Origin of the sequence: Paenibacillus sp. GCM10027630, from assembly GCF_042676305.1 — a bacterium.
GTDB lineage: Bacteria > Bacillota > Bacilli > Paenibacillales > NBRC-103111 > Paenibacillus_S.
Genome location: NZ_JBHTGY010000098.1, coordinates 173,015 through 230,685, shown reverse-complemented (window position 1 = coordinate 230,685; position 57,671 = coordinate 173,015). Strand labels below are relative to the sequence as shown.

At 46.3% G+C, this 57,671-nt stretch carries 50 protein-coding genes and 1 other annotated feature (2 of these 51 running past the window's edge); of the genes, 41 read left to right on the top strand and 9 right to left on the bottom strand.

The features are described 5' to 3' along the window. The 3 genes in view from ACFQ0C_RS38615 to ACFQ0C_RS38605 are tightly spaced (at most 31 nt apart) and all read left to right on the top strand, a layout consistent with a single transcriptional unit that may run on beyond the window. Positions 1 to 106, top strand: partial view of a helix-turn-helix domain-containing protein gene (locus ACFQ0C_RS38615; RefSeq protein ID WP_379375202.1) — the 3' portion only. It extends 707 nt beyond the left edge of the window; the window shows 106 of its 813 coding nt (coding positions 708-813); the start codon falls outside the window, past its left edge; its stop codon occupies positions 104 to 106. 31 nt (positions 107 to 137) lie between these two features. Further along, positions 138 to 1,349, top strand: a complete 1,212-nt coding sequence (locus tag ACFQ0C_RS38610) for a Gfo/Idh/MocA family protein (protein ID WP_379375200.1) — start codon at positions 138 to 140, stop codon at positions 1,347 to 1,349. Between the two features lie 6 nt (positions 1,350 to 1,355). Beyond that, complete coding sequence (locus ACFQ0C_RS38605; RefSeq protein WP_379375198.1) at positions 1,356 to 2,348, top strand: Gfo/Idh/MocA family protein; 993 nt, start codon at positions 1,356 to 1,358, stop codon at positions 2,346 to 2,348. A 79-nt stretch (positions 2,349 to 2,427) separates the two neighbouring features. On the opposite strand, the gene mraY is transcribed toward ACFQ0C_RS38605, so the two are convergent. Then, positions 2,428 to 3,375, bottom strand: a complete 948-nt coding sequence (gene mraY / locus ACFQ0C_RS38600) for a phospho-N-acetylmuramoyl-pentapeptide-transferase (RefSeq protein ID WP_379375196.1) — start codon at positions 3,373 to 3,375, stop codon at positions 2,428 to 2,430. Positions 3,376 to 3,612: 237 nt separating this feature from the next. Here mraY and ACFQ0C_RS38595 point away from each other — a divergent pair, with 237 nt between their 5' ends. From ACFQ0C_RS38595 to araA, 4 genes are all read left to right on the top strand, one after another. Continuing rightward, a complete protein-coding gene (locus ACFQ0C_RS38595) occupies positions 3,613 to 4,707 on the top strand; it encodes a GntR family transcriptional regulator (protein WP_379375194.1) in 1,095 nt (364 codons plus the stop codon). 80 nt (positions 4,708 to 4,787) lie between these two features. Beyond that, the gene (gene araD / locus ACFQ0C_RS38590; protein ID WP_379375192.1) at positions 4,788 to 5,477 is read left to right on the top strand and encodes an L-ribulose-5-phosphate 4-epimerase; all 690 of its coding nucleotides are present in this window, start codon (positions 4,788 to 4,790) and stop codon (positions 5,475 to 5,477) included. Positions 5,478 to 5,543: 66 nt separating this feature from the next. Further along, positions 5,544 to 7,214 (top strand): ribulokinase, encoded by a 1,671-nt coding sequence (locus ACFQ0C_RS38585; RefSeq protein ID WP_379375190.1) that lies wholly within the window; start codon positions 5,544 to 5,546, stop codon positions 7,212 to 7,214. Positions 7,215 to 7,316: 102 nt separating this feature from the next. After that, positions 7,317 to 8,807 carry an L-arabinose isomerase gene (gene araA / locus ACFQ0C_RS38580; protein ID WP_379375188.1) on the top strand — a complete coding sequence of 497 codons (1,491 nt, stop codon included), beginning with the start codon at positions 7,317 to 7,319 and terminating at the stop codon, positions 8,805 to 8,807. 984 nt (positions 8,808 to 9,791) lie between these two features. Here araA and ACFQ0C_RS38575 read toward each other — a convergent pair. Then, on the bottom strand, positions 9,792 to 10,556 hold the full coding sequence (locus ACFQ0C_RS38575; protein WP_379375186.1) for an SDR family oxidoreductase: 765 nt from the start codon (positions 10,554 to 10,556) through the stop codon (positions 9,792 to 9,794). A 278-nt stretch (positions 10,557 to 10,834) separates the two neighbouring features. On the opposite strand from ACFQ0C_RS38575, the gene ACFQ0C_RS38570 reads away from it, so the two are divergent. Further along, positions 10,835 to 11,830 carry a glycerophosphodiester phosphodiesterase family protein gene (locus tag ACFQ0C_RS38570; protein ID WP_379375184.1) on the top strand — a complete coding sequence of 332 codons (996 nt, stop codon included), beginning with the start codon at positions 10,835 to 10,837 and terminating at the stop codon, positions 11,828 to 11,830. A 125-nt stretch (positions 11,831 to 11,955) separates the two neighbouring features. Here the strand turns inward: ACFQ0C_RS38570 and ACFQ0C_RS38565 are convergent, their stop codons facing one another. Continuing rightward, complete coding sequence (locus tag ACFQ0C_RS38565) at positions 11,956 to 12,762, bottom strand: IclR family transcriptional regulator (protein WP_379375182.1); 807 nt, start codon at positions 12,760 to 12,762, stop codon at positions 11,956 to 11,958. A gap of 209 nt (positions 12,763 to 12,971) precedes the next feature. Here ACFQ0C_RS38565 and ACFQ0C_RS38560 point away from each other — a divergent pair, with 209 nt between their 5' ends. The 10 genes from ACFQ0C_RS38560 (at position 12,972) to ACFQ0C_RS38515 (ending at position 22,890) form a co-directional block, all read left to right on the top strand. Then, positions 12,972 to 14,120 (top strand): mandelate racemase/muconate lactonizing enzyme family protein, encoded by a 1,149-nt coding sequence (locus tag ACFQ0C_RS38560; RefSeq protein WP_379375180.1) that lies wholly within the window; start codon positions 12,972 to 12,974, stop codon positions 14,118 to 14,120. Between the two features lie 33 nt (positions 14,121 to 14,153). Further along, complete coding sequence (locus ACFQ0C_RS38555; protein WP_379375178.1) at positions 14,154 to 15,155, top strand: zinc-dependent alcohol dehydrogenase; 1,002 nt, start codon at positions 14,154 to 14,156, stop codon at positions 15,153 to 15,155. An 85-nt stretch (positions 15,156 to 15,240) separates the two neighbouring features. Beyond that, positions 15,241 to 16,038, top strand: coding sequence for an SDR family NAD(P)-dependent oxidoreductase (locus tag ACFQ0C_RS38550; protein WP_379375176.1), 798 nt, complete (start codon positions 15,241 to 15,243; stop codon positions 16,036 to 16,038). Between the two features lie 169 nt (positions 16,039 to 16,207). Next, a complete protein-coding gene (locus ACFQ0C_RS38545) occupies positions 16,208 to 17,554 on the top strand; it encodes an ABC transporter substrate-binding protein (RefSeq protein WP_379375174.1) in 1,347 nt (448 codons plus the stop codon). A gap of 48 nt (positions 17,555 to 17,602) precedes the next feature. After that, on the top strand, positions 17,603 to 18,481 hold the full coding sequence (locus ACFQ0C_RS38540; protein WP_379375172.1) for a carbohydrate ABC transporter permease: 879 nt from the start codon (positions 17,603 to 17,605) through the stop codon (positions 18,479 to 18,481). 18 nt (positions 18,482 to 18,499) lie between these two features. Next, entirely contained in the window at positions 18,500 to 19,342 is an 843-nt protein-coding gene (locus ACFQ0C_RS38535) for a carbohydrate ABC transporter permease (protein WP_379375170.1), read from the top strand. A gap of 66 nt (positions 19,343 to 19,408) precedes the next feature. Next, on the top strand, positions 19,409 to 20,176 hold the full coding sequence (locus tag ACFQ0C_RS38530) for an SDR family NAD(P)-dependent oxidoreductase (RefSeq protein WP_379375168.1): 768 nt from the start codon (positions 19,409 to 19,411) through the stop codon (positions 20,174 to 20,176). A gap of 34 nt (positions 20,177 to 20,210) precedes the next feature. Further along, on the top strand, positions 20,211 to 21,206 hold the full coding sequence (locus tag ACFQ0C_RS38525) for a sugar phosphate isomerase/epimerase family protein (RefSeq protein WP_379375166.1): 996 nt from the start codon (positions 20,211 to 20,213) through the stop codon (positions 21,204 to 21,206). Positions 21,207 to 21,215: 9 nt separating this feature from the next. Further along, positions 21,216 to 21,998, top strand: coding sequence for an SDR family NAD(P)-dependent oxidoreductase (locus ACFQ0C_RS38520; RefSeq protein ID WP_379375164.1), 783 nt, complete (start codon positions 21,216 to 21,218; stop codon positions 21,996 to 21,998). Positions 21,999 to 22,128: 130 nt separating this feature from the next. Then, on the top strand, positions 22,129 to 22,890 hold the full coding sequence (locus ACFQ0C_RS38515; protein WP_379375162.1) for an SDR family NAD(P)-dependent oxidoreductase: 762 nt from the start codon (positions 22,129 to 22,131) through the stop codon (positions 22,888 to 22,890). 59 nt (positions 22,891 to 22,949) lie between these two features. On the opposite strand, the gene ACFQ0C_RS38510 is transcribed toward ACFQ0C_RS38515, so the two are convergent. Further along, entirely contained in the window at positions 22,950 to 24,005 is a 1,056-nt protein-coding gene (locus tag ACFQ0C_RS38510) for a tartrate dehydrogenase (protein ID WP_379375160.1), read from the bottom strand. A gap of 265 nt (positions 24,006 to 24,270) precedes the next feature. Between ACFQ0C_RS38510 and ACFQ0C_RS38505 the strand changes: the two genes are divergently transcribed. Next, a complete protein-coding gene (locus ACFQ0C_RS38505; protein ID WP_379375158.1) occupies positions 24,271 to 25,035 on the top strand; it encodes a sugar phosphate isomerase/epimerase family protein in 765 nt (254 codons plus the stop codon). Positions 25,036 to 25,141: 106 nt separating this feature from the next. On the opposite strand, the gene ACFQ0C_RS38500 is transcribed toward ACFQ0C_RS38505, so the two are convergent. Both ACFQ0C_RS38500 and ACFQ0C_RS38495 read right to left on the bottom strand, forming a co-directional pair. Beyond that, positions 25,142 to 25,807 carry a GGDEF domain-containing protein gene (locus ACFQ0C_RS38500; RefSeq protein ID WP_379375156.1) on the bottom strand — a complete coding sequence of 222 codons (666 nt, stop codon included), beginning with the start codon at positions 25,805 to 25,807 and terminating at the stop codon, positions 25,142 to 25,144. A 6-nt stretch (positions 25,808 to 25,813) separates the two neighbouring features. Continuing rightward, entirely contained in the window at positions 25,814 to 26,452 is a 639-nt protein-coding gene (locus tag ACFQ0C_RS38495; RefSeq protein ID WP_379375154.1) for a GGDEF domain-containing protein, read from the bottom strand. 187 nt (positions 26,453 to 26,639) lie between these two features. Between ACFQ0C_RS38495 and ACFQ0C_RS38490 the strand changes: the two genes are divergently transcribed. From ACFQ0C_RS38490 to ACFQ0C_RS38445, 10 genes are all read left to right on the top strand, one after another. Further along, positions 26,640 to 27,143: a L,D-transpeptidase gene (locus ACFQ0C_RS38490; protein ID WP_379375152.1), complete on the top strand. Its 504-nt coding sequence runs from the start codon at positions 26,640 to 26,642 to the stop codon at positions 27,141 to 27,143. A gap of 536 nt (positions 27,144 to 27,679) precedes the next feature. Further along, the gene (locus tag ACFQ0C_RS38485) at positions 27,680 to 29,839 is read left to right on the top strand and encodes an efflux RND transporter periplasmic adaptor subunit (protein ID WP_379375150.1); all 2,160 of its coding nucleotides are present in this window, start codon (positions 27,680 to 27,682) and stop codon (positions 29,837 to 29,839) included. Next, entirely contained in the window at positions 29,836 to 32,970 is a 3,135-nt protein-coding gene (locus tag ACFQ0C_RS38480) for an efflux RND transporter permease subunit (protein WP_379375148.1), read from the top strand. The genes ACFQ0C_RS38485 and ACFQ0C_RS38480 overlap by 4 nt, the downstream gene beginning before the upstream one ends. A gap of 71 nt (positions 32,971 to 33,041) precedes the next feature. Continuing rightward, complete coding sequence (locus ACFQ0C_RS38475) at positions 33,042 to 35,909, top strand: RCC1 domain-containing protein (RefSeq protein ID WP_379375146.1); 2,868 nt, start codon at positions 33,042 to 33,044, stop codon at positions 35,907 to 35,909. Between the two features lie 607 nt (positions 35,910 to 36,516). Then, the gene (gene spoVAC / locus ACFQ0C_RS38470; protein WP_379375144.1) at positions 36,517 to 36,999 is read left to right on the top strand and encodes a stage V sporulation protein AC; all 483 of its coding nucleotides are present in this window, start codon (positions 36,517 to 36,519) and stop codon (positions 36,997 to 36,999) included. 4 nt (positions 37,000 to 37,003) lie between these two features. Beyond that, positions 37,004 to 38,020, top strand: coding sequence for a stage V sporulation protein AD (spoVAD, locus tag ACFQ0C_RS38465; protein WP_258213090.1), 1,017 nt, complete (start codon positions 37,004 to 37,006; stop codon positions 38,018 to 38,020). 12 nt (positions 38,021 to 38,032) lie between these two features. Next, positions 38,033 to 38,383 (top strand): stage V sporulation protein AE, encoded by a 351-nt coding sequence (gene spoVAE / locus ACFQ0C_RS38460; RefSeq protein ID WP_258213272.1) that lies wholly within the window; start codon positions 38,033 to 38,035, stop codon positions 38,381 to 38,383. Positions 38,384 to 38,820: 437 nt separating this feature from the next. Next, positions 38,821 to 39,780 (top strand): AAA family ATPase, encoded by a 960-nt coding sequence (locus ACFQ0C_RS38455; protein WP_258213089.1) that lies wholly within the window; start codon positions 38,821 to 38,823, stop codon positions 39,778 to 39,780. Between the two features lie 5 nt (positions 39,781 to 39,785). Next, complete coding sequence (locus tag ACFQ0C_RS38450; protein ID WP_258213088.1) at positions 39,786 to 41,030, top strand: DUF58 domain-containing protein; 1,245 nt, start codon at positions 39,786 to 39,788, stop codon at positions 41,028 to 41,030. Further along, positions 41,027 to 43,261: a transglutaminase TgpA family protein gene (locus ACFQ0C_RS38445; protein WP_379375141.1), complete on the top strand. Its 2,235-nt coding sequence runs from the start codon at positions 41,027 to 41,029 to the stop codon at positions 43,259 to 43,261. Before ACFQ0C_RS38450 ends, ACFQ0C_RS38445 begins: the two co-directional genes overlap by 4 nt. 64 nt (positions 43,262 to 43,325) lie before the next feature. Here the strand turns inward: ACFQ0C_RS38445 and ACFQ0C_RS38440 are convergent, their stop codons facing one another. Then, the gene (locus ACFQ0C_RS38440) at positions 43,326 to 44,165 is read right to left on the bottom strand and encodes an SDR family oxidoreductase (RefSeq protein WP_379375139.1); all 840 of its coding nucleotides are present in this window, start codon (positions 44,163 to 44,165) and stop codon (positions 43,326 to 43,328) included. 139 nt (positions 44,166 to 44,304) lie between these two features. Further along, positions 44,305 to 44,715, bottom strand: coding sequence for a MarR family winged helix-turn-helix transcriptional regulator (locus tag ACFQ0C_RS38435; protein WP_379375137.1), 411 nt, complete (start codon positions 44,713 to 44,715; stop codon positions 44,305 to 44,307). A 212-nt stretch (positions 44,716 to 44,927) separates the two neighbouring features. Here ACFQ0C_RS38435 and ACFQ0C_RS38430 point away from each other — a divergent pair, with 212 nt between their 5' ends. The 10 genes from ACFQ0C_RS38430 to leuS all read left to right on the top strand — a co-directional run bounded on the left by ACFQ0C_RS38430 (position 44,928) and on the right by leuS (position 54,784). Beyond that, the gene (locus ACFQ0C_RS38430) at positions 44,928 to 45,425 is read left to right on the top strand and encodes a YqeG family HAD IIIA-type phosphatase (RefSeq protein ID WP_258213084.1); all 498 of its coding nucleotides are present in this window, start codon (positions 44,928 to 44,930) and stop codon (positions 45,423 to 45,425) included. Between the two features lie 7 nt (positions 45,426 to 45,432). Next, positions 45,433 to 46,554: a ribosome biogenesis GTPase YqeH gene (yqeH, locus tag ACFQ0C_RS38425; protein ID WP_258213083.1), complete on the top strand. Its 1,122-nt coding sequence runs from the start codon at positions 45,433 to 45,435 to the stop codon at positions 46,552 to 46,554. Positions 46,555 to 46,761: 207 nt separating this feature from the next. Then, positions 46,762 to 47,619, top strand: a complete 858-nt coding sequence (locus ACFQ0C_RS38420; RefSeq protein WP_379375134.1) for a shikimate dehydrogenase — start codon at positions 46,762 to 46,764, stop codon at positions 47,617 to 47,619. 361 nt (positions 47,620 to 47,980) lie between these two features. Then, the gene (gene yhbY / locus ACFQ0C_RS38415) at positions 47,981 to 48,274 is read left to right on the top strand and encodes a ribosome assembly RNA-binding protein YhbY (RefSeq protein WP_379375132.1); all 294 of its coding nucleotides are present in this window, start codon (positions 47,981 to 47,983) and stop codon (positions 48,272 to 48,274) included. Between the two features lie 29 nt (positions 48,275 to 48,303). Next, positions 48,304 to 48,891 carry a nicotinate-nucleotide adenylyltransferase gene (locus ACFQ0C_RS38410; protein ID WP_258213081.1) on the top strand — a complete coding sequence of 196 codons (588 nt, stop codon included), beginning with the start codon at positions 48,304 to 48,306 and terminating at the stop codon, positions 48,889 to 48,891. After that, complete coding sequence (yqeK, locus tag ACFQ0C_RS38405) at positions 48,881 to 49,465, top strand: bis(5'-nucleosyl)-tetraphosphatase (symmetrical) YqeK (RefSeq protein WP_379375130.1); 585 nt, start codon at positions 48,881 to 48,883, stop codon at positions 49,463 to 49,465. The genes ACFQ0C_RS38410 and yqeK overlap by 11 nt, the downstream gene beginning before the upstream one ends. A 90-nt stretch (positions 49,466 to 49,555) precedes the next feature. Beyond that, positions 49,556 to 49,903 carry a ribosome silencing factor gene (gene rsfS / locus ACFQ0C_RS38400; protein WP_258213079.1) on the top strand — a complete coding sequence of 116 codons (348 nt, stop codon included), beginning with the start codon at positions 49,556 to 49,558 and terminating at the stop codon, positions 49,901 to 49,903. After that, positions 49,900 to 50,814, top strand: coding sequence for a CvfB family protein (locus tag ACFQ0C_RS38395; protein ID WP_379375127.1), 915 nt, complete (start codon positions 49,900 to 49,902; stop codon positions 50,812 to 50,814). The genes rsfS and ACFQ0C_RS38395 overlap by 4 nt, the downstream gene beginning before the upstream one ends. A gap of 68 nt (positions 50,815 to 50,882) precedes the next feature. Beyond that, a complete protein-coding gene (locus ACFQ0C_RS38390; protein ID WP_379375125.1) occupies positions 50,883 to 51,677 on the top strand; it encodes a class I SAM-dependent DNA methyltransferase in 795 nt (264 codons plus the stop codon). Between the two features lie 312 nt (positions 51,678 to 51,989). Continuing rightward, positions 51,990 to 52,250 (top strand) — a binding site (T-box leader). A gap of 83 nt (positions 52,251 to 52,333) precedes the next feature. Next, positions 52,334 to 54,784 (top strand): leucine--tRNA ligase, encoded by a 2,451-nt coding sequence (leuS, locus tag ACFQ0C_RS38385; protein ID WP_379375123.1) that lies wholly within the window; start codon positions 52,334 to 52,336, stop codon positions 54,782 to 54,784. Between the two features lie 70 nt (positions 54,785 to 54,854). On the opposite strand, the gene comER is transcribed toward leuS, so the two are convergent. Next, the gene (gene comER, locus ACFQ0C_RS38380) at positions 54,855 to 55,688 is read right to left on the bottom strand and encodes a late competence protein ComER (RefSeq protein WP_379375120.1); all 834 of its coding nucleotides are present in this window, start codon (positions 55,686 to 55,688) and stop codon (positions 54,855 to 54,857) included. 132 nt (positions 55,689 to 55,820) lie between these two features. On the opposite strand from comER, the gene ACFQ0C_RS38375 reads away from it, so the two are divergent. Next, the gene (locus ACFQ0C_RS38375) at positions 55,821 to 56,345 is read left to right on the top strand and encodes a ComEA family DNA-binding protein (protein WP_379375379.1); all 525 of its coding nucleotides are present in this window, start codon (positions 55,821 to 55,823) and stop codon (positions 56,343 to 56,345) included. A gap of 99 nt (positions 56,346 to 56,444) precedes the next feature. Beyond that, positions 56,445 to 57,671: the 5' portion of a homocysteine synthase gene (locus ACFQ0C_RS38370; protein ID WP_379375118.1), read on the top strand. It continues 66 nt past the right edge of the window; the window shows 1,227 of its 1,293 coding nt (coding positions 1-1,227); its start codon is at positions 56,445 to 56,447; its stop codon lies off the right edge, out of view.

Below are 57,671 nucleotides of genomic sequence, written 5' to 3'. Positions count from 1 at the left end.
CATTTGCTTTGAGGTTGGGTATGAGACGCTGCCTACATTTTATCGGGCATTTAAAAATATTGTGAAAATGTCCCCGAACATGTTCAGACAGCAGAATAAAAGCTGATCGATGAATCGTGATAGAGGTGATAGGGATCATGAACGGTAAAAAAGTTTCCATATTATTGGTAGGAATCGGCGGTTACGGGAATAGATATGTGGAGGAGCTTCTTAAAGCAACGGACGATAGTCAGTTTACGATCGCTGGTGTTGTAGAGGTTAATCCGGACCGCAGCCGGTATGTTCAACAATTGCAGGATAGAGGGATTACCTTTTACACGGATATGGAGAGCTTCTACGCCTCTTCTGGAGCGGATTTGGCTATTATTTCCACACCCATTCAATTCCACTGCCAGCATGTGTGCACTGCATTGTTGAATGGAAGTCACGTATTATGTGAGAAACCGATAGCTGCTACCGTACAAGATGCGCAGAAAATGATTGATGCACGAAATCAAAGCGGCAAATTCGTTGCCGTAGGCTATAATTTGTCCTTTAATGATCAGATTCAAGAGTTGAAACGAGATATTTTATCCGGAGCATTCGGCAAACCTAAGCGGTTGAAAACGTTAGTATTGTGGAGACGCCCTCTTGCTTATTTTCAAAGCGGCTGGAAAGGGAAAAGAAAGAGCGTATCAGGCGACTGGATTCTGGACAGTGTAGCTCATAATGCAACCGCTCACTTTTTACACAATATGTTTTATTTGACCGGCTCCCGAACCGATGCGAGTGCGAAGCTTCAGTATGTAGCGGCGGAGCTTTACCGGGCGAACGATATCGAAACCTTTGATACTTGTGCCTTAAGGGTTAAGACGGAAGATGACGTGGAGATACTGTTTTACACTTCGCATACGATCTTGAACAATGAAGGACCAATCTTTAGCTTCGAATTTGAAAAAGCTTCGATATCCTTCGCTGAAGGTCAGAATGAGAATCAGATTAAAGCTGTTTTTCACGATGGTACGGAAAAAGTGTACGCGAGTACAGGCACGGCAGCCTGCGAGGATAAGCTTCGCGTATGCATCGGCGCGTTGGCATCAGGCAGCAATGAAATTCCTTGCGGTCTGGAAGCGGCCTATCCGCAGCTGCTTTGTGTAAATGCGATGATGGAGGCGATACCGGAAATTCCGGGATTTCCTAAGGCGCTGGTAGGACTTGATGAAGAGACGAACGCGGTATGGGTTGATGGTTTGGAGGATGTGCTGAAGAACTGCTTTGAGCAGGGCGTGCTACCATCCGAAGCAGGCATTCCTTGGGCGGTTCCCGCTCGAAAGGCCGACTTGACTGATTATCGTATGTTTAAGGGGTGAACAGCCTTGAAATTAGGTATCATTGGATCGACAGGTCATATTAATTATGTAATGGACGGACTTCGGGAATTGCCCGAGGTTCGTCTTGTTGGCGTCTCTGCGGGATCTGCAGGTGAATCGATTGAGAAGCTGACGGTCAGAGCTGCGCAGGAAGGGCATTCTCCTGTTGTTTATGCTAATTATAATGAGCTGCTGGATCAGGCTAAACCGGATATTATAGCTGTGGCTTGTTACTTTAATGATCACGCAAAAATTGCGGCTGAATCTCTGCGCAGAGGGATTCATGTGTTTGTGGAGAAACCGGTTGCCACAACGTTAGAGGATTTAGCTATGCTGAGAGAGGCTTACGGAAACTCTCGCGGGGCGCAGCTTGCAGCTATGTTTGGGATACGTTACAATCCTGCTTTTTATACGGCATGGCATGCGGTTAAGGCTGGAGCTGTAGGTCAAGTTAGGCTACTTCACGCGCAGAAATCATATCGACTCGGCAGCAGAGGAGAGCATTTTAAACGAAGAGAGACCTATGGAGGGACTATTCCTTGGGTTGGAAGCCATGCTATAGATTGGGTGCATTGGTTCAGCGGGGAGCGGTTCGAAACCGTCTATGCTTCACATTCAACGTTGTATAATCAGGACAATGGCGATCTGGAAACCTCGGCACAGTGTCATTTTACGATGGCAGGAGAAGTGTCGGCTTCAGTAAGCATTGATTATTTGAGGCCTGCTCAAGCATCGACCCATGGGGACGACCGGATTCGGATTGCGGGAACGGAAGGTGTGCTTGAGGTTCGTGATCAAAAGGTGCTGCTTATCAACGGCCAGGCTAATGGTGAGCAGGAGCTTCCGCTGCTGCCCAAGGTGGAGATTTTTGCCGATTTTGTGCAGCAGATTACGGATGGAACGTCTTGCTTGATCAGCGCTGAGGAATCCTTTTATGTTACCGAAGCTTGCTTGAAGGCTGTAATAGCTGCGGATGAGAAAAGAACTGTGAGGTTTTAAGAGATCAACAACAACGGATTAAGTTCTATTTAGGGACTTAGTCCGTTTTTTTGTTTTAGGACATACGTATCCCATCCCCTCACAACATGTATTTCCAAATAAACAGGCTGATTAGAGTGCAGATCCAGGAAATGAATCCAAATACAGTAACAATTTTATTTTCGCTCCAACCGTACTTTAAAGCAAAGTGATAATGAATGGGAGCCATTCGGAAAAGTCTTAATTTCGTCCTTCTATAATACCAAACCTGGAAAATCACAGACAATTGTTCGGCAAAATAGACTAAGAATAATAAGGGGAGCAAAATTTCAACCTTCTCGATTACTGCCAGAAATGCAAGTGAACCTCCAATGGCTAATGACCCCGTATCCCCCATAAAAGCTCTGGCCGGATAAATGTTATAAATTAATAAACCTAATAAACACGCAATCATTGTCATCGAAAAAAGCTGTACCTCAAATTGATTAGATATCGCAAAAAAGAAAAAGTAGGTAGGGATACATACGACGATAAGCAGTCCATCCAAACCGTCTGTAAAATTAATAGCATTTGCGGATCCAACTATAAACAGCAGAACAAGCAGTATGTACACACTCATGGGGAGTACTATTTGAAAGTCTCCATGCTCAATTAACTTGGAGCTTATGCCATGGAAGCGATGGAGGAAGAAAAGAAGAAAACCTGTACATGTAAATTGCAAATATAATTTAGTTTTTCCCGAAATGCCGGAGGGGTCTTGGAAGGCAGCTTTCTTAACATCGTCAAGAAATCCAATCAGGCTGAAAAGGAGGAACGTAAAGCAAAGGAAGACAGTCATGATGCTAGGGTGGGAAATAAGCGGAGTAATAATCCCGACAAGCAATATGATTCCTGCCATTAAGGGGGTTCCTAATTTAGCTTGATGATCTGCAGGCAATTCAGTTCTAATGGGTTGAATGAGTCTTAAAGTGCGAAGCCCCCATATCAAGACAGGACATAAACAAGCAACGATAATAAAAGACACTATGACAACATTCAGAATTGACATCGAATTTGTCCACACTCCAAGCTTTATTTTAACAATCCGTTATCTTGTCCTTATCCCTTTAGGTCTTGTACTTTATTTTTATATAATAGGCGACTATTTAAAAGCGAAACTTTATATATATTTATTTCATATTTTCTAACTAATGGTTAACGCTGATGCTTTGAGATGTACATACAACTCATCAAGATGATATAATGATACAAATCAATTGGACTTGGCAGTCCCTAGAGGTGGAAAATGAAAGACAACAAACAGCTTCCCAAGTATCTTCAATTAAAGCAAGAAATATTAACCTGGCTGCAATCCGGCCAATTAAAGGCAGACGATCAGATGCCGACGGAGCATGAAATTGCCGAGAGGTTCCAGATGAGCAGGCAAACCGTCCGTCAAACCTTCGGAGAACTGGAGAAGGATGGATGGCTGCAGCGAGTGCAGGGTAAAGGCACCTTCGTCTCGACTCCGCATAGCCACAAGAGTGCGGATGTACAAACGATCGGTATTATTACAACCTATATATCGGATTATATTTTCCCCCATATTGTTCGTGGCGCTGAAGCAACGTTAAGGAACAGAGGCTACAGAATGCTGCTGTCCAGTACGGATAATGATAAAAGCAAAGAATTGGAAAGCCTGCAGATGATGATGAGCCAGCCTTTAAGCGGACTTATCATTGAACCGACCAAAAGCGCCGAGGGCAATCCTAACCTAAGCTGCTACTTATCTTTGGATTATCAAAAAATCCCCTATCTCATGATAAATGAACGGTATTCTGAAATGAATTGTCCGTACATTAAAGCGGATGATGAGGCTGGTGGCTACAAAGCAACGGAGCACCTGATTCAATGGGGACATAGGAAGATCGTGGGCTTTTTTAAAATGGATGATCTGCAGGGAGTGAACCGTTTGAAAGGCTTCATACGCGCCCATCATGATTCACAGGCTCCGCTGCTGCCCCAGTCTGTAGTGCATTATACGACGGAAGAGAAACAGACGAAGCCTTACAAGCTGGCTCTGTCCATGCTTACTGAATCTGTGGAGAATCGGCCAACTGCATTCGTATGTTACAATGATGAGCTGGCTGTTCATATATTGGAGGCCGTTAGACAAGCTGGCTTAAATGTTCCACATGATATTTCGATTGTTGGTTTTGACGATTCTTCTTTAGCTACGGCAACCGAAGTAAAGCTGACCACATTGACTCATCCGAAAACAGATCTGGGAATTCGTGCAGCTGAGCTATTGATTGACAAAATCGAAGGCAAACAAAACTTGCCGGACAAACATATTTTTGAACCGGAGCTTGTGATTCGAGAATCGACTCGAAAAATTTAAAACGAACTATAGAAAATTTGTACGTACAATTGTATAATGGTCGTAGACCACACTTCACAGGAAGAAAGGTGAGGATACTTTTGTTGAAAAAGCTAAAGCAGGCCGTTCTTGAGGCGAATCTGGATTTACCCAAGTATGGACTTGTCACATTCACTTGGGGAAATGTAAGCGGAATTGACCGCGAAAGGGGGCTTGTTGTCATTAAGCCGAGCGGTGTTCCCTATGAGGATTTGAAGGCGGAGGATATGGTTGTACTTGATTTGGAGGGGAATGTGGTGGAGGGCAGCCTCAAGCCATCATCGGATACGGCAACTCATCTTGTGCTGTACAAGGCATTTCCGCAAATCGGTGGAATTGTACATACCCATTCCCCGTGGGCTACAAGTTGGGCACAGGCAGGTAGAGGAATTCCGGCGTTAGGCACGACGCATGCGGATTATTTTTATGGCGAAATTCCTTGCACACGTAAAATGACCGAAGCCGAAATTAAGGGTGCTTATGAGCTGGAGACCGGGAATGTGATCGTTGAAACCTTCAAAGACCTGGACCCTACACAAATACCGGGAGTGCTGGTCAACTGCCATGCTCCTTTTAATTGGGGCAAAAATCCTCATGACGCCGTACATAATGCGGTAGTTTTGGAGGAAGTTGCTAAAATCGCCCTTAACACTTTTAATTTAAACCCGGCTATAGAACCGATGGATCAAACGCTGTTGGACCGACATTTTCTCAGAAAACACGGCGCAAACGCTTACTATGGACAGAAATAATGAAATGATTGCATAAATACGGACTGTATTTTGAAACTATTCTAAGCTGCAAAAGGAGAAATGATAATGGCTCCAAAATACGCGATTGGTGTGGATTACGGTACCGAATCAGGAAGAGCAGTTCTTGTTGATCTTACGGACGGTACTGAAGTAGCGGATCATGTAACACCTTATCCACATAATGTTATTGATGAGCAGCTTCCTGATTCGAATATGAAGTTGGAATTCGACTGGGCGCTGCAGCATCCTGGAGATTATATCGAGGTGCTTAAACAGTCCGTACCTGCGGTAATGAAAGCATCCGGTGTTGATCCTGCCGATGTAATTGGGCTTGGTATAGATTTCACGGCTTGCACCATGCTGCCGGTAGATGCTGCCGGAACGCCGCTTTGCTTCAAACCGGAGCTGAAGGATCAGCCTCATAGCTGGGTCAAGCTATGGAAGCATCACGCAGCGCAGGATGAAGCGAATCTGATCAATGAGATTGCAGAGCAGAGAGGGGAAACCTTCCTTCCAAGGTATGGGGGAAAAATTTCTTCGGAGTGGATGATCGCTAAAGTATGGCAAATTCTTAATGAAGCACCTGAGCTGTATGAACAAACCGATATGTTCCTTGAGGCAACGGACTGGGTAGTTTTCCAAATGACAGGGAATAAAGTGCGCAACAGCTGTACGGCCGGCTACAAGGCGATCTGGCATAAACAGGACGGCTATCCAAGCCGGGAGTTTTTTAAAGCGTTGAATCCACAGTTGGAAAATTTGACGGAAACGAAGCTGCGCGGAGAAGTGGTTCCATTAGGCACGAAAGCTGGGGAGCTAACTCCAGAAATGGCCGGGCTAATGGGATTGAAGCCTGGTATAGCGATTGCAGTAGGCAATGTGGATGCACATGCCGCTGTCCCAGGTGTAGGGGTGGTTAGTCCAGGGAAGCTGGTCATGGCAATGGGAACATCGATTTGCCACATGCTGCTTGGAACTGAAGAAAAACGTGTGGAAGGTATGTGCGGCGTTGTGGAAGACGGCATTATTCCCGGATATATGGGCTATGAGGCTGGGCAATCGGCGGTAGGAGATATTTTTGCATGGTACGTGGAGCAGGGAGTTCCCTCTTATGTGAAGGAAGCGGCAGAGAAAGAAGGCGTTAATGTACACGAATGGCTGGAAGCGAAGGCTTCAGGTTATCAACCGGGAGAAACCGGGCTTCTGGCGCTGGATTGGTGGAACGGCAACCGTTCCGTACTCGTTGATACGGATCTGACCGGCTTGCTGATTGGTTGTACTTTGTTGACGAAGCCGGAGGAAATTTACCGAGCATTGCTGGAATCAACAGCATTCGGAACCCGCAAGATTGTCGATGCCTTTCAAGATAACGGTGTGGAGGTTCACGAGCTGTATGCATGCGGCGGGCTTCCGCAAAAGAACCGACTGCTTATGCAAATTTATGCGGATGTAACCAATCGCGAAATCAAAATTGCCGATTCCAAGCAGACGCCTGCCTTAGGTGCGGCTATGTTCGGCGCAGTAGCAGCAGGAGCGGCACAGGGTGGATACGATACGATCGTGGAGGCTGCGCAAAAGATGGCTCGTGTCCGCAAGGACACCTACAAGCCAATTCCGGAAAACGTGGCTGTCTATGAGCTGCTTTACCAGGAATACAGCAAGCTGCATGATTACTTCGGACGTGGTGAAAACGACGTAATGAAGCGTTTGAAAGCGATAAAAGAAACGACTGCATAGAGAAACAAGCAGGAACGTTGTTCTATGGATCCCTGTATGCAAATGGAAGTGGTCTAAAGAAATCATTGTTTATTATTCCTAATTTCCCGAGGAGGGCTAACTATGTTGACTGTAAAGCCTTATGAATTTTGGTTTTTAACCGGAAGCCAGCATCTGTATGGACCGGAAACATTGGATGAGGTAGCTGAACATTCCAGACATATTGTCGAATCGTTGGACCGAGATGCTGCAATTCCTTTTAAAATAGTGTTTAAACCTGTTCTTACTACACCGGATGCTATTCGTAGAATATGTATTGATGCTAATGCTGACGATTCCTGCGCAGGACTGATCACCTGGATGCACACCTTCTCTCCGGCGAAAATGTGGATCGCAGGACTCACGGAGCTGCGCAAGCCGCTTCTGCACCTGCACACCCAGTACAACCGTGACATTCCATGGGATACGATCGACATGGATTTCATGAACACGAATCAATCCGCTCATGGTGATCGCGAGTATGGCTTTATTGGAACCCGTATGGGCATTTCACGCAAAGTAGTTGTGGGACATTGGGAGAACGGGGAAACACGTGGCCGCATTGGCGGCTGGATGCATACAGCTGTTGCTTATACCGAGGGAAGCAATCTGAAGGTAGCTCGCTTTGGCGACAATATGCGCCAGGTTGCCGTTACAGATGGCGATAAAGTTGAAGCACAAATAAAGTTTGGCTGGTCCGTAAATGGTTATGGAATTGGCGATCTTGTGCAGCGGATGAATGAGTTTTCAGATGCTGAGGTTAATCAGCTGTTCAAGGAATATGCCGAGCTGTATACGATTGTTCCGGCAGGACTTGAGAGCGGCCCTGTACAGGGCGCTATTTTGGAACAGGCTCGTATTGAGCTTGGTTTGAAATCATTTTTGCAGGAAGGTGGCTTCGGTGCCTTCACTACGACCTTCGAGGATTTGCATGGAATGAAGCAGCTTCCGGGCTTGGCCTCACAGCGCTTGATGGCGGCGGGTTATGGCTTCGGCGGAGAAGGAGATTGGAAGACATCAGCGCTGGTGCGTATGATGAAAATGATTTCCGGCAATGTGGGCACCTCATTTATGGAGGATTACACCTATCACTTCGAGCCTGGGAACGAGCTGGTGTTAGGTTCGCATATGCTTGAGGTATGCCCGACTATTGCTGCAACACGTCCCAAAATCGAGGTTCACCCACTTTCCATCGGTGGTAAAGCCGATCCTGCGAGGTTGACCTTTGACGGGGATTCCGGTTTCGCAATTAACGCTTCTCTTGTAGATATGGGCAACCGTTTTCGTCTTATTATAAGCGAGGTAGATGCTGTAAAACCGCTCAAAGAAATGCCGAAGCTGCCGGTAGCTCGTGTGCTTTGGAAGCCGCAGCCGTCGCTGCGTGATTCCGCTGAAGCCTGGATATACGCTGGCGGAGCCCATCACACAGTATTCTCCTACAAAGTCACCACCGAGCAGCTCGTGGATTGGGCGGAAATGGTTGGGATTGAATGTGTGGTTATTAATAAAAACACATCCGTCCAAGCATTCCGTAACGAGCTGAGATGGAACGAACTTTATTGGAAGCTTCGTTAAACATGTAAGACATAATAAGGACAGCTCATTCACCATTTTATCCTGAATATACGGTTGCAAAAGAACCCTCAGTTCCACATTGTTATTGGAGTGCACCCCCTAGAATAAACATTGGAATAAACCGCTGGTTTATCCAATGAAATTCTAGGGGGTGCACTTTTTATAATATTAGAAGTATAAGTTTGAACCGGAGGATTGCCTTTTAATATTGCAAGCAAAGTCACCTCCAGGACACGAAAGTATCTTCATCGAGAGGGCTTCGAATAGAAGCACTCTTTATATTGAAGACTCGTTTGCAAATTTATGGGATTCACTCACTAGGGTTTACCCTTTTGAGGCAACCCCATCTTAGGTATTCTCAGCGAAATGCAGATATAAGGTCACTTTTCAGCACGTGCTAATCTTGGGCATCAGGTCATCAGGATTGTGGGAATCAGGGTTAAGGGATGAATGTTATGGTTGTGGGTTAGGGATTGATGGTTGATGGTTAAGGCTGAGGGTTAGGGATTGATGGTTGATGGTTAGGGATTGATGGTTGATGGTTAGGGATTGATGGTTGAGAGTTAGGGATTGATGGTTGAGGGTTAAGAATCGATGGTTAAGGGATAGTTGAGGGTTCGGTTTCGGCATTGCAGGGATACCTACCGAACCCTAAACAATTATCGGGAATATGTCATGTTAATTGCTCCGAAAAATAGCGTTCCAAGCCCTATAGCTGGAATTTCTCATGTTAATTCTACGTATTTGGGCTGATAACAACAAGATCACCTATATTAGCTGCATTTTTTCCAGTTAGATTGGTTTCAAACAATATCCACCCTGAATTAACGTGAGGATTTCCATCTATTTCCTTCCTTAAGGCAGCCGTCCCGAAAATCCTAGTCTCCTCTACAAAGCAAGCAACCTTTGAACATCGGTTCACGCGCCACCACTTAAGCAACCTACAAAAAACCATAGCTGTTTTCTCCATATTGTGAGTAAACCTTACAGATGTGATCCTCCACTCGCATCGATCAATTGCCCAGTCACCCAACGGCTGTCAGACGAGGCAAGGAATGCGACAATATCCGCTACGTCTTGCGTTTGACCCCATCTGCCAAAAATGGAAAAGTCGGCACCGAACTTCCTCGCCTCTGGATTTTGAAGTACATCTGCTTGCATATCCGTTTCGATAAATCCCGGCATCACAGCATTGACGGTTATCCCACGAGGTCCGAGCAGCTTGGCTAAAGTGAGCGTCAGCGTGTTGATTGCTCCCTTGGTCATGCTGTATGCAGGGATGTCGGGAATTGCAATTCTTGTTACTGCTGACGAGAGGTTTATAATGCTGCCTCCATCTCTCAACCGCGGCAATGCTTGTTGAATCAGGAAAAAGGGAGCTTTTACATTAACGGCCGCCAATTCATCGAAAGCTTGCTCGGTCGTCTGCTCAATGGTTTTCATTAGAGCGCCTCCGGCATTGTTTACCAGAATATCCAAACGACTATCCACCGCTCTTTCTTGAAGTGCCACATCCAATGCTTCGAAAATGATGTGCACACCACTTGTACAGGAAAGGTCAGCTTCGATCATGAAAGCTGATCCGCCGCTTTGTTTAATCAGCCTAATCGTCTCTTCTGCAGCCTCACGGTTCTTGCCGTAATGAACAGCCACTAAAGCGCCATCCTGTGCCAAACGTTGGGCAATAGCCCGTCCAATCCCTCGACTTGCTCCCGTTACCAATGCAACCTTGCCTTTCAATTTGCTCATCTTCTTATCTCCTCCTCTTTTTCAATTTTAGTTATATCACGATACAGCATTTGAAATGTTGCTCTCTCATTCGATCCTTCCGTAGAACGGTTGCACATTACAGGCTCTCAGCCAATCGAAAACGAGTATCGTTTAATCAACCTCAGGAACAGCGGCTAGCATCAGAATCTTATCATTCAAATATGATGACGCAGCTATTGAGCGATCGAGCCTATTCTATTAATATCAGTCTACAAGGCTGGTATAACTAAACATCTCTTAGCTTGGAGGGCAACTAGATGAGATTTAAAAAAGGAATAGGAAACAAGATCGTTCTATTTGTTTTCGTACTGGTTACATTTATATATCTGAATAATAGTTCTCTTTTCACGAAAAGCACTGGAGCGCCGTTTTTGCTTGCTCATCGGGGACTTGCACAAACATTCAGTATGGATGGAATAAAGAATTATACATGTACAGCTGAGCGTATAAATGAACCTGATCATCCTTATTTGGAAAACACTATCTCATCTATGGAAGCTGCGTTTGGAGCCGGTGCTGACATGGTGGAATTTGATATAAAGCCAACTAAAGACGGCCAATTCGCTGTTTTTCATGACTGGACCCTAGATTGCCGAACAGATGCAAAAGGCGTGACCAAAGACTACACTATGGCACAATTAAAGAAAATCGATATTGGCTATGGCTATACCGCTGATAATGGGAAAACCTATCCTTTCCGCGGAAAAGGAGTGGGACTTATGCCTTCGATGGAAGAAGTGCTGACTTATTTTCCGGAAGGCTCTTTTTTGATTCATATTAAAAGCAATAATTCGGAAGAAGGGGCGATTCTTGCTCAATATCTTTCTGTATTGCCGGAAAAACGCCTAAGTCAACTAACGGTTTACGGAGGAGATGAACCGGTTGCCTTGTTAAAAAAACAGCTTCCTGACATCCGCGTTATGTCAATGGCTTCGTTGAAAGGCTGCTTAATTCATTATATCGCTGAAGGCTGGACAGGTTACGTCCCGTCCTCCTGCAAGACAACCCAATTGCACATTCCTGAGAAATTTGCACCCTGGTTATGGGGATGGCCTGAAAAATTTGTGAAAAGAATGGAAAATGTCGATACTCGTGTCATTATCGTTGCAGGTGATGGAGGATGGTCGGAAGGCTTTGACACAGTAACGGACACGAAACGGCTGCCTTCCAGTTATACAGGTGGCATATGGACGAACAGAATTGATCAAATAGCACAGCTGTATCGTCAGAAAAATTCACGGGTAGGCGAATAACCAAAATCTAAGTATGTGAGCGCACATCTAACCTCAAAAAAAGCATTCCGCACAAATTGCCGTTAACAGGCAGCTTGAACGGAATGCTTTTTATTTGGATTCGATAAATAGCGACAAGCCCAGCTCTATCGGATATAACCAAGCCTGTTTGAAATGTCCAGAGCCGTATCCCGAATCCATACCCCTGAAGTTTCGATCCGTTCTTCCGACATGCGCCATTTGGGTGCAGATATGCTGATAGAGGCAACAGGCTCTTTCAGATGATTAAATATAGGGGCTGCAACACAACGAACCTCCGGTTCATGCTCGCAATTGTCGATAGAAAAGCCGCGGGCTTTAATAAGTTCCAGATCGGCCACCAGAGTACCTTGAGTAGCAAGGGTGTAAGGAGTAAATGGAATTAAGCCCTCCGCTATGACTGCGTCTGTTAGTGAGGAGGGAGAAAAGGCCAATATTGCTTTTCCAACTCCTGTGCAGTACATAGGGTTGCGCAGCCCGATTTGGGAATGCATGCGAATGGTTTTGGATGATTCCACCTTATCGATATATACGACACGCAAGCCGTCACGGACGACCAAGTGCACGGTTTCACCGGCAAGATCCGCCAATTTCCGCAAGTACGGGGAGGCAATTTCCCTAATATTCATCGTTTTTAGCGCCAGTGAAGCAAGGCGAAGCGAGTAGAGGCCAATACGGTATCGCTCGGAATGTTCATCCTGCTCTACAAGACCGCTTTGCTGAAAGGCTGCAAGATGTTTGCAGACGCTGCTCGGACTTTCGCCGGAAAGCTTGGCTATCTCGCTGACGGAAGCGCCTTGCGGACTTGTATCGCATAAGGTAGCCAGCTGCTCCAAAACATGCAGTGCCTTCACAACCGTCGATGAGGCCACCTTCTGATTCATATCTTTTGTATTTGGATTTCTTCGGCCCATAGCATCAGTACTCCTTTTGGAAATCGAGACATATATTTTAGAAATTGAATTTATAATTTTAACAGGAGATTGATTGGTTTTAATGTTATTTTATAAAAAATTCCAAGTCAAGTCATATTTATATTGACGAATTAGAATGTGTTATTTATAGTAAAAATTGTAAATGGAAATTTAATTTCTATATTAGAAATAAGGAGGACTGCTGCCTGATGAAGATCACCGATGTGGAAACGTATATCGTCGGTAATCCATGGAAAAATTGGCTGTTTGTCAAGCTGCATACGGAAGAAGGCATTTATGGCATCGGGGAAGGCACTTTGAATGGGTTTGCCAAAACAGTGGAAGCCTGCATACACGAGCTTAAGCATTTATACATAGGGATGAGCGCATTTGATGTAGAGGCGTTAACTTTGAAAATGATCCGTGACGTCTATTCAGACGGCGGACAAATTCAAGGCTCAGCATTGGCTGCAATTGAAACCGCTTGCTGGGATATTATCGGCAAAGCAACGAATCAGCCGTTATACAAGCTGCTTGGCGGCCGCTGCCATGAGAAGCTTCGCTGCTATGCAAACGGTTGGTACCGTGGCCCTCGAACTCCTGAAAACTTTTATGAGAAAGCTAAAACAGTCGTGGAAAAAGGTTATACCGCTCTGAAATTCGATCCGTTCGGCTCGGCTTGGCGCACCGTGGAACGCAAAGATTTCGACCTTGCTCTCAACATTATCGCAGCTGTGCGGGATTCTGTTGGTCCGGATGTAGATATTTTGATAGAAGGCCATAACCGATTTAGCGTTCATACAGCCTTGCAATTTGCAGAAGCGATGCTGCCTTATAATCCTGCCTGGTTCGAAGCACCTGTTCCGCCGCAGCATATATCCTCTATGGTTGAGGTTGCTAAGCGTAGTCCCGTTCCTATAGCTTGCGGCGAGGATTATTATTGCCGAGAACAATTTGCTGAGCTGCTGAAGCATGATGCCGTGCATATTATCCAATTGGAGCCTCAATTTCTTGGTATTAGTGCATCGAAGCAAATATGCGGTATGGTTCATGCCCATAATGGCGTCATTGCTCCGCATAGCGCTCAAGGTCCCATATGCTCAGTGGTCTGCTCTCATCTCAATATGGCAACTCCCAATTTCTATATGCATGAAATATTTGACGAGTTTAATGAGCCATGGGAGGAAGAAGTATTGACACCGCTTTTTAAAATAGAACAAGGATATCTTCAACCCCCGGATCGACCCGGATTAGGCGTGGATTTGAATCTTGAGCTCATTGCGCAGCACCCGTATCACACCGGTAACTGGATCCCTCTATTCAAACAGGGCTGGGAGAAGAGGGAAGGGAACGGCTGATGGTACAATGAGCAGCGACCGGAGGAGATAAAGATGAAAGCATTAGTATACGAGGGGCCGAAGGTATTAACCATTCGCAACCAGCCTACGCCCATACCCGAAGCGGGTGAGGTGTTAATCCGTGTGGAGCGGGTCGGCATATGCGGTTCAGAGCTCAGCGGCTATTTGGGGCATAACTCCCTTCGCAAGCCCCCCTTGATTATGGGACATGAATTTGCCGGGACTATTACACAAACGGGTGCAGAAGCAAGCAGATTTAACGTGGGTGACCGAGTTACCGTGAACCCGCTTGTAACTTGTGGAGTGTGCCGCGATTGCATATCCGGTTCCTCACAAATATGTCTGCATCGTAAACTGCTTGGCGCGCATTTTCCTGGAGCATTCGCGGAGTATGTGACTGTTGTGGAGAAAAATGTATATTTGCTAAAGGATACGGTTAGCTTCGATGATGGAGCACTAACAGAGCCTTTTGCCTGCGCCATCCATGTTTGCCGACTTTTGCAGCTTACGCCCAGGGATCGCTTGTTAATCGTTGGTGCGGGGCCTATCGGACTATTTACTATGCTGGCAGCGCAAGTTTACGGACTTAGGAACATCACAGTCATCGACATTAATGAGCAGCGTCTGGAAATTGCTTCACAATTGGGAGCAGTGACCGCTGTGAGGCTTGATACGCTCCGCCGTGACCAAGGAATAGATGCCTTCGATGCAGCTGTAGATGCGGTTGGTTTGGAGGTCACCCGCACGCAATGCACCGACAATGTTAAACCGGGCGGTCGTGTTATTTTTACAGGGCTGCACGAGGATTCCAGTCACTTTCAAGTTAATTCCTTGATACGTAATGAAATAAGTATGAAGGGAGCTTTTGCATATAATGCCGTTGATTTTGAAACGGCGCAGCAATGGATAGAGGAAGGAAGGGTTAACCTTCGACCTTGGCTCGCGCATGCTCCATTGGAAGATGGACAGCAATGCTTTGAGAAGCTGATCACCAATCCGGGAAATGTGGCCAAATTTTTATTGACGTTCAGTTGACTGTCAAACGTTTGTGGAATACAAAATGTAAGTGCTTACAAAATAGCAAATGCAGTTCTATTCAACTAAATGGAGGGGGATACCATTGCTCATTGATCTGCGTGGGAAAGTTGCTCTTGTTACAGGAGCGGGCAGGGGAATCGGCCGGGAGATTACTCTTACATTAGCTAGTGAAGGAGTTAGAACGATTGCGATCGATGTAAACGAGGAGCATCTGGCAGATCTGAATCAAGTGTTTGCTGAAAATGGCTTTGAAGGATTCCAGCAGGTATGCGATATCCGTGATTTCTCCGCGATCGAGAAGGTGGTTCAGGAGGCTGAATACAAGTACGGACGTATCGACATTCTGGTTAACAACGCTGGAGTGGCCAATGGAGGGCTTGTTGAGACGATGTCCGAGGAAATCTGGGATCTCAATCTCGATATTAATCTAAAAGGCACATTCCTGATGTGCAAGGCCGTGCTCCCGATTATGAAGCGGCAGAAATATGGCCGTATCATCAATGCAGCCTCCTTTGCGGCCATTATCCCAAGTTTGGGGGGCTCGGCTTATGCCACATCCAAGGCAGGGGTCGTGCATTTTACCCGAGTGCTTGCCGGAGAGCTCGGTCCATGGAACATCACGGTTAACTGCTATGCTCCGGGGGTCATCCCTACCGATATGAATCGATTTGCCGACCGTTCTCCTCAGGAGCAGAAGGAGCTGTTGGACAATCTTTCCTTGCGGCGTTGGGGCAATAAACAAGAAATCGCCCATTTGATCTGTTTTCTGGCTTCTGATTTTGCCGTCTATATTACCGGTACGATGATCGACATCAGTGGAGGCAAACTTGCTACACAGGTTCCTCGTTTGGCTTACGAATGGGCAGCCGAAGAGGAATGAATGGATTATAATCAACTGTTTTTCTTGCAAACACTTAGTAAATGCTCACGAATGCTTCGCTTAAGCTTAACTCTAAGCCTGATGATTACGAAGCAAGTTTTCTTACAACAACTCAGTTTATGCTTACGACGCAAGTTTTGCTAAAAGCAAAACTTTAAGGAGGATAACTATGTTAAAGAAAGCATTGTCTGTGACGCTTATGATGGGGCTAATTTTTACAAGTGCATGCAGCTCGGGGGGAGCCAACACACCGGCTTCAACCGGCAAGGACAGCGGGAATGCGAAGCCGGCACAACCTGCTGAAGCCAAGCCCGAAGCCAAACCGGAGCCCAAGAAGGGTAAATTCATTTTTTGGGATAAATCGGAATATGTGAAGGATTACAATGACTTTCAAAAAGAGAGAGTCGCCCAATTTTCCAAGGAATTTAATGTTGATGTGGAGTACGTGGCAATTCCGCCTGCTGATGTAAAAACAAAGCTATTGGCAGCGGTAGAAGCAGGTAATCCTCCTGATTTACTGTTAGCTGACGATTTTGTCGCCAAACAATTTGTAGGGAACAATCAGCTGATGGATGTTTCGGATATATTGAAGCAATTTGATTTCAGGGAGGATTCCAAGAAGTACGCTTTTGCGGTGGAAGGCTTGTTCGAGGTTCCGGTTTATCATAGCCCTAATGTTATGTACGTCCGAAAGGATAAGCTGGAGGAAAAGAAGTTGGCGCCTCCCAAAACGTGGGAAGATGTTAAAAACGTAGCAAAAGCTATTAATGATCCCAAAAACAATTTCTACGGTTTGGGCTTTCAGCTTGGCGGGGGCGGAGATTCCGATGGCCGGATCAACAATCTGATCAGAACCTTCGGCACCGATATCGTCAATAAAGAGGGAAAGGTCACCATCAATACACCGGAAGCTGTGGAAGCGATTAAATTTGACGCCAGCTTTTTTGCAGAAAACTTGTCCCCTCAAGGCGGCATTACCGGTGATGATGCTTTCAACAACAATCTGTGGCTGGCCGGACAGGCGGGAATCGTATTAAACTCCAGCAGCATTTACGCAGCAATGAAAAAAGATAAGCCGGAGCTGCTTGAGAAAACCTTAATTATGCCATGGCCTGCTGGTCCGAAAAGACAGTTTGGTTCAGGTGGAGGAACGGTTTTCATCATGTTCAATAAAGCCAAAAATACGGAAGCCGCCAAGCAGTACATCAAATACTTTTTCGATAAAGCTTATTATGGAAAATTGTTAGAGAAGCTCAACGGACTGGCGGGACCCGTATTGAATGGCCTTGAAAATACAGAGTTTTGGCAAAGACCGGAAAATAAAAGCTGGTTCGACGCAACGAGAAACATAGTGCCATTGGGGGATCCGGGTCCTCCGGATGCACGTGCATCCCAGGCAGTCAGCGAAAATATTCTTTCAAAAGGCGTGCAAAAAATTGTCGTCAACAAGATGGATCCGCAAAAAGCTCTTGATGAAATGGAAAAAGAATTCAAGAAAATTTATGAGAAAAAATAACATACTGTAAACTTACACCGACGTACTCTTCCAAGGGCAGGTGAAAGCATGCTTCAATCGAATCGAAAGAGTGAATTGGCTTTGGGGTATACGTCCGTTATGCCGATCGTCATCATCATCTTTGTGGTGATCGGCATTCCTTTTGTCAATGCGTTATACCTGAGCCTGACTGATAAAACGGTTGGCGCGGACGCCCATTTTATCGGTTTTGATAACTATCGCGAAATTTTCTCTGACCCCATCTATTGGAAAGTATTAAAAAATACGTTTGTTTATTTTGTTACGGATGTCTTTTTCAAACTAATAATTGGGATGGTATTCGCTTTGACCGTTAACCAGCAATTTTTCGGAAGATCGGTTGTCCGCGTGCTGTTCCTGGTCCCTTGGGCAATCTCCGGAATGGTGGCTGCGCTCACATGGAAATGGATGTATAACGACACTTTCGGAATTATAAATAAAGTGCTGCTGGACATCGGGCTGATTGATGTGCCGGTAGCATGGTTGAGCGGGGCGAATATTGCTTTGGTCTCGGTTATTATCGTAAATATTTGGCGAGGCATCCCGTTCTTTCTATTCAGTATTCTTGGAGGCTTGCAAACGATTGACAGACAGCTGTATGAAGCGGCAAAGATTGATGGAGCAGGGACCATCCGCCAGTTTTTTTCCATCACGATACCTTCTATCAGCTCTGTAATTGTCATCACTACGATGCTGTCTTCGATATGGACGTTCAATGACTTTGAAAACATATTTTTGATCACAGGCGGCGGTCCATTGTATAACTCTGCAGTAATTTCTGTTTACACCTATGAAGTGGCATTCCTCCAAAATAATATGGGTAAATCACTCAGTGTGGCGGGATCAATTATTCCCATTTTACTAGTCTTGATGTTCCTTATGACCCGTAAGCTGAATAAGGAGGATTGAGGGAAGGTGGCAACGGTTATGAGAGCGTCCCAAGTACGTGCGGTTCGAAAGCTGGTTCTGATTTATTTTATCGTAGTTGTCGGTTTGATATGGACGCTGTTTCCCGTGTACTGGATGGTTAAGACCTCGTTTACGCCTAATGATCAGATGTACGATGCCAAACCAAGGTTAATTCCAACGGAAATCACGACCAAGCATTATTCGGATTTGTTCAAAGAAACGGAATTCATGGGCAATATGAAAAATAGCTTGTATGTATCCAGTCTGGCTACTTTGGTATCCTTGATAATTAGTATTTTTGGCTCTTACAGCTTAACCCGGCTGAAGTTTCGCGGGAGAAATTTTTTGACGAAAAGCATCATCATCTGCTATCTCATGCCGGCGGCGGTGCTGTTCATTCCAATGTACGTTCTTGTGAGCAAGCTCGGCTTTGCTGACAACAAGTTCGGCTTGCTCATAATTTATCCGACCTTTATCGTCCCTTATTGCTGCTATATGCTGCTCAGCTACTTCAAGGCGATTCCCAAATCGTTGGAGGAAGCGGCACTGATCGATGGCTGCAATCGGCTGCAAACGCTGTGGAAGATCATTCTTCCTATTGCTGCGCCTGGAATTGCGGTTGTCGCAACCTTTGCTTTTACAATGTCTTGGAACGAATTTTTGTATGCGCTGGTCGTTACGACGAGTCCAAGTCAGCAAACCGCTACGATTGGAATTGCCAGCTTTAAGTTTTCGGACACGTTTATTTGGGGGCTCCTCATGAGCTCATCGGTTATTGCTACCATTCCTGCTGCGGTTTTATACCTCGGAGCGCAGTCATTTGTAATCGGCGGGCTTGCGGATGGTGGAGCCAAATATTAAGTTGTTGAACACAAAGCCGTTAATGATGCAAGTTACACTAAAGTTGAAAATCTAAGGAGGAAAAACATGAGCTTGGATAAGTTCAAATTGGATGGCAGGGTAGCACTGATTACTGGCGGATGCCAAGGATTGGGGCTTGTATTTGCAAAGGCACTTGCCGAGGCTGGGGCTACAGTTGCGGTTACCAGCAGGGATGAAGCAAAAGCAGCGGAAGGAGCAAGGCAGATTCGTGAGGAAACCGGCGGTCAAGCCATTGGAGTAGCGGTTGATGTCACGAACGGCGGTCAGGTTAGCCGAATGGCGGAGGAAACAGCCCAAGCTTTGGGGCGCATTGATATACTGATCAACAATGCGGGCATTAACGTCCGTAAACCGATCCTTGATTATGACGAAGACAGCTGGGACCTTGTGCAGAGCACTAATCTAAAAGCTCCTTTCCTGTGCGCGAAGGCTGTAGTTCCTTATATGATCAAGCAGCAGTATGGAAGGATTATTAATTTATCTTCCATGCTGGGGACTGTGGCGCTTCCAGAGCGCTCAGCCTATTGCTCAAGCAAGGGCGGATTGATTCAACTCACTAAGGTTATGGCGCTGGAGTGGGCCGAACATAACATTACAGCCAACGCCGTTTGTCCTGGGCCGTTTGCTACCGATCTAAACAAGGTAGTCATAAATAATCCGGAAGCCAACCAGTTTTTCCTCGATCACCTTGCTATCAAACGGTGGGGAAACCCGGATGAGCTTACGGGACTAATCATTTATTTGGCTTCAGAAGCTTCGAGCTTTATGACCGGCTCTTCCATTGTTATCGATGGAGGCTGGACAGCACAATAACAAAGGAAATTTGAATAAGAAAGGGCTGAGGCAAATGAAATACGGACTTACGGTTTATGGGACTACCTATGATATGGGTATCCACCCGCAATCAGGCAAAAAACCGATAACACCCAAACAATTAATTGATGTTACGGAAAGCCATGGTCTGGAAGGCATCGAAATCCCTTTTCATCTATTAAAAGAACATAATCCCGATGAAGTGGCTGATTACGCCCGCTCCAAAGGCATGTTTATAAATATCGCAGCAGGCGGCTTTGATCCACTTCCTTTATGCGAGGCGCTGCTGTTAGCCAAACGAGTAGGCGCAATAACGGTTCGGACGGTGGTAGGAGGAGCCAAGTTCAGAGGTGACCGCAGGCATATGGCCGGAACTTGGAAGCCTTTTTTGGAGCAGATTCTCATGTCCTTTCAGGAAGCTGTTGAAACGGCAGAGCAAACGGGAGTTAACTTGGCTGTAGAAAATCATCAGGATCTTGCCTCCGAGGAATTGCTTTGGCTATGCGAAACGATTGGGTCGCAGCGATTTGGCATTAATCTCGATACGGGGAATCCTCTGGCAACTGCTGAAGAACCGAATGACTTTTTTCGCCGGGTAGCTCCTTATGTGAAAAATGTCCATTTAAAGGACTATATGATTTATTGGTACGAGGAGGGCTACAGACTGGTCAGATGTCCCCTGGGTCAAGGATCGATTGATTTCCCTGAGTTATTGCGTATTTTCTCGGAAGCTGCCCCGGAAATGACGTTGTCCGTAGAACACGGTGCATTGGAGGCGCGGAATGTCAGGGTGCTTGAAGAGGATTTCTGGACGGAATATCCTGCGCGTTCCGCAAGCCAGCTAACTCGTTTGCTGCGTTATGTACATGACCACGCAAGAGGAAGCGGCGACTGGAGAACTCCGTTCGAGAGAGGGGAGTCACCCGCTTCGATAGCCGCATACGAGCAATCGCAAATGGCAACGGCCCTTGCCTATTTGAAATCATTGATTGTACAGTTCCGCGATAATGAAAATCTCGTGAAAAGTTGAGGTGGCAACATGAATGACCTTGATTTAAAAGGTAAAAATGCGCTTGTCACCGGCTCTAGCAGGGGTCTCGGCAGGCAATATGCCATGGACTTGGCCCGTGCGGGAGCTAATGTCATTATTCACGATGAGACGGCAACGAAGTCCGCGGAATTTAACGAAGCGGCCAGCGGGTTTCAAGTAGCCGAGGAAGCAGCCGCATTAGGTGTGAAATCTATGTTTATAGCCGCCGATTTGGCAGATCCAGAGCAGGTTGAGCAATTAATTAAGCAGTCTATTGAAAGCTTGGGCTCCATTGATATATTAATCAATAATGCCGGTGGCGACATAGGCTCCAAGACACCTCGGCCTGAACCTAACGATTCACTGGATATTAGTGTGGAGGATATTCGATCGGTAGTCGAGCGCAATCTGTTATCTACTATGTACACTTGCAAATTTGTTGGTCAGCATATGCGTGAGCGGCGCTGCGGCAAGATCGTTAATGTGGGCTCGATCGCAGGCCATATTCCAGTTACGTCCGGCGTGATATACGCAGCTGCCAAGCTGGGTATTTCCCATTACACAAGAAGCTTGGCCCAGCAGATGCGGCCGTATGATGTGAATGTAAATTGTATTTCACCGGCTCCTACCTATACAGCCCGCTTCTCAGCGACTCGTACCGTTAATAATGAAGAAGGCCTCTCTAGGCTTCAGCGAATTGCTCATCCAGAAGACATGTCCAAAATTGTGATGTTTCTCTGCGGTCCACAAGCCGATTACTTGACTGGGGAAACGATTGTTTGCTGGAAATAAGAAAAGCATCTGCTCGAAGACTATTCAACGAAGATACATTCGCGTATTAGATGCAGCTTTTTTTGCAATATATCAGACTTGTTCAGCTTCGCTTCTAAAACATAATAAAAAACGCGAAGGAGCCATACAATTGAACTTTGATGGGAAAATTGCCTTAATAACAGGTGGAGCCAAAGGAATCGGCGCCTCCATCGTCAAGCAGTTTCTGGAAAATGGAGCAAAGGCTGTTATTGCGGACGCTTCTCTGGATGGGGAACAAGCGGCGGAGCAATGGCGGAGCCAAGGGAAAGAGGTCGTATATGTACAATGCGATGTCTCCCAAACAGATCAAGTTAATAATGCCGTTAGTGTTGCCGAGCAGCAGTTTGGAAGGCTGGATTTTGTAGTCAATAATGCTGGAATATTTCCGAGAGCTGATTTGCTTCAAACGGATGAGGCATTCTGGGACCGGGTCATGGATATTAACTTAAAAGGCGTTTACCTGATGTGTAAAGCCGCGGTTCCTGTCATGATCAGGCAAGGCGGGGGATGTATTGTAAATATTGGCTCACTCCATGCGAGTGTTGGCGGAGAGGAGTTGTTCGCCTACGCTATTTCCAAAGGAGGAGTTGTTACGCTGACCCGGAATTTAGCCCGTTCATTAGCGAAGCACAATATCCGGGTAAACGGTGTACATCCAGGCTGGGTAGCTTCCCATGGAGAAAGGGCTCTAATGCGGGCAAAAGGGGAGGACGAGGACTGGCCGGAGCAGCGTTCCTCTGCCATGCCGTTTGGCAGATTGCAAACGGAGGATGACATTGCGAATTCCGTAGTGTTCCTATGCTCCGCCAATGCAAGTCAAATTACGGGTCAAATGTTGTCCGTAGACGGTGGGCTTGGCTTCAAGCTGTAGAGGATAAAATAAACAGAGGTTAATCCGCAGTATAGGGATTAACCTCTGTTTTTTATCGACTATTTCTTTAATCTACGGCAGATGTCCTCAGTCATTTCTTTTGTTGAGGCGGTTCCACCAATATCAGGGGTTTTAATTCCATTCGATATGGTCTCCTCCATTGCTGTCAGCACCTTTTGTCCAAGCTCTTGTTGACCGAGATGGTCGAGCATCATCTTGGCTGTCCAGATTTGTCCGACTGGATTGGCGATGCCTTTACCACAGATGTCTGGAGCCGAGCCGTGAACGGGTTCGAACATAGAAGGGAACTTCCCGTTCAAATTAATGTTGGCTGCCGGGGCGATGCCAATGCTGCCCATAATGGCTGCTCCAATATCAGTCAGGATGTCTCCGAATAAGTTGCTGGCAACAATGACATCAAAGATATGAGGCTTGGTGACGAAAAAGGCAGCTAATGCATCGATATGATAGGAAGCTGTTCTGGCTTCCGGATAGTCGAGGCTAACCTCTTTGAAAACTTCATCCCAGAATGGCATGGAATGGAAGATACCATTCGATTTCGTTGCACTTGTCACATGCCCTTTGCGTTTGGCCGCCAATTCAAATGCGTAGCGGATGGCCCGCTCTGTTCCTTTATGGGTAAAGATAGCGTTCTGAATAGCGATTTGATCCTCGCCCTTATGTATTCTTCCTCCGACTTCGCTATATTCACCCTCACTGTTTTCACGTACAACGATAAGATCGAAATCATTGGGATTAGTCAGTGGGGATACAATGCCATTTATAAATTTAGCTGGCCGGATGTTAATCACTTGCTCGAACTCGCGACGAATTTTGATGAGCAGGCCCCATAAAGAAATATGATCAGCAACCTTGGCAGGATCTCCTACGGCTCCTAAGAAGATAGCTTCGAATGATTGTAATGTATTCAAGCCGTCCTCTGGCATCATGATGCCATGCTTTAAATAATAATCGCAATTCCAAGGGAAATTCGTGAACTCGAATGAGATACCACCATGAACTTCGGCCACTGTATTCAATACATCAAGAGCTGCAGGAACGACCTCGTTGCCGATGCCATCACCAGGAATTACCGCAATTTCATGCTTGGACATTTCTTGTATCCTCCTAGTATTAGGTAGTAGTAATTAGTGCTAACGCTTTCATTGTAAAGAAGGCATTTATGAGAGGATTATATCTATGGAGTATGCGGATGTCAACAAGATTAACGTTAATAATAAGCAGCGGTTATTACAGCTTTTTTTGTAACAAAAGTACAGTGTAATGGCTTGGCAAGTGTGGTAAAGTTTAGTTGAATGCCTGTGTAAGTGTTTCCAAAATCAGTTTTAACAAAGTAAACACCTAAAAGGAGCGATTGAAATGAAAATTGCAGCACAGCTTTACACGGTTAGAGAGTTTTTGAAAACCCCTGAGAGCATCGCTGATTCTTTGAAGAAAGTAAAGCAGATTGGATATAACGCCGTTCAAGTTTCCGGAGTAGGCCCGATTGGAAATCAAGAACTGAAAGATCTCGCGGATGGTGAACAATTGACTATTTGCGCTACTCATATTCCATACCAGGACCTGACGGAGAGATTGGATGAGGTCATTCAAAAGCACCAGCTATGGGGCTGCAAATATGTGGGACTCGGTGGAATGCCTAATGAATACCGCAGCAGCAAGGAAGGGTACATAAGCTTTGCTAAACAAGCATCCGAAATTGGCAGAAAACTGGACGCAGCAGGACTGAAATTTATTTATCATAACCATAACTTTGAATTTGCCAAATTCGATGGAAAAACCGGTATGGAAATATTATTGGAAGAATCCGATCCTAGCGCTTTCGATTTTGAACTCGATGTTTATTGGGTACAAGCAGGTGGAGGCGACGCTGTAGAATGGGTTCGGAAGTTTGATGGCCGTATGAAGGTGGTACACTTGAAGGATATGGCGGTAACGGCTGAGCGGGAGCAGCTATTTGCTGAGGTTGGTGAAGGGAACATGAATTTCCCTGCTATTTTAAACGCATGCCGTGAAATTGGTGTTGAATGGGCTGCCGTAGAGCAGGATCAAAGCTATGGACGGGACCCTTTCCAATGTCTGGAAACGAGCTTTAACAACTTGAAAAAATTAGGCGCAGTATAAATGAATGGATGGAGTTAAATGGAACAAGCTCTCTGGATGGATACCGGGGAGCTTGTTTTACGTTGATATGGCAGCTGGATTGGCATTGGACAAAGGAAGGGCGAAGCTACCCGGAAGCAAGAAGAACGGCATTCTTTAGCTGTTTTGCGTTATACATGGCTTGATCCGCTTCATGAACAAGCTCCTTGGAATGTGTAAATTGACCATGGTATACGGCCGCTCCTATGCTGACGGTAACTTGCATATCATGATGTTGTCCGAAACATAATTCCATTCTTTGAACCCGTTCACGTATGCGTTCGGCTATTACAAGGGCCTCAGCTCCATTCGCACCTGGAAGAATAACGGCAAACTCCTCTCCACCCCATCGCCCCACCGTATCATAACCTCGTATACTTCTTCTCAAAGCCTCTGCGACAGATCTTAATACATAATCCCCTGCCAAATGACCGAATCTTGTGTTAAACCCCCGAAAATCATCAATATCGATTACCAGCATGGATACCAGCTTTTCTGCGCTATGCTTGCTTTTGAATTCATATGAAAGTCTTTGAAATAAATATCGTCGGTTATAGAGCCCGGTTCCCTCGTCATTTATGCTTAGCTCGTAGATTCGGAATATTTGTATAGCGAGCCATCCCCCTCCTAAAACAGCGATAAATATGCCTAGGATCAGTCCCCAAGTACCCAAATGCTGTAAGGCAATAGAGCCAAGCATAAGCCCTGCTCCTGACGCTGCACCATAACAAGCCCATTTTCCTTTGAGGTGCATGTTAGCTCACTCCTCGATACGATCGTATTTCCGCAGCAAATCGGTTAAAGCTTCACGAAATAAAAAGGATTCCTTCTTTTTTGACTTTTCCGCCAAAGTTTTGAGACGACGCACGAGAGTGGCGGGATAATAGCAGGTCTTCATAATCATATCTTCATTGGGAGGCAGTGAAACCTGATTTCTGCCAGCTTCTTTTGCGGCCATCAAAGCGGCATTGGCGGCACGCATTAATGAATTCTCGTCTTTGGAATCCCTCGGATATTGCGCTACACCGATAGTTACACTTATGAACGGAGGGTTGTCCAACCGGATTTGAAACCGGTCTTGGGCCGCACAGATCCCAGCCCGCACATTTTCCATTTTCAAAAATGCCTGCTCAAGACTTTCTCCCACCAGCATTATTGCAAATTCATCCCCTGATACACGAAAAGCATATTCTCCTGCGGCTTCCTTCAATAGATTGGCTATCGTTTGCAGTACGTGATCACCGGTATCATGTCCAAATTCGTTATTGATTTCCATAAAATGGTCGACATCGATCAAAGCCAGAGCAACATTTTCGTCTGATTTAATCGTTTGCTTAAGCTGAAGCTCCAAGGCTTCACGATTCATAAGCTCGGTTAATGCATCTTGTCTTGTTTTCATTACTCAATCATCTCCATAATATAAAATATTATATATATAAACATATATATGTTTATATACAACATAATCGCTAAGTTCTAATTTGTCAATAATTGGTTTATAAGCGTGTGTATTCAAATCAGCTGCACATAATTATTTTGACTTAGCTAACAATAAGATTGCATTAAAGGTAAAGGATGAGAGCGGATTGAAAATACCAAAAGCTGTGATTGTCTTTATAATGTGTATACTCCTGTGTTTACCTGCTCAAAAGGGGGTATTTGCTACCCATGCTCCTATCCCTTTGGAGGCTCTTCAAGAAGAAGGAGTGTATATCGAAATTAATAAAAACAGAAACTGGCTCACCGTATATGTTAATGGCCGCGCCATGTATGGATTCCCGGTTGCTACGGGCCGCAGAAAGGAACTTACTCCTGTCGGCGAGTTTCACATTGTGACCAAAATAGTTAAGCCCTGGTATGTAAGAAAACAAATCCCCGGCGGACATCCCCAAAACCCTTTAGGATCAAGGTGGCTGGGCATCAGTGTTAGAGGGACTGGCGGGTATACGTATGGAATCCATGGGACCAATCGCCCTTATTCCATAGGAAGCCATGCATCATCGGGCTGCGTCCGTATGCACAACAGGGATATAGAATGGCTGTACCGTCATATTCCATTGGGCACAAAGGTCATTATTAAAGAAAAGTAAATGTACGGTGTATGAAATGAAAAAAGGCGGACATACTATTATCAGCGGTGAAAAGAGAGGTGTGGTTCCGTTGAACGATTCAACGAAACATTCCAGTAATATGGTATTAGACTCCAGATAGAAGCGGAGGGATGTGCCAAAGACACGTTAGGGTAGTACCTGTACTGCAATAAAGTGAACAAGGTTTCTGACCTGGCTTTTGGAAGGTGCTCGAGGCTTTAATACAAAATCAATTCACCGCAAAAGAACCCCGAAAGGGGTTCTTTTTTTGTCGTGTACCCACAAAAAATGAGAAGTTGAGTCGATGGAGTTCAAAAGTGGGTCATAAGAACTAGTTTAATAACTTTTTTTCACACTTTTTTTACATTTATATCATAGTTTCATCATGAATGTACGCTAAGTTGATGTTATGCTGGAGCATCAGCAATCGAGCATCCGGATCCGTTATTTATAATATGTAATGATAGTAAATACTCCCTTATTGGAGCGTTTTCATCATGACAGATGGACGGACAAGAATACATGGAGGTATGGAAATGATCAGGTGGATCCAGAATGTATCCAAAAAATGGGTGGTTGCCGCCATTGCTATCATTGCAGTTGTAGCAGTTGTCGGTGCAACTCTTATTAATTGGGGAGGCGCGGGAAAGTCGGCGCAACCAGGAGCAGGCGCAGCTGCAGGTCAACGGCCGGGAGCTGGCGCAGCCAGACAATTTCCTGTAGAAACGCAGATGGTTAAGCTTGCGGATGTGGGCGGGGGGCAAGTATTTACGGGTGCTATAACACCTATTTATACAACGAACATTTCTTCTCGAGTAACCGGCAGAGTAACAGAAGTCATGGTTAAACCCGGCGACAGAGTCAAGATCGGGCAGCCACTGGCCAAAATTGATACCAGCACTTTACAGCAGCAAATTGCTCAGTCTGAGAGTGCTCTAACGGTAAGTGCAGCTCAATTGCAGCGCACTGCCAATGATCAGGCCAACAGTGCGGCTACGGCCGAAAAGCAGCTTGCTGTTCAACGGGCCAATCTGGATAAGGCCATTTCGGATCAGCAAAATGCAGTTTCCGCGGCGAAACAACAGGTCGCATTATCGCAGGCTAACTATAATAAAGCTCTTAATGACCAACAGAATGCGATTGCAACCGCCAAACAGCAGGTAACGATTTCCCAGCAAAATTTTAACAATGCTCTTACTACATATAGTATCAATTTGGCTAATGCTCAAAATACATTGAATTCTCAGCAGGACACTATTCAAAATTCTCAGGTCAATTCGCATAACTCTTTGGACACTTTGCAATTACAGCTCGAACAGGCTCTCATAAATTTAGCCAACGTAAAAGCTTCTCAAGGCTCCAATACAACTGCGATGGACACGGCTATGCAAAAAGTGCAGTCAGCCCAGCTTGCTCTTGACCAGGCTCAGCAAACCACGCCAAGTGCACTTACTTCAGCTACGGCTGCATTATTGAAAGCACAAGGGGATTTGACGTCGGCACAAAACTCTCAAACCGTACAGATTTCACAGGAACAGCTTAACCGTGACTCCATTTCGCTAGCCAATGCTCAAAATACGCTAGCGGTAATTATGGATACGAATCAGCAGACTTTGCAGAAGGATCAGCTTTCCTATGCCAATACACAGGTTACCCAAGAGCTGAGCATGAATGTATCGAAAGCTCAGTTGGAGCAATCCGAGCAAGCATTGGCTACAGCCAAGTCGACGGATGCGATTGCAGTGAGCAGCGCTCAATACCAACAAGCAGAAACCAATCTGAGAGTGCTCAATGAGCAGCTGACAGATGGGGTGCTGCTCTCTCCAGTTGATGGAGTAGTGAGCGTGATTAATACGCCAGTAGGACAAAATGCTACCAATGCCTCCAATATCGTTTCCGTTGCCGCATTAGACCCTACTCAAGCTACGGTTAATATCTCAGAGGCTAACATCGGTAAAATCAAAGTAGGCATGGAAATGAAAGTAAATGTGCCGACATTAAACAAATCATTTGACGGAGTTGTATTAGCCATTCGTCCGACAATGGACGCTGTAACCAAAGCTTATGGCGTTGATATCAGGGTGAATGATTCCAAACAGGAGCTGCTGCCTGGTATGTTCGCGACCTCCAGTTTGAAAAGCGAAGGGCGTAAAGCAATCATGGTTCCAGCTGATGCCATCCTTAGCCAACCGAGCGGAAATGCGGCATTTGTTGTGAAGGACGGCCGAGTGAAGAAAGTATCGGTAAAAGTAGGAACCTTAACAAGCGCACTCTTCGAAATAACAGATGGGCTTGCAGAAGGGGATGAGCTGGTAGTTAAAGGACAAGAGCTATTGTCCGATAAAGCGGCGGTTCAAGTGGTTAAACCGGGTCAAGAGGCTCAGAAGCCTCAGGGTCAACAAGGCCAAGGACAAGGACAACAAGGTCAAGGTCAGCAAGGCCAAGGTCAAGGACAACAAGGCGGACAAAGACAGCAGGGCGGTCAAGGTGGTCAGCAGCAAGGGGCTGCTGGCGGTCAGAGCGGTCAAGCGCCGCAAGGTCAGGGGCAAACGGGTGGTCAAGGACAACAAGGCGGTCAGAGGCAGCAAGGGCAACAAACCCCCTCGTCTGGTACTCCAGACCAGCAAGGCAATCAACCAACTAATGCAAACGGCGGAGCCTCCGGTCAAACGGGGAGAGCAGGTGGCGGTCAGTGAATTTAGCTAATTTCTCGGTCAACCGCCCTGTAACTATTTTCATGCTGATGATTGCGCTAGTTATACTGGGCTCGATCGCAGCGCCGCTTCTACCGGTTGACTTGTATCCGAATATGGAGATCCCGACAGCTAACGTTAGTGTTAACTGGCCAGGAGCTTCACCAGGTCAAGTGGAAAGTCAGGTGACTAAGCGGATTGAGGCCTCGATGGCAACGATAGCGAATGTCCAGTCTGTCTCGTCGACCTCGCGAACGGGGTCAAGTAATGTCACGGTGCAGTTTAACTTCGGCACAGATATCAGTGAAGCGACATTAACTATGCGAGACCGGCTGGACAGGGTCAAACGGCAGCTTCCTACGGATGCTGACGCTCCAGTCGTTTCCAGAGCAGACCCTAATAGCCAGCCTATTCTTAACTTGGCATTGTACAGCAACAGTGTGGATCTAATTACACTGCGTGATTTGGCGGATAATGTTGTCAGCCCGGCAGTTCAACGCGCCAATGGAGTTGCGTCGGTTGGGGTAACAGGGGGGCGGGTTCGCCAAATTCAGCTGCTTGTAGATCAAAACAAGCTGACTCAATATGGACTGACTTTTAACCAAGTTACCTCAGCGTTAAGCAATGATAACCAATCGACAGATGCAGGACTCGTATATAAAGGTGACCAATTAGTCCCTTTAACAATTAAGGGTGAATTTAAATCAACATCCGAGATTGAAAAGGTCAGAGTTTCCCTATCTCGCGGACAGTCAATTCCTCTTGGTGAGCTGGGGAAAATAATCGATACTTATCAAGAAATTACATTCGAATCACGCCGTAACGGAGAAAGAAGCGTCGGCATCTCGATCCTTAAGCAGTCGGATGGAAATACCGTTTCCGTTGCCGATAACATCCGTAAAGCAATGGTTGATATCGAAAAAAACCTTCCCGAAGGGGTTAAGCTGGGAGTTTTGAACGACTCCTCCAAATTTATTAAAAGCTCGATTAATACGGTTATTGAGCACACATTGCTAGGTGGCGTATTCTCGGTTATTATTTTGCTGCTGTTCTTGAATAGCATTCGTGCCACACTGATCATCGGTGTAGTTATCCCGATTTCCGTTATAAGCGCGTTCAGCATGATGTTTTTTTCCGGGCAGACGATCAATACCATCACGCTTGGCGGTTTGGCGTTAGGTTTAGGCTCGCTTGTCGACTTTGCCGTCGTCGTACTGGAAAGTATATTCCGCAAAAGGGAAGAAGGCCTATCTCCAGTTGAAGCAGCCAAGCAGGGGACTGCTGAAGTTGGAACGGCCGTTCTAGCTTCGGCCATGGCTCAAATCGCCGTGTTTGCACCAACGCTATTTATTAACGGCTTAGTTAAAAACTTCTTTGTGCCTATGGCCTTGACAGTCAGCTTCTCACATATCGCCGCGTTGTTTGCTGCGATAACCTTAGTTCCGATGCTCGCTGCCAAGCTTCTGAAGAAGCATACGCATGATGAGCATCTTCCTGAAGGCAGATCCTATAACCCTGCCGTTTGGTTCGGTCGCGGAATGAATCGTTTGACCAATCTATATGGCGGAGTACTGAAATGGTCCTTGGGACACCGCTGGGTTATCGTTGTTATTACTATCGGAATGCTAGGCGGAAGTGTGTATTTGGCCAAATTTGTCGGTTCGGAAATAACGCCAAAAACCGATGAAGGACAACTGAATATTAATATGACCTTGGCGCAAGGCACCAAATTTGAAATAACTAATGCACTGGCAACGAAAGTGGAGGGCTTAATTCAGAATATACCCGACATAGAGTCGATATTTACTACCGTCGGTGGTGGAGGCGGGGGAGCTTTTCAAAGCGCGTCAACTAACTCTGCCAATATTCAAGTAACCCTTAAACCGCTTAATGAGCGCAAGCAGAAGACCGAACAGATTGTAGAGCAAATCCGTAATTTAACCAATGGGAATCCGGGAGCACAAATATCTGTTAATGCCCGATCCTCCATCAGGCTGCCAGGACTTGGGGGCGGCGGCGGTGCCGATATTCAGGTTAACCTGAATGGACCGGATATGACGGTATTAAGTAAACTGGGAGACATGGTCGCAGAAGAGCTGCGTGCTATTCCAACGCTTCGTAACGTACAAAATACGTTGGATCGCAACATTCCCGAGTTTGACATGACCATTGACCGCGAAGCGGCGAGCTATTATGGCATCTCACTACGCGAGGTTATGACTTCAATCCGTACGGCGTATCAGGGCTCGGTGGCTACTAACTTCAAAACGGGAGACACACAAGTATCCGTTCTGGTGAAATATCCGTCGGAGTTTACGAATAACCTGGAAAACCTGAATCAAGTTGTAATTACAACGGCTGCAGGGGCGCAAATTCCGTTGAATGCTATCGCAAAAGTGGAACCAGGCTCAGGTCCTGCTCAAATCAGACATATTAACCAACAAAGGCTGGCAACGATCCAGGGCTCTGTATTCAATGCTCCCGTTGGAGACGTTTCTAAGGAAGTGCAAGCAAGGCTTGACACGATTCAACCTCCAGACGGCTATACGATTACACTCGGGTCTGCGGCCGATTCGAACAGCACTTTCTCAAGCTTGTATATGATGCTTCTACTTTCTATAGTGCTGGTATATATGGTTATGGCGAGTCAATTTGAGTCATTGTATGGACCGTTTATCATCATGTTCTCATTACCTCCGACATTTATTGGAGCCATTCTTGGTCTGTATCTAACTAACCGTACGATCAATATGAACTCTGTTATGGGGATGATCATGCTGGTCGGTATAGTAGTTAACAATGCTATAGTTTTGGTCGACTATACGAACCAGCTTCGTAAAAGAGGTTATACCTTGTATGATGCATTAATTGAGGCAGGGAAGGTGCGCTTGCGACCGATTCTCATGACTACGGCAACTACCGTATTGGCTATGCTGCCGCTTGTTATAGGATTCGGTGAAGGGGCTGAAGCTCAAGCCTCAATGGCAACAGTCGTTTCGTTCGGATTAACGCTGTCCACGATGATTACATTGCTGCTTGTTCCTGTAGTTTACACCTTAATGGATGGCCTTATGGATAAATTAAAAAGCAAATGGAAGCGGCAATCTCCTCCGGCCCTGCCAACGGACCACTAATAGAAATTGTTTACTAACTTAGTTAAGCAGGGTCAAATCGACAAATAATCATGATGGAGGAGATAAGTACTATGTCTCGGAACCGCCGTAAACAGAACACCGGCAGACGGCTTGCTTACTGGCTCGTAGTGGCGCTGCTGCTCCAAACAATATTGTTGGCAAGCAATGTATTCGCTGAAGCCTCCCCTGATGGGGAGGCCGTTAAGGAAAACGCTCAGTCGGATTCCGCCTCTTCAACGGTTATTCCTTCTTTGGGCTATGCTCAAGTCACAGGGGGATTGAGCCATACTGTAGCATTGAAAAGTGACGGCTCCGTATGGACCTGGGGGGACGCACTTCATGGAAAGCTGGGAACAGGACCTGATGTTCAGCGTTATGTTCCTACTAGAGTCAAGGAATTATTCGATATTACCGCGGTCGCCGCAGGTATGAATCATACACTTGCCTTGCGCAAGGATGGCACCGTCTGGGCTTGGGGGCAAAACTCAAAGGGCCAGATTGGCGATGGTACCAAGGAGGATCGAACCACACCTTATCAAATTGAATATCTAAGTGATGTAGTAGCGATTGCAGCTGGAAACAATCACTCCGTAGCTTTGAAAAGCAATGGAACTATCGTTACCTGGGGCGACAATTCCAAAGGTCAATTAGGTAATGGAACCTATGATGATGTTTTGAAGCCCGCGCAATTAACTTCGATTTCTGGGATAAGAGGCATTGCAGCAGGCGGGAATCATACATTGGCGATTGCTTCTGACAAATTTGTCCTAGCGTGGGGAGATAATACTTACGGCCAGATCGGAGATGCTGAGACGCAATCTCGTACGAGCAGACCGACAAGAGTGAACTTTTCACATACGACTAAAGCAATCGCAGCCGGGAGTAATTTCTCGGTTTCATTAAAGGAAGACGGGACTATCTGGACCTGGGGTTATAATGTTTCGGGCCAGCTTGGCAACGGAAATGAAGAAGCGCGTAATTTTGCCCAAATGGTTGTAGGCATTAAAGATGCAATAAGTATTTCCGCAGGTAATTCCCATACGATCATACAGCATAAAGATGGCAGTATAAGCGGCTGGGGTCTGAATAACTACGGTCAGCTCGGTACTGGAGATTATAAAAACAGCGTTGTCGATGTAAGTATTATGAGAAATGTAGCGGTTATCGGAACCGGTCACTTTCATTCAATGGCTATTAAACCCGATGGCACCTTATGGATGTGGGGCAACAGTGCCCTGGGCCAATTGGGCGATGGAACAGCGACTAACCGGATATTGCCGGTATTGGTTCCCCGTTTCTCTATGGTTACCCTACCGCCAGAGCAAACAGTGGGCAGCTTCAGTAATTCAGTGATAAGCAAGCCTCTTGCGTCAGGGGACAGCTTTAACCTCGTGTGGAAGAACAATAAGTTATGGACCTGGGGGGAAAATTTATACGGGCAGTTAGGCTTGGGCGCAGGCAGCGCCAAGAATACGCCTGTATCGATCGATTCCGTTGATCAGATCGCAGCGGTCTCCGCAGGAACGGGCCATACTTTAGTGCTCAAGAAGGATGGGACGGTATGGAGCTGGGGGCTGAATCTTAGCGGCCAGCTTGCCGATAATACGTTAATAAACAAAGGAACACCGGCTTCCTCGCCTTTACTTAGCGATGTAACGGATATTGCGGGAGGCAATCTGTTTACGATTGCTTTGAAAAAGGACGGCACGGTGTGGGCCATTGGTGACAATACTTTTGGCCAATTGGGTAATGGCAGCACCAAGTCAAGTCTGACTCCAGTTGAGATACCTGGACTATTTAAGATTAAAGCAATCGCAGCTGGCTATAATCATGCTCTTGCTTTGGCTAATGACGGTACCGTGTGGAGTTGGGGAGACAATAGTAACGGTCAATTGGGAGACGGCTCGACGTCTCTACGCCGTAGTGCCGTGCAGTTAACGGACCTGAGCAATGTGAAGGCAATAGCAGCAGGGCGGAATCATTCGCTGGCACTTAAGAGCGATGGGACCGTCTGGGATTGGGGCTACAATGCTTTTGGCCAGCTGGGGGATGATTCCACCACGAATCGTTCAACACCTGTAAAAGCTATTGATATCAATGACGCCATCGCAATTGCAGGCGGTAATTATCATTCCTTGGTGGCCAAGTCGGATGGGACCGTCTGGGCCTGGGGCGCCAACACCTTCGGCCAGTTGGGCGACGACACGACAGCGAACCGCAAGCGCGCGGTTCAAGCGAAGGACATCCGCGGCGCTTCAGCTGTCTCCGCGGGAAGCAATCATTCCGCTGCGTTGTCAGCGGATGGTACGGTATGGACATGGGGTGCCAACATGTCCGGGCAGCTGGGCGACGGTACGTTCAAGAACCGTACCGTGCCTGCAGCTGTGACCGGGTTCGCGTCATCCTTCAGTGACGCGACAGGTCATTGGGCGGATGCGGCCATTTCCGCCGCGGTCGATAAAGGCTACGTGGACGGCTATCCGGACGGCACGTTCCAGCCTGAACGAACCGTTCTGCGCGCCGAGTTCGCGAAATTAACGGCAGCAGCTCTTAAGCTGCCGATCAATGCGCCTTCTGCCGATCAGGCGTGGTACAAACCATACGCCGATGCGCTGCTGAAAGCGGGCTACATCGGCCAGGATGATGCAGCTTCCGATTGGTTGGAGCCCATTACCCGCACAGAAATGGCGAAAATCACCGTACGCGCAACGAATAAAGAGCTGCAAACCGCGAACACGGTTGTAACGGAGCAGCTTGCAATGCTGACAGCCGTGCAAAAAGGTATACTGCAAGGTCTTGAGAATGGTGGTCTTGCTCCGCAAGCTACAACGAACCGTGCTCAAGCGGTTACGATAATAGAACGTGTGCTGGCATTGAACAATGGCAGTACACTGCAAGTTGATAGCAAGGCACTAGTCAATGCGCAAAAAGCTAAATAAATGGCAAGCTTTTCTTTATGATCTTGAAGCAAAGGCGATTTCCCTCAGGGAAATCGCCTTTGCTTTTTATTATTTATAGGCAAATGCACATTCCAACCCAAGCTCTCAGACATAGGATATAGCATTTATAAAAACATGCAGATGGGAGTCAGCACATATGCATAATTCAGCCATCGTCATCGTTCTGGTGCTTTTTATTTTATTGGCACTTTTGTTACTAGCGCTTGTTTAACCAATCGCTGCTGCCGTCATTTCAGAATTAAAGCCTTGTATGAAGTTTCAGCATACAAGGCTTTAATGTAGCGGTAAGGATTGTAGCAGCTGTAACGGCTTACATAGAATAGTTTTAGATTATTGCAACATAATACCTTTATAAACCCGCAGTCTCTCAAGCTTATTTTAAGCAGGACAAGCAGACCTATAGCCATTAGATGCCTGTAAGTTGGACTGGCTCATCTTGGAGGCTTATTCAATGGTGTCGCTTAGAACTATTACTGATCCTTTTCTGAGGTTGGAGAAATACATAACGGCCCACACACCTTGTGCATGGTTAAGTGCCGACTAGGAGAAAATAGGATTAGACAAGAAAAAGAAGGGACGAGTTAAGATGGCTACAAAGTCAAAGCAAAAAATAACATGGACACAGCAGGAGTATCAAGACCTTGCCAAGAAGAAAGAGCCGTCAAGACCGGTTGCAAGAAATTGCTTCCGTGCTTTTTTAGTAGGAGGAATAATCTGTACGATAGGTCAAGCATTGATGGAGTTATTTGTTCATGGCTTCGGATTTACGAAGGAGACAGCCGGCAATCCGACAGTTGCTGTCCTGATTGTTTTATCTGTTATTTTGACCTGCATGGGTGTATATGACAAGCTTGCTCAATGGGCCGGTGCTGGTTCTGCCGTACCCGTAACTGGATTTGCCAACTCGATGTGCTCCGCGGCTATCGAGCATAAAAGCGAGGGTCTGGTATTGGGAGTAGGTGGCAATATGTTTAAGCTGGCCGGTTCGGTTATCGTGTTCGGAACGGTAGCAGCATTTTTCGTAGGCTTGGTACACTTGATCATAAATATGACGACAGCGGGAGGATAACCGGATGCTGCAAGGACATCAGAGTTGGGCATTTACGAATCGCCCTGTTATTCAGGCGACTGCCACTGTAGTAGGTCCAGATGAAGGAGACGGACCGCTTGCCAATGATTTCGACATTGTTCATGGTGACTTGCAGTTGGAGCAGGAAAGTTGGGAGAAAGCAGAACGCAAGCTTATGGAAGAAGCTACCGAATTGGCTGTTGAGAAAGCCGGGTTAACCAAAGAACAGGTTCAATTTTATGTCGGTGGCGATTTGATGAATCAAATAATAAGTAATACGTTTGCTGCGCGAACTTTAACCATACCATACTTGGGTATATTTGGCGCCTGCTCTACCTCAATGGAAGGATTAGCACTCGCTTCAATGATGATTAATTCGGGAGACGCCGATTATGTGATGGCCGGGACATGCAGTCATAACTGCACATCGGAAAAACAGTTCCGCTATCCGACAGAATATGGCTCGCAGAAACCGCCGACCGCTCAATATACGGTGACTGGGGCAGGGGCGGCAGTACTGTCCAGAAAAGGGGATGGTCCGGTAGTTACAGGAGCTACAATTGGAAGAGTTATTGATATGGGTATTAAAGATCCCTTTAATATGGGAGCGGCGATGGCCCCTGCAGCGGTGGATACGTTACAGGCGCATCTTCGCGATTTCGACCGGGATCCGGGATATTACGATCTTATTGTGACTGGCGACTTGGCCAAGGTAGGGTATGAAATTGCAAATGAATTGCTGGAAAAGCATAAGATTCCAATTAGTCAAACTATTTATAAGGACTGCGGCCTGATGATTTATGACATTGAAAAGCAACCTGTAGTTTGTGCTGGTGGCAGCGGCTGTGGCTGCTCAGCTTCTGTGACCTATGGACATATAATGAAGCAGATTCGCAATGGTGACCTTAAACGGGTGTTGGTTATTGCAACAGGAGCCTTGTTGTCCCCGTTGTCGTTCCAGCAGGGAGAGAGCATCCCTTGCATTGCCCATGCTGTATCAATCGAAGGCGGGGGACATTAAATGGACACTTTTATGCATTTTGTTTGGGCTTTTGTTATTGGAGGTGCAATTTGCGTCGTTGGCCAGCTGTTAATGGATGTCGGCAAGCTGACTCCGGCTCATACTATGAGCTCATTGGTTGTAGCAGGTGCTGTTGCGGATGGTGTCGGCTGGTATGATCCTTTCATTAGATTTGCTGGTGCGGGAGCGACCGTGCCGATAACGAGCTTTGGTAACGCACTGGTTCACGGAGCCTTGCAGGAGCTGAACCAAGACGGTGCCATTGGTATTATTACCGGTATATTTAAAGTTACAAGCGCGGGGATTTCGGCCGCTATTATATTTTCTTTTCTTGCTGCAGTAGTGTGCAGACCTAGAGGCTGAAGCCGTAAGGAAGGATGGGAGTTTTCCTTGCACAGCTTTTCTTCATGCTTGCAGCCGTGAATGTCGGGGCTGTTCCAAGTGTCATTTTTTTGCAAATATCAGCCTCACAGTTAATGAAAATGAACCTTCATTTCCACTTATACAGTGGGTTTGAAGGTTTTTTCATGTCCTTGAGTCTCACTTACTTGATCTATTGGACAACGGAGGTGTATGTAGACGTCATTTGTACACCCAAGGCATCATGGGACGTATTTCAAAAAGGAGAATGCATGGTAAACAGCCAACTATAGCTCTAAACTGGAGAAAAGGCGCCTAAATGTGTATTTATACAAACAAATTCAGCATTTTTGCATGTATACGGCATTTTTTGAATCCTGTAAAATAGAAGATGAGTTATTCTACCATATTAACCATATACCCCAAGGAGGATCAGGAACATGGAGGCACTAGTCAAAGAAGACATACAAATCCTTAAGCGCATACAAGCAAATTTGGAATCTTGTATCCTTGGCAAAACAGATGAAATTAAACTGTTGCTAACAGCTATGCTTGCTGGTGGGCACGTGCTGTTAGAGGACGTTCCTGGAACAGGAAAAACGGTTCTGATTAAATCGTTAGCTAAATCAATTCATGGTCAATTTCGTCGTATCCAGTGTAATCCTGATTTACTCCCTACGGATATCACTGGGGTATCCATATATCATCCCAAGGATGAGGTGTTTGTTTTTAGACCCGGCCCAGTAATGACGCATATTTTGCTGGCGGATGAAATTAACCGCGCTACAACAAAGACACAATCAGCTCTTCTAGAAGCGATGGAAGAGGGTCATATAACGGTTGACGGGGAGACCCATCAGCTGCCTAAACCATTTTTACTGCTTGCTACTCAGAATCCGATCGATTTTGAAGGCACCTACACACTGCCTGAGGCTCAGTTGGATCGTTTTATGATGAAATTCAGCCTGGGTTATCCTGATGAAGCAACAGAGACCCGAATGATTATTTCACAGAGCGTCATTCATCCTCTAGAGAACCTTCAGCCGGTGGCAGATGTTGAGCATATCGCAGAAATCCAACAGCGAGCCAAGCATGTTCATTTGGACGATGCAGTTGCCAGCTACTTGGTAGCCGTTACCAGGCAGACTCGCGAGCATGCTTCGATTTTTCTTGGAGCAAGTCCACGAGCTACTCTCGCATTAGTCCAAGCATCCAAAGCATATGCCTTAATTCAAGAGCGCGATTACGTAATACCTGATGATATAAAATTTTTAGCCCCTTTTGTTCTAGGACATCGTATCATCTTGCAAGCTGAAGCACGAATGGATGGTGCCACCGTACAGTCCGTACTTCAATCCGTTTTTCAGCAGGTTAGAGTGCCCGTACGAATGGAGAAGTGAGTATAATGAGGGAATCGATCGTACAAAAGCTTACTGAAATTCCCCGTTTGAGCAAACAATTTTGGGCAGTGTTTGTCAGTTTTGTCGGCAGCCTTGGCTTTTTACTTTTCCAAGGCGGCAAGCTGGCGCTTATGCTCTTCGTAATTATGCTGGTGCTAAGTATTTACTTGCTTCTTGGACAATGGAGCGGTATCAAAAGAACACAGGGTGTAAGAAATCTGCAAAACATGGAGCATAGCAATATGCTGGAAGCCGGCAGTACACTTGGTGTTTCCATACAGCTGCAAATTCCCGGCTTTTGGCCGATGCCCTATATTTTTGTCAAAGATCGCTTGTTTCACAAAAACGGCAGCGAGCTGGTCTTCGAGGCTACGATGGTACCGGACTGGCGCCGCCGCGGTGACTTGGAATATCGGACTCCATCGCTACGGCGGGGTTCGTACACGTTTGGAGCAACAGAATGTGTAACCGAGGATATATTCGGTTTGTTCGAGCATGGCGGGATGCTGAATCTTCCCCATAGTTTTGTAGTTTTGCCGCAAACCGTTCCAATCCGCGAATGGCACCAGTTCCACCAGATGATGAAGGGGACGAACCATCACTCAACAACAACCCGCGCTGTACGTGAAACAACTCAGATCAACGGAGTACGGGAATATATGTATGGGGATCGTTTGTCACGAATTCATTGGAATGCAACTGCCAAGACGGGGACCTGGAAATCGAAGGAATTCGAAAGGGAATCGTTGCCGAAGAGCTACCTGGTTTTGGACCGGCAGCGCAAGTCCTATAAGGATTCGGAGCAATTCGAGCTTGCTGTGTCAATAGCGGCCTCGTTGTTCATGTATGGTTCGAGCCGAAGCTTGGCTTTGGGGCTCGTTTCGACGGGCTCTGACGATGTGTATTATGAGCCTAGACCGGGGCAAAACCAATTAAAAGCAGTTCAGCAGCATTTTATACATGTGGAAGCGGATGGAACGTATTCGCTTAAACAGGTTTTGAGGGAAAAGGCGCAAAATCTCGTGCCAGGCAGCTTCGTGGCTTTGATTACACCTATTCATGGCGAGGCGCTTTTGCCTATTTTCAGCTGGCTTAAGCAGCTTCAATTAAATCCTTGCCATCTATGGATTTGCTCCGAACATGACGACAAGGAAAAGTGGCTGCGTCAATTGCATTCGCTTGGAGTAGTCGGCTATGCAATCGGGTCATTGCAAGAGCTGCCGGTTGTGTTGGGAGGGCGAAACGGATGAACGAAACCACACCCTGGTGGCAGAAGTTTCTGTGGCAAAATTGGACGCACCGGTTAACCGCTCTGCTTGTCGGTCTTATCTTGTATCAGATTGTGATTTGGATTTCCAAGGAGCAGGGCACGTGGCTTCCGGAAACGGTCCTTATTGTTGAACTTGCGCTTCTGGCAACCTTTCTTTTGGAGCATATACCTAAACTTCATTGGCTTCTGCGGGGACTTATTCAACTGATTGTGTTAATTGCAATAAACGTACGAGTTCTTGTTCAATATAGTGTAATTGATGAAATGCCATTCAGCAGTTTTTTTTCTTCCAAGCTTTTTTTGAATTTGTATCAGCTAACGCCTTATTTATGGTTCAGCCTAAGCGCCTGGGTCATTTATTTGACCTTAATCTGGTGGGTTGAGGTTAAGTGGCGGGTTTACGCTTTAATGATCATCGGCGTGCTTGGCATGTGTATACGAGACTCTTTCTCGACGGTATATTTATGGCCGCAGGTGGCCATGACAGTGGGCTGCGGATTATTCCTGTTAATTTTATGCCATTTTCAGCAGCTTCGCAAAAAAGATCCGACTGCCTGGAGCTATTTGGCTGATTATCCAACATCCATTGCAGTGCCTGTGATTTCATTAGTCAGTTTAACTCTGATATTCGGAGCCGCTATGCCGGAAGTTAATCCTGTGCTGACGGACCCTTATACCGCATGGCGCAATTTCCGCGGAGAGCCTGTTAACTTTACTACAGGCAAAGGTATTGAGGCCGCTACATCAGTGGCTAACGGTGACGCGTCTTCTGGCTACAGCCGCAGTGACGCTTCCCTCGGAGGCGGTTTTGAATACGATTATACGCCGGTAATGTCTGTAGATACGACGCATCGCAGCTATTGGCGTGGAGAGACAAGGTCGCTCTACAGCGGTAAAGGCTGGGAAGCAAGCGAGAATGACAAACGTGCTACGACAGTAGGCGTTAGAGCAGACAACGTTCTTCCAACAGACCCTAGGATGGCCGGAAGCCCGTTAAAAACGTTTGAGATTACTCAGAATATTACTATGTTATCCGAAGAAAAATACCCTGTGCTGTTTGGAGCGTATACCGTTCAAAAGCTTGTTGAAATGAACGGTGCCAAGAACGGTTTTGATCCCGTTCTATGGGCCCCTGGACAGTCAGAGCTTCGTTTCAATGAGCAGCGTCAACCCGTTTATCCGAAAACTTATACGTTAGTATCCCAGATGCCAATTATCGATGAGGATGCTTTGCGTCTTGCGCCAATGGAACCGCCTAATCGCGCGGAGCTAGCGCCTTACCTCCAGGTGCCCGAGAGCGTACCGAACCGTGTTAGGCAGCTAGCGGTGGATATTACGAAGGATTCGCCAAATCCATATGACAAGGCCAAAAAAATTGAGCAATATTTACGCGAAAAGTACCCCTATACAAACAAACCGGATCTTAGTAAAGGACGCAGCCGAGATTTTGTCGACCGTTTTTTATTTGAAATTAAGGAAGGGTACTGCGACTATTATTCTTCGGCGATGGCCGTGCTCTCGCGTTCTGTAGGACTGCCTACCCGTTGGGTGAAAGGGTATGCCTCGGGACTATCGGCAATACAAGATGAATTTATTTATTCAATGGGTGAACAAGGGCTTGTGGATCCTGATGGGGCCGGTGTTTACACCGTTCGTAATGCGGATGCCCACTCATGGGTCGAAGTGTACTTCAGTGGTATTGGCTGGATCCCGTTTGAGCCGACCTCCGGGTTTGTACTGCCACGTGCCGTACCGGAGCAAGAGCTTACCTTTGACCCATCGACACTGCCTGATGCGGCTGCTGTGACTGAGGAGTCCAACACTTTTTATAATTCAGGTCAAGCGGCTGGTATTGGTGGCATCATTGTGCTGTTTGCTGCAATAGTTGCTTTCATTGTCTGGAAGCTGCAAGTCATCGAACTGATTCGCGAAAAGCTTGAACGTCGTCGTGCCTCTCTGTTAAAGCAGAAGGTCATCGTGGAATGCGAGCGGATGCTGCGTATATGCCGTCGTAAAGGATACACGAGACTGGAGCATGAAACGCTGCGTGAAGCTGTACGCAGATGGTCAAAGCAGAGCAAGTGGCTGAAAGCGGATTTGGAGCAGGTGTTGTTCATTTTCGAGAAGGCCAAGTACAGCAGAGCTGAAATTACGGAAGAGGATTGGCAGAGTACATCGCAGCTTGTTGAAAAGCTGCGCTCACAGGTTTAATTAACTCTTAATATGAATGATGAACCCCCCTCATGAATGGAATAACGAGGGGGGTCATTTTCTATTACATGTTAAGCTGAAGCTTGCGGGTAGCCAAGATGCCCTCCAGACCGCTTGGATCGGTTTTAACCTTATGGCTTACGAATAATTCAGCTATTTCCGAAGTACGCAGCCGCAATGGCTTGGTTTCCATCTGCAATAAGTCCAGCACGACTTCAGCTACTGCTTCGGCACTTTGCGGCACAACATTTCTTTTGGAGAATGTTTCCAGATAGGTATCGACTATAGGCTTATATTCATCATCAAGAATTCCGCCCGTTTTTCCGATATCACTCAATACGGTGTTAACAAAATTAGTCGCTATTCCACCTGGCTCAACTAAAGTGATATCAATATTAAACAAAGGCTTGTAGTAAGTAGCCATGCTCTCCAACAATCCTTCTACGGCAAATTTGCTGGCACAGTAGATTTCATTTAAAGGCTGCCCAACCAAACCACCGACACTTGAAGTGGCGATGATATGTCCGGAATCCGCTTTACGCAGCAAGGGGAGAGCGGCTTGAATGGAATGAATAACGCCGTATAGGTTTGTATCGAACACACGTTGAATATCCTCAATTGTCGCTTGACCTAAAGCACGTAGAAATCCAAACCCGGCATTGCAAAATAATACATCAAGATGGCCATGTGCTTGTTCAATGACTCTGAGAGCGGCTTGCTGAGAAGTAGGATCGGTAACATCAACTTCAAGAAAACGAAGATTTTCCTGGTTCGCATACTGCTCCTGGTCACGCTGCAAATGGCGGGTTCCGGCATAGACATTCCAGCCTTTGTCGGCTAATTTTAATGCGGTTGCGAGACCGACTCCTGATGATGCTCCGGTAATAAATATCGTTTTACTCATCGAGACACTCCCTATGCTCAATATTTAAATTGTTTAATAACTATACAATATATTCATTAAACAATCGTGTCAAGGATGCAAAATAAACTCCAGATCAGGGATCGGAGTCTTTTACTAGGAAGCAGCATACTTCATCTTCTTATATAGACATTTTTGATAAAAGCTCTCTTAGCGTAGCGAGCTCCTCTGATGAATAGTTGGAAAGCAATCGTTCAATTTTACTATTGTAGGTTTTAATGATGACGTCTAATAATTCATAGCCTTTTTCCGTAATGTGAATATGCAGGCTTCTGCGGCTGGTCGGGTGGGGCTTGCGGATCACGTAGCCTTGCTGCTCCATTTTATCCAGTAGCTGCGTCACTGCCCCGCGTGTTAAGCCGAATTCATTTGCTATATCAACGGCTCTGCATTCCGGATGTTTGCGAAGAAATTCCAGCGTATACATCATAACCGGTGTGATTTGATAGGCAGGAAGCACTTGTGTTAAATAAGCCGAGAGCGTATTTTTAATTTCCCGAAATTTATAAGTAACGGCCTGGTAATCTTCCATGGTATGCCACCTTCTTGTACGTTTAATGTCTATACATTATAGCAAATTGGTAGACAGGAGTAGCAAGTGAATTTTCGAATGCTTACACGGACGTTTTATTGGATTGCGATAATAGGCTTTGTAAAGTAAAATATATTATTCGGGTTTTTGCAACAAAAAGCACATATATGGTATAGTTTGACGTATATGAGCTAGTTCTTGAGGTGAATTCGTTGCTAAATAAGCTGCTACCCCGTTTACAAGTAAACACAATTTACGACATTGACTTGAATGCTCTTTGGGAACAAGGAGTGCGCGGCATCATTACGGATCTGGATAATACGCTGGTCGGGGCTAAGGCGCCACTGGCTACACCTGAGCTGGTCGATTGGCTGAAGGTGGTTGGACAGATCGGGTTTCAAGTAGTCATTGTTTCTAATAATAACAGACTGCGAGTTTCCAAATTCGCCGAGCCATTGTCTCTGCCCTTTATCTATCGTGCCAAAAAGCCTACAAGCGCCTCATTCCGCAGAGCCTTGTCGATGATGAATATGAAACCTGAGCAGGTTGCAGTCATAGGGGATCAAATGATGACGGACGTATTGGGCGGTAACCGGATGGGGTTGTATACGATTTTAGTTTTACCGATTGCGAAGCGGGATGAAGGCTTTTTTACTAAAGTGATCAATCGCTCGCTCGAAAAGGCTGCTTTAACTTGGATGAAAAGGTAGGTAAACCATGACAGAATTGCAATCCGAACAAACAGGCTGTGCCGGCTGCGGCGTTAAGCTGCAAACCGAGAGCTCTGACAAGCTGGGCTATGTGCCGCCGCAAGCATTGGACCGTACGCCGGTCATTTGCCAAAGGTGTTTCCGTATTAAAAATTACAATGAATCTTCAGGAATTACACTCAACCACGATGACTTCTTAAAATTGTTGAGTCATGTTGGACATACAAAGTCGTTGGTGGTCAACATTGTCGATATTTTCGACTTTGAAGGAAGCTTGATCAGTGGTTTGCCGCGTTTTGTAGGCGATAATCCGGTTGTGCTATGCGTCAATAAAATCGATCTTTTGCCAAAAGTGACCAATTTTAATAAAATCGTCAACTGGGTGCGTAAGCAGGCCAAGGATTTCGGCATAAAAGTTGTTGAAGTTGTGCTATGCTCAGCTAAGCAAAATATGGGCTTTGATCGAGTGATCCAAGCGTTGGATGAACATAGAGGCGGGCGCGATATTTATGTTGTGGGAGCTACCAATGTCGGCAAATCGACCTTGATCAATCGCTTGATCCGTGATTACAGCGACCTTGATTCCGAACTTACAACATCTCAATACCCGGGCACAACTTTGGATTTGGTGAAAATTCCTATGGAAGATGGAACCTTTATCATTGATACGCCGGGCATTGTGTATCCACATAGGCTGACAGAGCTGGTCAACAAGCAGGATTTGCAGAAGCTTATGCCGGACAAGCCTGTGAAGCCATTAGTATTTCAGCTGAACGAACGGCAGACGGTGTTTTTTGGCAGCCTGGTCCGGTTTGATTTTGTACAAGGAGCGAGGCAGTCGTTCACGTTCTTTGTTTCCAACGGGATGGGAGTGCATCGCACGAAGCTGGAACGGGCAGATGAGCTGTACGATGAGCACAAGGGAGTGCTGCTCACCCCCCCTTCACGCGAAGCGTTGGAGCTGCTGCCCAAGCTTGCCAAGCATCCGGTACGAATTCCTAAAGGCAAGCTTTATGATGTCTCTATCTCCGGGCTGGGCTGGATTAAGGTGAACAGCGATGCTGGAGCGGATTTGATGATTCATGCGCCCAAAGGTGTGAAGGTTGCGGTTCGTGAATCGATTATTTAGAATAAGAGTTCAAAAAGCCGACTTTTCAGCACCGAGAAGGTTGCAAGAAGGTTAAGAAGGAGGAGCGGAGTTTAGGCAAACCTAAATGAGCCCGGACTTCGAGCCTGAATGCAAAATTCGATGCTGAATACGCTTCCTGAGATACTTCGTGATCAAAAGGGGACTTTTTGAACAACCTCTTAAGGAAACGGGAGTTGAAGTAACACTATGGGGAAACATAGGCTGGACAGTCACACTATTATGTATGCCGTATTCGGAGATCCAATCCGTCATTCCAAATCTCCGATTATGTTAAATTGCGCTTTTGAAGAAACAGGTCTGAATGCGGCTTATGCGGCATTTCATATTTTACCGGGGCAGTTGAAGGACGCTGTGAATGGTATCCGGGCGCTGCAATTTCGCGGAGTGAACGTAACGATTCCTCATAAATTAGAAGTCATGGACTATATGGATGAGATCGATGAGGGAGCTAGAGTTGTCGGTGCTGTCAATACGATTGTTAACGATAACGGACGCTTGATCGGCTATAATACAGACGGAATAGGTTATGTCCGCTCCTTAAAGGAAGAGACAGGCATAGACTTGAACGGCAAAAAGGTGCTAATGATCGGTGCAGGCGGTGCTGCTCGAGGTGTCGGCTATGCTCTTGCCAAGGAAGGCGCTGCACATATTTACTTTGCAAACCGCACTCGTGAAAAAGCAGATGAGCTGGCGCGTACGATGTCCGAATTTACTTCCACCAGCGGCATTGGTTTGGATGAAATATCCAATGTCATTGGAGAAGTAGGTCTGGTCGTCAACAATACGTCGCTTGGTATGCATCCGAATGAGGATGCAGTCCCTATGGATACATCGTTAATCGGTGAGCATCTTGTTGTCAGCGATCTCGTCTATAATCCTATCATTACACGGTTCTTGAGGGAATCCGAAGCTCGCGGCGCTAAAATTCACAGCGGCTTGGGCATGTTTATTTATCAAGGAGCCTATGCTTTTGAATATTGGACCGGTGTCGCAGCTCCAACTGCCGCTATGCGTCAGGTCGTTATTGATTCGTTTAATGAGTAAGGTTTAAGGTTTATGTATTGTTTTTAATGGTTTAAGGTTTACGAGGTTATGGTTCATGACCCTCAGGCCAAGAACCTGATCTCTACCAACACACTATTTGTGTTGGGCGGATAGGTCTTGCAATTAGCCCGATGAAAGATGGGGCGGCGGAGGGCGAAGTGAAGTTTTAGAGAAACGGTAGTGGTCGCCTTTGTCCGCTTGTTGTTACCTTTGAAAAAGGTAATAATTAAAAACAACAAGCGGACAACAGCGATCGGAGAAACTTCGACTTCAGTCCGCAGCCGCCCCAGCCTTTTCATCAACCGAGGCTTTTTTGCCACCTCCCCCCAACACATAACTTCACTCGAATTGAGGCAAAAACATGTTAACAGGCAAACAAAAAAGATATTTGCGCTCTATGGCGCATCACTTAAATCCAATCTTTCAAGTGGGTAAGGGCGGTATAAACGATCATTTAATCCGTCATATTCAAGAAGCACTTGAAGTGAGGGAGCTTATAAAAGTAACTGTGCTTAACAACAGTGGGGAAGACCGCAATGAGGTCGGTCAACAGCTGGCTGAAGGAGCAGGTGCGGAATTGGTTCAGGTTATTGGGAAAATAGTTGTCTTGTATAAGGAGTCCCGCGACCAAAAGACGATCGTACTGCCGAATTAACGGCAAAATCGTAAAAAAGAGGTGCAAGGATGAAGGTTGGTATCATGGGAGGAACCTTTGATCCGATCCATATAGGCCACATGATTGCGGCTCAATGCGCTTATGAATATGAGGGATTGGATGAGGTATGGTTTATGCCGACCAATGTTCCGCCTCATAAACAGCATGCCCCCAAAGCTACCAGCCAGCAAAGATGGGATATGGTCTGCCGTGCTGTTGAAGGTCAAGCCCATTTTCGTCCGTTCGATATGGAACTGAAAAAAGGCGGCGTTTCCTACACATATGATACGGTAAGCTTGCTGCGCAGGGAGTACCCAGGCATTCATTTTTATTATATTATCGGTGCAGATATGGTTCAGTACTTGCCCAAATGGTTTAAGATTGATGAGCTGGTCAAGCTCATTTCCTTTATCGGACTGGGACGGCCGGGATACAGGCTGGAAATGGAGTCACTGCCTGCATTGCTGCGGCCAGCGGTACAATTGGCAGAAATGCCGCAGATTGAGCTATCCTCAACAGCTATAAGGCAGCGGAAAGCCGAAGGGAAAAGTATTAAGTATTTGGTGCCTGACCGTGTATATGAATATATTGAGGGGAACGGATTTTATGGACCGTAAGCAGCTAATTGATGCGGTGAAGTCGCAAATGCCCGGCAAACGATGGGAGCATACGTTAGGTGTAATGGAGGCGGCGGTTCTATTAGCTCGCAAATACGGATGTGATCCGGATAAAGCTTATACTGCTGCGATCCTGCATGATGTCGTCAAATATTGGCCGGTTAATGATCAAGCTGATGTTATACGCAATAATGGTTTGCCGGCAGATCTTCTTGACTATGACAAAGAGATTTGGCATGCGCATGCAGGTGCGTTTATAGCTGAGCGGGATTATGGTATGGACGATGAAGAAATACTTGATGCGATACGCTATCATACTACTGGACGCGAGCAGATGACCCTGTTGGATAAGGTTGTCTGTTTGGCTGATTACATCGAGCCGGGACGGGATTTTCCAGGCGTGCATAATATCCGCGAAATCGCTGAACATAGCATAGAGAGAGCGCTCCTTACCGCATTTGATGGAACGATCCTGTTTCTTTTGGAAAAAGGTAAAAAGGTGTACCCGTTAACGATATTAGCCCGTAACGGCTTGATTAACGAATTAAAACAGCAAGAGCAAACAGGCAGCTGAACTGATTATGAAGAAGATCACTTATAGAATTTGTTCAAAAGAGAGCTTTTTGAACAAACTCTATGGGTAGACTCTCAAGGAGGAAATTGAATGAGTATAACCCCGGATAAATTGATGCCCATGATCGTAGATGCGGCTGACGACAAAAAAGCAATGAATATCGTTACCTTAAATCTGCAAGGTATTTCTTTGATTGCGGATTATTTTATTATTTGTCACGGAAATTCCGAGACGCAGGTGCAGGCCATCGCTACAGCAGTTCGTAAAAAAGCTGAGGAGAAAGATGTTCGAGTCCGCGGGATGGAAGGCATGGATACAGCGCGCTGGGTGTTGGTTGATATGGGCGACATTATCGTTCATGTGTTCCACCGCGATGACAGGGAATACTATAATATTGAGCGTCTTTGGTCCGATGCGAAAGTGGTTGAGCAGGTATGAGGCTGGATGCCGGGAAGCTGTTTAGGCTTGAAGTCGCCAAAGAAATTACTCCAAATGGTTACTATGTGACAGATGGAGCTCAGGAAGTGCTTCTGCATTACAGCGAAATAGTGGGCGAGATTCAAATTGGGGATTACGTGGAAGTGTTTCTGTATTATGATACCGAGGACCGTTTGGCCGCAACAATGCGCAAACCTTTAATTTTGCTCGGAGAAGTGGCATTGCTTGAAGTGGTTGATATTCATCCGAGGTTCGGCGCTTTTCTCGAGATGGGCTTAGGACGCAATCTGCTGCTGCCCTTCAAAGAACAGCCTGAGCTAAAGGATCTAAGACCTAAGGTTGGCGACAAGGTATTCGTAATATTGAGCCACGATCGTCAAGGGCGTTTGATTGCCAAAGTGGCGGGCGAGCCTGAATTGAAGCCTTTGTGTTTTGATGCGCCAGCCATGTGGAAAAATAAACAAGTGTTGGCAAGGGTGTATAAACCGCTGCAAATGGGCACTTTTGTCGTTTGTGAAGGTGGAGTTGTAGGCTTTGGCTTCATCGGGATGATTCATGATACTGATCGTACTCGACTTCTTCGTTTAGGCGAGGAAGTGGAAGTACGAGTTACCTTCATCCGCGAGGACGGCAATGTGAACTGCTCTATGAGAGCACCTAAGCAAGTCGGACGTGACGAAGATGCGGAGCGGCTCCTTGCTATATTGCGGGACAGGCCTAATGGGTCTATGCCCTACTCTGACGAAACTCCTGCTGATGTTATCAGTCAAAGGTTTCAAATCAGCAAGTCTGCTTTTAAACGGGCTCTTGGCAAGCTGATGAAGGAAGGCTTGGTTTATCAGCAAGGAAGCTGGACTCATCTTAAGCAGGATCAAGTAAATCAGGATCAAGAAAAGCTGGAGCAACCTTAAGTCCCTGTCAGGGACTTAATTTTTGTCTTCTCCTATCTAAATTTCACCAGGAAGGTTGCTGAAAAGCAATGGCTTATGATTTGTTTGCCTATCATTATGATCGTTTGATGGAGGACATGCCTTATGAGGAGTGGCTTGGCTTCTTAAGTCAGTGCTGGGATAAGCACGGCCAGCCGCGCTCGATTGCCGATTTAGGATGCGGTACAGGCAGCATTGCCATTCCGTTAGCGCAGCAGGGATATGAGGTATATGGCATAGACCTGTCAGAGGATATGTTGGCAGTAGCGCAGAACAAATCGTTGGATGCGGAGCAGATCCTTCCGTTTCCAGGTGCGGGCGGGGTGACTTGGCTTCAGCAGGATTTACGGGATTGGCAATTAATGCGTCCGGTGGATGCTGTCATTTCCTTATGTGATTGCTTCAATTATTTATTGGAGGAAGACGATGTCTCACAAGCGTTTGTACAAGCTTATTCCGGTTTAAAGGACGAAGGAGTATTCGTGTTTGACGTTCATACCCCTTTTCAGCTGAAGGTGTATGCACAGGAGCAGCCGTTTTTCCTTAACGAAGACGATATTGCCTATATTTGGACGAGTGAGCTGGATTTGGCGCGTTGTGAAATTGAGCATGCACTTACGATTTTTGCAAAAGATAATGCCGCTGGTGCTGGAAGCATCGATGCTGCTGAGTCGAACCGATTCAGTAGGATCGATGAGTATCATGTGCAGCGAGCTTATCCGCTCGATTGGTTGAAGGATCAGCTGCTGGCAGCCGGATTCCGGGAGGTTGACTGTTACGCGGATTTTTTGTGGAAGCCGGTGACGGAAACGACGCAGCGAGCTTTTTTCGTAGCCCGAAAGTAGTTCTGCACGAATGATCTATTTCAGTGCTTTAGGATCAAACTCACGATGGTCAGTATAACTCCCCACAACGGAAGGGAAAGAATAATACCGTTAAATAATCCTGTCATGTTGAACACCTCTGCATACTGGGATAGGTTGGATGGATTAGTTGATCTGTGGTTACATTCATTTTTTCCATATTATTCAGACCTTAATCAATCCGCCTGTATGCCAATCTTGAATAAGCTGCAAAAAAACGCTCGCACAGCTCTAGTGATAGAAGGATACTTGACATGATTACCTGTTTTTACATATAATCGCTTTATATCATGACTAACGGCAGTGAAAAGAAGTAGTAGCTCGGGTCCCCATTGTTCAGAGAGCCAGCGGTTCGGTGAGAGCTGGTACATGGTAAGAGTGAACTCGTCTTGGAGCCAGATGGTGAATACGCTTCTTGTTTAGAGGATTGAGTCTTTCTAAGCAGAGCGCTAACCGGATCGAATCCCCCGCGTTAAGGGGAAGAGTGAACTCGGGTAAAGCATGCCCGCAGTTAACTAGGGTGGTACCACGGGAAGCACGCCTCTCGTCCCTAGCCGTTGCGCTAGCGATGAGGGGCTTTTTTGTTGCCTAGGAATCGATTTTTGAATTTGTTGAATAAATAAGGGGGCATAACTGAAATGACACAAGAAGTTAAAGAACAGCAGGGCTATAGCCCGCTGGTCATCGAACCGAAATGGCAAGCTTATTGGGAAAATAATAAATCATTTAAAGTGCTGGATGATGATAGCAAAAAGAAGTTTTACGCATTAGATATGTTTCCATACCCATCCGGAGCTGGATTGCATGTAGGCCATCCTGAAGGCTATACAGCAACTGACATCGTTTCGCGGTTCAAAAGAATGCGCGGCTACAATGTTCTTCATCCGATGGGATGGGATGCGTTCGGTTTGCCTGCCGAGCAGCATGCGCTTGATACGGGGCAGCATCCGCGGGATATTACATTTAAGAACATTGATAATTTCCGCCGTCAGATCAAATCGCTCGGCTTCTCTTATGACTGGGACCGTGAGGTCAGCACGACGGACCCGGACTACTACAAATGGACTCAGTGGATTTTTATCCAGCTTTATAATAAAGGACTTGCTTATGTCGATGAAGTAGCTGTGAACTGGTGTCCGGCATTGGGAACAGTGCTTGCCAATGAAGAGGTTATCAACGGCTTAAGCGAGCGTGGCAACCATCCGGTTATTCGCAAGCCAATGCGTCAATGGGTTCTGCGCATTACACAGTACGCAGAGCGGCTTTTGGAGGATTTAGAGGAGCTTGATTGGTCTGAATCGATCAAGGATATGCAGCGCAACTGGATCGGGAAGTCGAAGGGAGCCGAGGTTGTATTCGAGATCGAGGGAACCGAAGGCGAAGGCTTGAAGGTATTTACTACTCGTCCCGATACATTGTTCGGAGCTACTTACTGCGTCATTGCCCCTGAGCATGAGCTGGTTGAACGTATCACATCGCCTGAGCAGGCTGCTGCGGTTAAGGAATATCAGGAACAGGCTGCACGTAAAAGCGATCTGGAGCGCACAGATTTAGCCAAAGATAAATCCGGAGTATTTACAGGCGCTTATGCCCTGAATCCGGTAAATGGCGCCAAAACCCCGATCTGGGTAGCTGATTACGTGCTTGCCGGGTACGGTACCGGTGCGATTATGGCCGTGCCTGCACACGATCAGCGTGACTGGGAGTTTGCCAAGAAGTTTGATATTGCCATCATCGAGGTTGTACAAGGCGGAGACGTAGCCAAGGAAGCCTATGCAGGGGATGGACAACATGTGAATTCAGGCTTGTTGAACGGATTGAACAATGAGCAGGCGATTGCTGCAATGATTGAATGGCTGGAAGCCAATGACAAAGGGCAAGGGAAAGTAACCTACCGGTTGCGTGATTGGTTGTTCAGTCGTCAACGTTATTGGGGAGAGCCGATTCCAATTTTACATTTGGAAGACGGAACTATGAAAACTGTACCTGTGGATCAGCTGCCATTGCTGCTGCCGGATGTCGACCAAATTGCACCTTCAGGCACAGGAGAGTCGCCGCTCGCCAACGTTACAGAGTGGGTTGAAACGATCGATCCGGAAACAGGCATGAAGGCGCGTCGTGAAACGAATACGATGCCGCAATGGGCTGGAAGCTGCTGGTACTACTTGAGGTTCATCGATCCGAAAAACGATCAAGAGCTGTGCTCTCAGGAGCTGCAGAAGAAATGGCTGCCGGTTGACTTGTATATCGGTGGTGCCGAGCATGCGGTGCTTCACTTGCTGTATGCGCGCTTCTGGCACAAAGTGCTATATGATCTGGGAGTGGTATCGACCAAAGAGCCGTTCTACAAGCTGGTTAATCAGGGTATGATTCTGGGTGAAAATAACGAAAAAATGAGTAAATCCCGCGGCAATGTTATTAACCCTGACGTGATCGTGAATGAGTTCGGTGCGGATACGCTGCGGATGTACGAAATGTTTATGGGCCCGTTAGAGGCTACTAAACCTTGGAATGTGAATGGCGTAGAAGGAACTCACCGCTTCTTAAGCCGGATTTGGAGATTGTTCATTGGTGATGAGGGTCAACTGAATGCCAAAATCAGTGCCGATGAAACTTTGGGCAGTGAAGCATTCAAGCGTACCTGGCACCGCACAATCAAAAAAATTACGGAAGATTACGAAGCGCTTCGCTTCAACACCGTAATCAGCCAGTTGATGATTTTCATTAATGAGGCTTATAAAACAGATCGTCTGCCTAAAGAAGCCATGAACGACTTTGTTCAAATGCTTTCCCCTATCGCCCCTCATATCGCTGAAGAGCTGTGGGAGAAGCTGGGACATGAGGAATCTGTTACTTATGAAGCTTGGCCGGCATTCGATGAGGCCTGGACGGTCGATAACGAGGTTGAAATCGTGGTGCAGGTCAATGGGAAAATAGTTGAACGTGCGCTAGTTTCCAAAGATATGGATGAAGCTGCCTTAGAGGGACTGGCTTTGGCCATGGATAAGGTTCAAGAAGCGATGGCTGGCAAAAGTGTCCGTAAAGTCATTGCTGTAAAAGGCAAGCTAGTTAATATAGTTGTTGGGTAATCAATAAAAATAACCGCTCTGCTGCTATACAGGGCGGCGGTTCATACAGGAAAAGCGTGAAAGCATCACGTTATTCGACCTTCGTGCCGAAAAACCGGGCCTCCACCTTTTCCAAGTCTTCTTCGTATTTGGCATGAGTTGTGTGGATCAGGTTGTTAAACAATCCGCACAGCTCTTTTTCCATCATATGGAGGCCTTCGGCTGTTATTCCTCCGGGGACTGCCACGCTTTTTTGCAAAGACTCCGGGGTGAAGCCGCCTGTGGTCAATAGCTTTCCGGTCCCAAGAGCCATTTCACTTGCTAGTTGAGTAGCTTCCTCTCTCGAAATGCCGGTCTCCTCAACAGAAGCATCAATGAATTTTTGAATAAAAAAAGCTAGGAATGCAGGACCGCAGCTGGAAAGATCGGAAGAAATACGGGTGTTCTCCTCAGATATGCGGATAGGTGCGCTGATATGGGAGAGCAGGTTTTCCAGCCGTTCAATGTCCTCATCAGCCATCCGGTCACTGTAGACGCAAAGTGTAGCTCCGCTGAATACAAAATTGGTTATGCTCGGAATAATTTTGGCGATTTTACTGCCTAGTAGGTCTTCTAGCTGCCGAATTAATACGGGGCTCGTAATGGATACAATAATTTGTTCCGGAGCAGCCTCATCTTTGATGTCATCGATTACGGCTTTAAATTCCACAGGCTTGACACATAAAAAAAGAATATCGCAGTCACGGACGACGTCTATATTGGAACGGGCTACCTTTAGGCCCGAATAAGTTGCAGCCAATCGTTCCACTTTGGAGATTGTTCGGTTAGTCGCCACTATGTGCTCCGGATTCAAAGCTCCGGATTGGATGAACGCTTCTATGAGTATACTGCCCATGCTGCCAGTGCCTATGAATCCAACTCTCATGGCCATCCCTCCTGAATAAGTGAAGCCTTCTTAATCCCTATGATGATAGCGAGGTGATTATGACTTATTTCCTTTAAATGTAAGATGAAACAGCTGCAAATTTAAAGCGAGGGAGGGAATTTATTTTTGCGAGTGTCAGATGTCTGGGGTAACAAGATGCTGATAGTAGTATTGGGAGTAGTTGTGTCACTGACAGGGTGGTTCGGATATACGATATGGCAGAGCTCTATGCAGACGGCTTCTGAATGGAGGTCAGCTGATGAGGAGATGCTTAAACTGCTTGCACAGCAAGCTGCTGCCAAGCAGAGCAAGCCGCAGGTAGTGACAGATGGTCTAGCAAAAGACGGTCAGCAGACCCAAGCAGCCTCTGAGAAGAGCGAATCGAAGCAGCCGGCGCCTGATCTGTCTAAGAAGGCTTCTAATGAAACGATAAAGAAGGAATCACTCAAGCCTGAAAGTATATTGAACTTAAATAAAGCTACAATGGATCAACTTACAACGCTTCCTGGTATAGGGGAAAGTAAAGCAAAAGCTATTATTGTGTACCGGGAACAGCTGGGGGGACGGTTCAAAACAGTCGAGCAGCTTCTTGACGTGAAGGGGATCGGAGACAAGGTGCTTGCCAAAATCAAGCCTTATCTTATAATAGATCCGTAACCGAATTAGAAGCGCTTTCGTTTTCCGGCTAAATGTGAGAAAATAGGATGGATAATTATTGTAATTTAATTTTCCTAAAAATGAGGGAGGCTTTTTTCAATGACGAACGAACGTAAGCTTGGCTTAGAAACATTAGCTGTTCATGCAGGACAAGAAATTGATCCAACTACAATGTCGCGTGCGGTACCGTTATACCAAACGACTTCATACGGCTTCCGTGATACGGATCATGCCGCAAATTTATTTGCATTAAAGGAATTCGGGAACATTTATACACGCCTGATGAACCCTACAACAGATGTATTTGAGAAAAGGGTTGCTGCTTTGGAAGGAGCTCCGGCTGCACTTGCTACAGCATCAGGACAAGCTGCTATTACTTACTCAATTTTGAACATTGCGGAAGCAGGCGATGAGATCGTTTCTGCAGCCAGCATCTATGGCGGTACATATAATTTATTTTCTACAACATTGCCTAAGCTTGGCATTAAAGTAGCTTTTGTCGATCCGTCCGATCCGGAAAATTTCCGTAAGGCCATTACAGAGAAAACGAAAGCTTTGTATGCTGAATCCATTGGAAATCCGAAGGGCGATGTGCTAGATATTGCTGCTGTTGCTGCGATTGCTCATGAAAATGGCATTCCATTGATTATTGATAATACATTCCCGAGTCCTTACCTGTGCCGCCCAATCGAGCATGGTGCAGATATCGTTGTTCATTCAGCTACCAAATTTATCGGAGGACATGGAACGTCAATTGGCGGCGTTATTGTGGACGGCGGCAAATTTGATTGGCAGGCAAGCGGCAAATTTCCAGGCCTGACAGAACCGGATCCAAGCTATCATGGAGTTGTATACACCACTGCAGTAGGACCGGTAGCTTACATAATTAAAGCAAGAGTTCAATTGCTGCGCGATATGGGGGCTGCTATTTCCCCATTCAATTCCTTCCAACTGCTGCAAGGCTTGGAAACATTGCATTTGCGTATGGAGCGTCACAGCTCTAATGCGTTGAAGGTAGCACAATTCCTTGAAGCGCATGAATCTGTAGCAAGCGTGAGTTATGCTGGGCTGCCAAGCCATCCTTCCTACGAGCTTGCTCAAAAGTATTTGCCTAAAGGTCAAGGAGCGATTATGACCTTTGACATCAAGGGAGGCATCGAAGCGGGACGCAAGCTTATCAACAATGTGTCGTTGTTCTCGCATCTTGCCAACGTAGGGGATTCGAAGTCGCTGATCATCCATCCGGCAAGCACAACGCATGCGCAGTTGAGCGAGCAAGAGCAGGCAGCAGCCGGAGTATCTGCAGGAATGATTCGATTGTCAATC

What these genes read in the sequence shown, in the direction of transcription:
- ACFQ0C_RS38610 (WP_379375200.1), top strand. Translation starts at nt 138, where the DNA reads ATGAACGGTAAAAAAGTTTCCATATTATTGGTAGGAATCGGCGGTTAC.
- mraY (WP_379375196.1), bottom strand. Translation starts at nt 3,375, where the DNA reads ATGTCAATTCTGAATGTTGTCATAGTGTCTTTTATTATCGTTGCTTGT.
- ACFQ0C_RS38595 (WP_379375194.1), top strand. Translation starts at nt 3,613, where the DNA reads ATGAAAGACAACAAACAGCTTCCCAAGTATCTTCAATTAAAGCAAGAA.
- ACFQ0C_RS38585 (WP_379375190.1), top strand. Translation starts at nt 5,544, where the DNA reads ATGGCTCCAAAATACGCGATTGGTGTGGATTACGGTACCGAATCAGGA.
- araA (WP_379375188.1), top strand. Translation starts at nt 7,317, where the DNA reads ATGTTGACTGTAAAGCCTTATGAATTTTGGTTTTTAACCGGAAGCCAG.
- ACFQ0C_RS38575 (WP_379375186.1), bottom strand. Translation starts at nt 10,556, where the DNA reads ATGAGCAAATTGAAAGGCAAGGTTGCATTGGTAACGGGAGCAAGTCGA.
- ACFQ0C_RS38570 (WP_379375184.1), top strand. Translation starts at nt 10,835, where the DNA reads ATGAGATTTAAAAAAGGAATAGGAAACAAGATCGTTCTATTTGTTTTC.
- ACFQ0C_RS38565 (WP_379375182.1), bottom strand. Translation starts at nt 12,762, where the DNA reads ATGGGCCGAAGAAATCCAAATACAAAAGATATGAATCAGAAGGTGGCC.
- ACFQ0C_RS38560 (WP_379375180.1), top strand. Translation starts at nt 12,972, where the DNA reads ATGAAGATCACCGATGTGGAAACGTATATCGTCGGTAATCCATGGAAA.
- ACFQ0C_RS38555 (WP_379375178.1), top strand. Translation starts at nt 14,154, where the DNA reads ATGAAAGCATTAGTATACGAGGGGCCGAAGGTATTAACCATTCGCAAC.
- ACFQ0C_RS38545 (WP_379375174.1), top strand. Translation starts at nt 16,208, where the DNA reads ATGTTAAAGAAAGCATTGTCTGTGACGCTTATGATGGGGCTAATTTTT.
- ACFQ0C_RS38540 (WP_379375172.1), top strand. Translation starts at nt 17,603, where the DNA reads ATGCTTCAATCGAATCGAAAGAGTGAATTGGCTTTGGGGTATACGTCC.
- ACFQ0C_RS38535 (WP_379375170.1), top strand. Translation starts at nt 18,500, where the DNA reads ATGAGAGCGTCCCAAGTACGTGCGGTTCGAAAGCTGGTTCTGATTTAT.
- ACFQ0C_RS38530 (WP_379375168.1), top strand. Translation starts at nt 19,409, where the DNA reads ATGAGCTTGGATAAGTTCAAATTGGATGGCAGGGTAGCACTGATTACT.
- ACFQ0C_RS38525 (WP_379375166.1), top strand. Translation starts at nt 20,211, where the DNA reads ATGAAATACGGACTTACGGTTTATGGGACTACCTATGATATGGGTATC.
- ACFQ0C_RS38520 (WP_379375164.1), top strand. Translation starts at nt 21,216, where the DNA reads ATGAATGACCTTGATTTAAAAGGTAAAAATGCGCTTGTCACCGGCTCT.
- ACFQ0C_RS38510 (WP_379375160.1), bottom strand. Translation starts at nt 24,005, where the DNA reads ATGTCCAAGCATGAAATTGCGGTAATTCCTGGTGATGGCATCGGCAAC.
- ACFQ0C_RS38505 (WP_379375158.1), top strand. Translation starts at nt 24,271, where the DNA reads ATGAAAATTGCAGCACAGCTTTACACGGTTAGAGAGTTTTTGAAAACC.
- ACFQ0C_RS38500 (WP_379375156.1), bottom strand. Translation starts at nt 25,807, where the DNA reads ATGCACCTCAAAGGAAAATGGGCTTGTTATGGTGCAGCGTCAGGAGCA.
- ACFQ0C_RS38495 (WP_379375154.1), bottom strand. Translation starts at nt 26,452, where the DNA reads ATGAAAACAAGACAAGATGCATTAACCGAGCTTATGAATCGTGAAGCC.
- ACFQ0C_RS38485 (WP_379375150.1), top strand. Translation starts at nt 27,680, where the DNA reads ATGATCAGGTGGATCCAGAATGTATCCAAAAAATGGGTGGTTGCCGCC.
- ACFQ0C_RS38475 (WP_379375146.1), top strand. Translation starts at nt 33,042, where the DNA reads ATGTCTCGGAACCGCCGTAAACAGAACACCGGCAGACGGCTTGCTTAC.
- spoVAC (WP_379375144.1), top strand. Translation starts at nt 36,517, where the DNA reads ATGGCTACAAAGTCAAAGCAAAAAATAACATGGACACAGCAGGAGTAT.
- spoVAD (WP_258213090.1), top strand. Translation starts at nt 37,004, where the DNA reads ATGCTGCAAGGACATCAGAGTTGGGCATTTACGAATCGCCCTGTTATT.
- spoVAE (WP_258213272.1), top strand. Translation starts at nt 38,033, where the DNA reads ATGCATTTTGTTTGGGCTTTTGTTATTGGAGGTGCAATTTGCGTCGTT.
- ACFQ0C_RS38455 (WP_258213089.1), top strand. Translation starts at nt 38,821, where the DNA reads ATGGAGGCACTAGTCAAAGAAGACATACAAATCCTTAAGCGCATACAA.
- ACFQ0C_RS38450 (WP_258213088.1), top strand. Translation starts at nt 39,786, where the DNA reads ATGAGGGAATCGATCGTACAAAAGCTTACTGAAATTCCCCGTTTGAGC.
- ACFQ0C_RS38445 (WP_379375141.1), top strand. Translation starts at nt 41,027, where the DNA reads ATGAACGAAACCACACCCTGGTGGCAGAAGTTTCTGTGGCAAAATTGG.
- ACFQ0C_RS38440 (WP_379375139.1), bottom strand. Translation starts at nt 44,165, where the DNA reads ATGAGTAAAACGATATTTATTACCGGAGCATCATCAGGAGTCGGTCTC.
- ACFQ0C_RS38435 (WP_379375137.1), bottom strand. Translation starts at nt 44,715, where the DNA reads ATGGAAGATTACCAGGCCGTTACTTATAAATTTCGGGAAATTAAAAAT.
- yqeH (WP_258213083.1), top strand. Translation starts at nt 45,433, where the DNA reads ATGACAGAATTGCAATCCGAACAAACAGGCTGTGCCGGCTGCGGCGTT.
- ACFQ0C_RS38420 (WP_379375134.1), top strand. Translation starts at nt 46,762, where the DNA reads ATGGGGAAACATAGGCTGGACAGTCACACTATTATGTATGCCGTATTC.
- yhbY (WP_379375132.1), top strand. Translation starts at nt 47,981, where the DNA reads ATGTTAACAGGCAAACAAAAAAGATATTTGCGCTCTATGGCGCATCAC.
- ACFQ0C_RS38410 (WP_258213081.1), top strand. Translation starts at nt 48,304, where the DNA reads ATGAAGGTTGGTATCATGGGAGGAACCTTTGATCCGATCCATATAGGC.
- yqeK (WP_379375130.1), top strand. Translation starts at nt 48,881, where the DNA reads ATGGACCGTAAGCAGCTAATTGATGCGGTGAAGTCGCAAATGCCCGGC.
- rsfS (WP_258213079.1), top strand. Translation starts at nt 49,556, where the DNA reads ATGAGTATAACCCCGGATAAATTGATGCCCATGATCGTAGATGCGGCT.
- ACFQ0C_RS38395 (WP_379375127.1), top strand. Translation starts at nt 49,900, where the DNA reads ATGAGGCTGGATGCCGGGAAGCTGTTTAGGCTTGAAGTCGCCAAAGAA.
- ACFQ0C_RS38390 (WP_379375125.1), top strand. Translation starts at nt 50,883, where the DNA reads ATGGCTTATGATTTGTTTGCCTATCATTATGATCGTTTGATGGAGGAC.
- leuS (WP_379375123.1), top strand. Translation starts at nt 52,334, where the DNA reads ATGACACAAGAAGTTAAAGAACAGCAGGGCTATAGCCCGCTGGTCATC.
- comER (WP_379375120.1), bottom strand. Translation starts at nt 55,688, where the DNA reads ATGAGAGTTGGATTCATAGGCACTGGCAGCATGGGCAGTATACTCATA.